This window comes from Okeania sp. SIO3I5 (assembly GCF_010672085.1).
In the GTDB taxonomy this organism is placed as follows: Bacteria; Cyanobacteriota; Cyanobacteriia; order Cyanobacteriales; family Microcoleaceae; genus Trichodesmium.
In genome coordinates, this window is record NZ_JAAHHT010000057.1 from 1 (window position 1) to 44207 (window position 44207).

General features: G+C 36.6%; 21 protein-coding genes. 6 read left to right on the forward strand and 15 right to left on the reverse strand.

The genetic code is table 11. The annotated features are described in order from the left end of the window. The first annotated feature begins 1070 nt into the window (after positions 1 to 1070). On the forward strand, positions 1071 to 2120 hold the full coding sequence (locus tag F6K40_RS15230) for an ion transporter (protein ID WP_293137234.1): 1050 nt from the start codon (positions 1071 to 1073) through the stop codon (positions 2118 to 2120). A gap of 1153 nt (positions 2121 to 3273) precedes the next feature. On the opposite strand, the gene F6K40_RS15235 is transcribed toward F6K40_RS15230, so the two are convergent. The 5 genes from F6K40_RS15235 to F6K40_RS15255 all read right to left on the reverse strand — a co-directional run bounded on the left by F6K40_RS15235 (position 3274) and on the right by F6K40_RS15255 (position 9277). After that, positions 3274 to 4008 carry an energy-coupling factor ABC transporter ATP-binding protein gene (locus F6K40_RS15235; RefSeq protein WP_293137236.1) on the reverse strand — a complete coding sequence of 245 codons (735 nt, stop codon included), beginning with the start codon at positions 4006 to 4008 and terminating at the stop codon, positions 3274 to 3276. 1123 nt (positions 4009 to 5131) lie between these two features. Next, complete coding sequence (cbiQ, locus tag F6K40_RS15240; RefSeq protein ID WP_293137238.1) at positions 5132 to 5929, reverse strand: cobalt ECF transporter T component CbiQ; 798 nt, start codon at positions 5927 to 5929, stop codon at positions 5132 to 5134. A gap of 573 nt (positions 5930 to 6502) precedes the next feature. After that, positions 6503 to 7153 carry a cobalt transporter CbiM gene (gene cbiM / locus F6K40_RS15245; protein ID WP_293137240.1) on the reverse strand — a complete coding sequence of 217 codons (651 nt, stop codon included), beginning with the start codon at positions 7151 to 7153 and terminating at the stop codon, positions 6503 to 6505. A gap of 162 nt (positions 7154 to 7315) precedes the next feature. Further along, positions 7316 to 7822, reverse strand: a complete 507-nt coding sequence (locus F6K40_RS15250; protein WP_293137242.1) for a carboxypeptidase-like regulatory domain-containing protein — start codon at positions 7820 to 7822, stop codon at positions 7316 to 7318. Positions 7823 to 8344: 522 nt separating this feature from the next. Beyond that, entirely contained in the window at positions 8345 to 9277 is a 933-nt protein-coding gene (locus tag F6K40_RS15255) for a DUF4382 domain-containing protein (RefSeq protein WP_293137244.1), read from the reverse strand. 709 nt (positions 9278 to 9986) lie between these two features. Here F6K40_RS15255 and F6K40_RS15260 point away from each other — a divergent pair. After that, a complete protein-coding gene (locus F6K40_RS15260) occupies positions 9987 to 10355 on the forward strand; it encodes a helix-hairpin-helix domain-containing protein (RefSeq protein ID WP_293137246.1) in 369 nt (122 codons plus the stop codon). A gap of 501 nt (positions 10356 to 10856) precedes the next feature. After that, positions 10857 to 11291, forward strand: coding sequence for a ferritin-like domain-containing protein (locus F6K40_RS15265; RefSeq protein WP_293137248.1), 435 nt, complete (start codon positions 10857 to 10859; stop codon positions 11289 to 11291). Between the two features lie 624 nt (positions 11292 to 11915). On the opposite strand, the gene F6K40_RS15270 is transcribed toward F6K40_RS15265, so the two are convergent. After that, positions 11916 to 12401, reverse strand: a complete 486-nt coding sequence (locus F6K40_RS15270; protein ID WP_293137250.1) for a hypothetical protein — start codon at positions 12399 to 12401, stop codon at positions 11916 to 11918. Between the two features lie 112 nt (positions 12402 to 12513). Between F6K40_RS15270 and petN the strand changes: the two genes are divergently transcribed. Both petN and F6K40_RS15280 read left to right on the forward strand, forming a co-directional pair. After that, positions 12514 to 12603, forward strand: a complete 90-nt coding sequence (gene petN, locus F6K40_RS15275; protein WP_293098586.1) for a cytochrome b6-f complex subunit PetN — start codon at positions 12514 to 12516, stop codon at positions 12601 to 12603. 829 nt (positions 12604 to 13432) lie between these two features. Further along, positions 13433 to 13819 (forward strand): hypothetical protein, encoded by a 387-nt coding sequence (locus F6K40_RS15280; RefSeq protein WP_293137252.1) that lies wholly within the window; start codon positions 13433 to 13435, stop codon positions 13817 to 13819. Between the two features lie 363 nt (positions 13820 to 14182). Here the strand turns inward: F6K40_RS15280 and F6K40_RS15285 are convergent, their stop codons facing one another. The 7 genes from F6K40_RS15285 to crtD form a co-directional block, all read right to left on the reverse strand. Then, positions 14183 to 14494, reverse strand: coding sequence for a muconolactone Delta-isomerase (locus F6K40_RS15285; protein ID WP_293137254.1), 312 nt, complete (start codon positions 14492 to 14494; stop codon positions 14183 to 14185). A gap of 332 nt (positions 14495 to 14826) precedes the next feature. Beyond that, complete coding sequence (locus F6K40_RS15290) at positions 14827 to 20247, reverse strand: trifunctional serine/threonine-protein kinase/ATP-binding protein/sensor histidine kinase (protein ID WP_293137256.1); 5421 nt, start codon at positions 20245 to 20247, stop codon at positions 14827 to 14829. A 655-nt stretch (positions 20248 to 20902) separates the two neighbouring features. Beyond that, the gene (locus F6K40_RS15295; protein ID WP_293137258.1) at positions 20903 to 22243 is read right to left on the reverse strand and encodes a hybrid sensor histidine kinase/response regulator; all 1341 of its coding nucleotides are present in this window, start codon (positions 22241 to 22243) and stop codon (positions 20903 to 20905) included. Positions 22244 to 22703: 460 nt separating this feature from the next. Beyond that, on the reverse strand, positions 22704 to 26282 hold the full coding sequence (locus tag F6K40_RS15300) for a hybrid sensor histidine kinase/response regulator (RefSeq protein ID WP_293137260.1): 3579 nt from the start codon (positions 26280 to 26282) through the stop codon (positions 22704 to 22706). A gap of 664 nt (positions 26283 to 26946) precedes the next feature. Then, positions 26947 to 32310, reverse strand: a complete 5364-nt coding sequence (locus F6K40_RS15305) for a trifunctional serine/threonine-protein kinase/ATP-binding protein/sensor histidine kinase (RefSeq protein WP_293137262.1) — start codon at positions 32308 to 32310, stop codon at positions 26947 to 26949. 485 nt (positions 32311 to 32795) lie between these two features. Further along, positions 32796 to 32978, reverse strand: coding sequence for a hypothetical protein (locus F6K40_RS15310; RefSeq protein WP_293137264.1), 183 nt, complete (start codon positions 32976 to 32978; stop codon positions 32796 to 32798). 739 nt (positions 32979 to 33717) lie between these two features. After that, positions 33718 to 35247 carry a C-3',4' desaturase CrtD gene (gene crtD, locus F6K40_RS15315; protein ID WP_293137266.1) on the reverse strand — a complete coding sequence of 510 codons (1530 nt, stop codon included), beginning with the start codon at positions 35245 to 35247 and terminating at the stop codon, positions 33718 to 33720. 140 nt (positions 35248 to 35387) lie between these two features. Here crtD and F6K40_RS15320 point away from each other — a divergent pair, with 140 nt between their 5' ends. Further along, the gene (locus tag F6K40_RS15320; RefSeq protein WP_293137268.1) at positions 35388 to 35588 is read left to right on the forward strand and encodes a choice-of-anchor L domain-containing protein; all 201 of its coding nucleotides are present in this window, start codon (positions 35388 to 35390) and stop codon (positions 35586 to 35588) included. A gap of 568 nt (positions 35589 to 36156) precedes the next feature. Here the strand turns inward: F6K40_RS15320 and F6K40_RS15325 are convergent. Both F6K40_RS15325 and F6K40_RS15330 read right to left on the reverse strand, forming a co-directional pair. After that, positions 36157 to 37233 carry a sulfotransferase gene (locus F6K40_RS15325; protein WP_293137270.1) on the reverse strand — a complete coding sequence of 359 codons (1077 nt, stop codon included), beginning with the start codon at positions 37231 to 37233 and terminating at the stop codon, positions 36157 to 36159. Positions 37234 to 37540: 307 nt separating this feature from the next. After that, positions 37541 to 41929 carry a tetratricopeptide repeat protein gene (locus tag F6K40_RS15330; RefSeq protein WP_293137272.1) on the reverse strand — a complete coding sequence of 1463 codons (4389 nt, stop codon included), beginning with the start codon at positions 41927 to 41929 and terminating at the stop codon, positions 37541 to 37543. Positions 41930 to 44207 lie beyond the last annotated feature (2278 nt).

The following is a 44207-nucleotide window of genomic DNA, read 5'->3' on the forward strand; positions in this document are numbered from 1 at the left end:
CTCTTAACTGGGAAGATATTTTCAATAAAAATGTACAAAAAATGATTTTATTAGGAAATTTGACAACTCTATTTTAGAGTAAATAAAGGGCAAGTTGATTTTCTGGAGATGTCTAATATAGCGTTTCTCAGCAATCGTGAGGTACACCTATCTTTATTTGTTCCTATTTCCTATTCCCTGTTTCCTATTCCCTATTCCCTATTCCCAGTTAAGTTTTCCCTGTTCCCTAAAACCAAGGAATTTTGTACCTCACGCTTCTTGGGAATTGCTATATAAATCCTAAGAGACTGAATGTATCAGGAAATATAAAAAGGAGATAGGGAACACTTAACTCTTAACTGGGAACACTTAACTGGGAATAGAGAATAGGGAATAGGGAATAGGTAATAGGGAGGAAGAAATCAAGACAAGTATTGAAGAGTTAAAAATCTGGGAAGATATATACCTTTCCTCCTAATCAATCTACCAAATTTCAATCTCTTGAAGTACTACCATTTTTAGATTTTAGTCACTCAACAACTCTCTTAAGACTTATTTTACAAACAGTTTCTAAGATAACTAAAATATAGCTAATAAAGAATTAGTCCTTGACAATTACTGATGATGAATTTCAGATATGGAAATATTTTTCCAACCGTTCTAAGTTAAGTGTTCCTCTTCTCTATTCCCTACTATATTATTCATATATTTTGCAGTATTTTAGACAATTTAATAATTACTAATAAGCTAATAAAAATTACAATTTCATTAATGGATAATGGATAATTACCTCTCCCTTTGTAAGCTATCAGCTATCAGGTTCATTATCTTTACAAGAGGAAAAAGCAGTTGAGATGTTTCCAAGAATTAAAAGTATGGTTCATTAATTGATAATGGATAATTACCTCTCCCTTTTAGGGAGAGAATTGACTAAAAGGAAAAAATTTATTTATCGATGGGAGATTGGATATGCTTAGATAACCCATCCATCTCTCGACCACTTTTCCCCTTAAAAGGGGAAGCTTTCAACTTGAATTAATTAATTATTAATTATTAATTATTCGGTAAACATTATCAGGGTACATAGCAAAATGATAAAGATACAAAAAAAACGCAAATCTTGGCAAGAAAACATTTACTATATTTTTGAATATTCCGACCAAAGAATTTTTTTAAGCTTACTAGATGATTTGGTGATTACTATTTTAACCAGCATTAGTGTAAGTGCATTTATTTTAGAAACATCTCCTAAATTTTCAGAATATTATCCTGAACAGTTAAAATTAATCGAAATACTTGTAACTGGATTTTTTACTTTAGAATATTTAATCAGAATCTGGATATGTACGGTTAATCCTAAATATCATCATCCAATTTATGGTAGATTAAAATATCTAATTACACCCTTAGCACTGATAGACCTTGTAGCTATTTTGCCCTTTTATCTACAAATATTATTTCCCGGTTTTGAATTTATCAAATTCACTCTTGTGCTACGTTTATTTCGCCTATTTAAAATTAGCAGATATTCAGAATCTTTGCGGACTATACTTAAAGTTATAGTTGCAAAAAAAGAAGAACTAATAGCTACATTACTGATAGTAATTTTTGTCTTAGTTTTTGTCTCAAGTCTCATGTTTCTAGCAGAAAGTGAAGCACAACCAGAAAAATTTTCTAGTATTTTAGAGACTATGTGGTGGGGAGTAGTAACTTTAACAACTGTGGGTTATGGAGATGTTTATCCTATGACTCATTTAGGCAAATTATTGAGTGCTGCTGTAGCTTTTTTAGGCATTGGAATTTTTGGTTTACCAGCAGGTATAATTGCATCTGGTTTTGCTGAAGAAGTTCAAAAAAGACGGGTAACAAAAATAGTTCATCCAGTAGGAAAAGATATTAAGGTAACTTCCGAAACTACATTTCCAGTACACCCAGATTTTAGACATCATCATCATCATCATCATACAAAACAAGAACAACAAAAAGCGATCGCTCATTATATTGATGAGTCATCAGAAATTATGAAACTTTGCATAGAAACAGCAAAGAAAAAGTACGGAAATTATTTTCAAAATGAGGAAATTATCAAAGATTTTGCCATGCTTCTTTATCAAGAAACAACGCGAAAGTTTCACCGTTAATTATTAGACTTCTTGCAGAAGTCAGGGAATAGGGAATAGGGAATAGGGAATAGGGGGAATGGGAGAGTAGGAGTGAGGGAGTGGGGGAGAAGTAAAAAATGCTGTGCTTCCTCAAAACTTCAGTTATTAAGTAATAAGCAGAATTCAGGAATATTTTTAACGATATATAGGCATGAAGCCAAAAATATCTTATTCAGTAGAATTCTACTTCCTACTCCCTAATATGTACTTCATCAAATAGGAAACTGCTGTATTTATATAATTGAGCAATATCTATAATTTTGCTGTTTTTCTCTTCTTTTTTCCTGCTCTTCTAGATAACTAAAAGCTGCTTCCTTCTTTTGATAATCGGCATTGCTGAAATCAGGTATTAAATTCGGATCTGAATAAGATTGATAGTCAGGAAAAAAGCTGTTTTAACTACTGACTACTGACTACTGACTACTCTGAGTAAGATTAATAGTCAGGAAAAAGCTGTTTTAACTACTAACTATTGACTACTGACTACTGACTACTCTGAGTAAGATTGATAGTCAGGAAAAAAGCTGTTTTGACTACTAACTATTGACTACTAACTACTGACTACTGATATGTACTTCATCAAATAGGAAACTGCTGTATTTAGATAATTGAGAAATATCTCTAATTTTGCTGTTTTTCTCTTCTTTTTTCCTGCTCTTATAGATAACTAAAAGCTGCTTCTTTCTTTTGATAATCCGCATTGCTGAAATCAGGTATGAAATTCGTATCTGAGTAAGATTGATAGTCAGGAAAAAAGCTGTTTTGACTACTGACTACTAGCTACTGATATGTACTTCATCAAATAGGAAATTGCTGTATTTAGATAATTGAGAAATATCTCTAATTTTGCTGTTTTTCTCTTCTTTTTTCCTGCTCTTATAGATAACTAAAAGCTTTTCCCTTCTTTTGATAATCTGCATTGCTGAAATCAGGTATGAAATTCGGATATGAGTAAGATTGATAGTCAGGAAAAAAGCTGTTTTGACTACTAACTACTAACTACTAACTACTGACTATTAGATATCTCCAAAAATAAAAAATGAAACCAATTCAAGATATTAAATCAACAATTTCATTCCCTCTTCCCTATTCCCTATTCCCTATTCCCTGACTTCTGCAAGAATTCTATTGACTAATAATCAATAGGTAAACCATAATATTCAAGAGTTGAACTATCCTGGATAATATTTTTAGTAGAAGTATCTACTTGAATTTGACCAGACTGCAAAATTAAAGCACGTTCAGTTACTTTACTAACCCAGTTTAAATCATGGGAAGCAATTAAAATAATTTGCACTGGTAATTGTAAGATAATTTCAGCTAAATTACGTCGCCATAAAGGATCGAGGCCATTAGTCGGTTCATCTAATATTAAAATTTCTGGTTTTAATGCTAAAACTGCTGCTAAAGCAGCCAATTTTTTTTGACCTCCTGAAAGTTCATAAACAGAACGATTTGCATATTTTTCTAAACCAAATTTTATCAACAAATTCTCAGCAATTTCTGTAGCAGTTTCTGGCGATAAACCATAGTTAAGCGGACCGAAAGTTATATCCTCTAAAATAGTCGGCATAAATAATTGATCATCAGGATTTTGGAAACAAAAACCTACCTGACTACGCACTTGGGATAAAGTTTTTTCTTGTAGGAGAATTCCTTGAATCCAAATTTCACCCGATAAAGGTTTTTTTAAACCTACTAAAGTTTCCATAAAGGTGCTTTTACCAGTACCTGTAGGTCCTAACAAAGCTACTCTTTCTCCTGGTTTAATTGTCAATGAAAAACCCCGTAAAACAGGTTCATTTTGAGGATATTGAAATAATAAATCTTTGACATAGACTCCAGCTAGCGATCGATCCTCTTGCATTTGATAAATAATTAATTATTAACACAGGAATAAGATGTTTTTTAACTACTGAAAAATATTAAGTAGTAGGTTTAATAAATATTATAGTGATTCTCATTTTAATCTGGTATAGCATTTTTTTTCTATTCCCTATTTCCTGAAATACACATTTGGGATTTCAGCAATTTGAAAAAAGAATCTTATATCAAGTCCGGTAGCATCAGTATTATACCATTTCTCAAAAGCTTTTCTACATTTTATTGAGCGGGGGAGTAGGGGAGAATTGATTAATGGATAATGGATAATGGATAATGGATAATGGATAATGGATAATTACCTCTCCCTAACAGGGAGAGGATTGACTAAAAGGAAAAAATTTATTTCTCTTGGTCGATTGGATATGGCGGAGACCTCGCCATCCCTCGACCGCTTTTTTCCCCTTGAAAGGAGAGACTTTAAACCTGAATTATCTCATTATTTAATTGTTTAATTGTTTAATTGTTTAATTGTTTCGGTAATATTATGTCCGGTTGAATAGTTATAAATAACGAGGGAGGAGTCAGGAGTTAGCAGTTAGGAGTTAAGAGGGAAGAAGAGAAAGTTTTAAAGTACAAAGAATAGCTAGTTTTTTGATCACTAAAACTTTTACACATAACAATACCAACGGACATGATATGAGTTGTCTATTTGACTATCTTTGACTAAAAATCAAACTTTACCATAAGATTTATTAGAGGTTATTCTTTACCATAAATAGTCAATCAGACGGAGACTATACCTATACAGTCAACTCATAAATTTTCCCTACTGAACTTCTAGCAAAAATCTAATTATTTGTACCAAATATTTGACAACTTATGCACACCGAAACCATAAACCAGGTTTTTTCCTAGATATCTTTTGTGAAAATCAACTATTTTTTATAGCAACAGGTTTTCTCTGCTTCATTAATATTGAGAATTCAATATTTGCCTATCCCAACCATTTAATAACTTTCAAAATTTAGCTAAAAAAAATAATTCTGCAACAATCAAACTAACAGGAATCTTTTGTGAAAATCAACTATTTTTTATAGCAACAGGTTTTCTCTGCTTCATTAATATTGAGAATTCAATATTTGCCTATCCCAACCATTTAATAACTTTCAAAATTTAGCTAAAAAAAATAATTCTGCAACAATCAAACTAACAGAAATTATCAGAGATAAAAATAGATATATTAAATCAGACCCAAATTGAAGAGTATTTGTAGAATTAGAAGATACGATCCGACTTTCTTGATTGAATACATTGCCATAACCACGCAATAACATTGCTTGATAAACTCGCTCTGCTTGTTGATAGCTTCGTACCAAAAGACTACCAGTAAGAGCAGCATAAACTGATAAATTTCTCCAACTAATTTTGCTGCTTTGAAAACCTCGTAATTTAGTAGATTTAATCATCATGTTAAGTTGATGAGATAGTTCAAAAATATAACGATAAGATAACATCAACATATCCGTAATAATGGGAGAAATTCCCAGTCTTCTCATTCCTTTTACGGTAGTTAAAAATGAACTTGTACCGAATAAAATTAGACCAGTAGTCATAATAGCAAAAAAACGACTAACAATTAATATAACTGCTAGACAACCTTCTTGGCGAATTGTCAAAAATCCCAATTGCCAAATAATTGTTTTACCAGATAGAAAAGGTAATAAAATAATTACCCCGAACAAAAAAAATCCTGGATAACGTAACCGAGTTGCTAAAAATGATAAAGGCAGTTTTGAAATTCCATAAAGCATCAAAGTTACTAAGAGCATTGATGGAATTAGATACCAACTATTAACTGTCGCAAAGGCAAACATTAATGCGATTAAACCAATAAGTTTATATCTCACATCCCATCTATGTATTGGGGAGTTTAAATTAGCATATTCATCTAGAGCAAATTTCATTAGACATCTCCAGAAAAGAGGGAACAGGGAACAGGGAACCGGGAACCGGGAGAAGTCTATTACTATTCCAGAAAAGAGGGAACAGAGAATAGGGAGAAGTCTATTACTATTCCAGAAAAGAGGGAATAGGGAGAAGTCTATTACTATTCCAGAAAAGAGGGAACACTTAACTGGGAACAGGGAACAGTAAACTTGTGTTGGGTTTCCCTCCGGGAAACTCCGCTAATACTCCGTTCAACCCAACCTACATTTTTAGGCGTGTCAGTCTAGTAGTATGGGTTACAAGCAGATAGTTTTAACAAATACAAGTTCGATTTATAAATAGTCTCTTACAGATAAATATTTTAATCTTTATTTATTTAAAAAAGCGGTCGTTAACACAGTTTCCCGTAGGGTGGGATGGATGGGTTTCCTAACCATATTAAATCGACCAAGAGAAAATCAATTTCCTTATTTCAATCCCAATGGTTCACTTGGAGGTACTGATAACTGAAATTACCTTTCCTTAAAAGAAGAGGATTGACAAAAATGATTTTTTTTCTTTTTTATCCTTAAAAGGAGACGCTTTAGATTTTAATTATTTGGTAAAAGTTTTGGCATAACTCGATGCAAAAAGCTGACAACCATAGCAGTTAAAATTCCTTCTATTACCATCAAAGGAATATGAGAAATCATTAATCCATAAATTGCTTTCTGTTCTAATGAACCATCAAACCCAGAGGGAAGATTTGTAATAATTAAACTAAAAAATATCAAACTCGAAACTCCAATAGCACTTGCTCCAGCAATAAAGCCAAAAATTCTCATTGATAAATTTTCCCTAATTCCTTTTCCCACAACATGACGTAATTGAAATATTTGATAAGCTAAAATTGCTGGAATTCCCATAATTAGTGCATTAATTCCTAAAGTAGTTAAACCACCATGTCCAAACATTATTCCTTGGAAAAATAAACCAATTAATATTGCTGGAAAAGCATAATAACCTAATACAGTTCCTAACAGTCCATTTAAGATTAAATGAACGCTGCTACCTATTGGTATAGGAATATGAATACTAGAAGCAACAAAAAAAGCTGCCGTTAATAAAGAAGCTTTGGGAATACTAGCTTGAGGATTTGGTAAACGATTAATTTGGCGTAGAGAATACCAGGTAATTAGAGAAGTAATTCCATAACCACTAATACAAAGTTGAGCTGGCAGAATGCCTTCTGAAATATGCATTGTAAAAATTTAAAATTATACTAACAAAAGTTAAAGATTTAGACAAAATTTATAACTGTAATAGACTTATTATAAAAGTCAGGAACTAGAAACAGGAAAAATAAAATATCTCATACTAAAAGCAACAGAAAAAAAATTTTGATTTTTACTAATGCAAAAACTCTAACGATTTTCTTGTGGTTGGTCTTGAGTTTTAAATCTCCAGAAAAATAAAGCAGTTCCTACAAATCCCCACATAACAGAACCTATCATTAATCCTTTTTGCAGTGGATTATAATCCCTAGATGTACTTGCTAAATAATAGTTATTGTTGCTGATATTTTCCCTAGGAGAATTTTCCAATTTATTTACTTGAAAAGGAACACTAACTAACTCGCCATGACCAGCTTGACGTACCTTTATTTCCCAATATCCAGACTGAGAAGAATCAGGGGCAAAAATAAAATTTCCCTCCTCATCAGTTATGCCTTTTAACCAAGGTTTATTAGGAGCATTAGGAGCATAAACTGTGACTGAAGCATTAGTTAAAGGAGTACCAGTATCATAAACAGCATTAATCTGAATTGCTTGAGTAATTTGATGTTGAATTTTTACTCCATGAGGACTCGCTTTTCCCTGTAAACTCAGTGAAGATAAAAATATTAAAGGAATCACGAATTGCCATTTCATATCTTACCTCTATTTATGGTTACTTCAGAAATTTTGCCATTTTCTATTGTTAAATGATTTCTTGTGCAGTGGGATTTATTTTATAGAAAATCCTGAATTGCTCAAATTAATTTCTACTACAGATTTTCTATTTTTGATTTTGGTTCATAGAGCTACACCATATTGTGTAGCTCTCATATTTTCCTCTTGTAGCTTTGATAATGCTACCGGGTTTGATATTATTCCCTATTCCCTACTCCCTAATTTGACTTTTGACTTTTGACTTAAAACAAACAATTAACTTCTCTGACTTTTGAATTTTGAATTTTGAATTTTGAATTAAACTGACTTTTGACTTAAAACAAACAATTAACTTCTCTGACTTTTGAATTTTGAATTTTGAATTTTGAATTAAACTGACTTTTGACTTAAAACAAACAATTAACTTCTCTGAATTTTGAATTTTGAATTAAACTGACTTTTGACTTAAAACAAACGATTAACTTCTCTGAATTTTGAATTTTGAATTTTGAATTTTGAATTTCAACTATGGCAATGACCTTCGCCCACATGACCTAAACTAGGCAAAATTGCCATAAATTTTTGGTAGTCAGCAGGAGAAAGTTTATCTTTTAATGTAGGCATATCCAGCTCAACTTTTCCTGCTGTAGCGATCGCTGCCAGAGGAGCAAAACCCAATGCTCCTGTATTAATTTCGTCATCTGGGGCAGCACTACCATCACCAAAAAGATGGTCAAAGTGGAAAGTAGCTTCTAATTCCGCAGTATTTCCTGCTTCAAGAATACCCTTACGCTCATCCCCAACAAAATCTCCACAAGTAAATTCTAATTCCTGGTCAATTTTTAGAGTAAAGGGTATACTCTGAGCATCTTTATTAGCTGTGCCACTCATTAATAAAGAATAACCTTTTGCTGGACCTTCAGTTGCCTTAAGCATTTTCCAAGAGATAGCATTATAGTGACCCGGAGGTGCAGATATTTCACTCACCAAAATAGTTTCTGCTGTTTCATTCCCTTTTGCCAAATCTACTATTTTGCTTTGAGCAAGAATAACTTTTTCTTTTGCTTCTGGTTTTCCTCCTGTTTCAGCTTTATAGGGTGGATCTGTTTGATAGGCCGTAACTTCAACTAGGTTAACGTAGAGTTGGTCAAATGTTATTTTCCATCCATCTTTAGTAATAAAACCTTTCCTCACAAAGTCTTCTCCATTAGCACGAAGCTTAAGAGTGCCTGGAGTTTTGTCATTTGTCTGCACTTGGTTGGCCTGATTTTCAGTCCTCTGGTTTTGACAACTACTTAGTAGAGCAGTAGGAGTGATAGAAGCTAGAGTCAATAGCATTAAAAGTAGTTTTCTAAAGTTGATTTTCATTACTTTGACTGTCAAAAAAGTTAGGATGTTGATAGGGAGATGGGGAGATTCATAAGTATGCAGAATTTTTTGTATTCCAAATAACATAATTATCTCAATAATCTAAACATATTTTTGTTGGCCTTATTGACTCATTTATCTCTATTGATCTAGGAAACTACTTTCGAGCAAAATTAACAATCTCCAGGGGGGGCATCTTATACTATTTCTCATGCATGAATGCTACATAAGATTGGGAGAGGTAGGGACGTTGCTTGAGCATTAATGCGTTTTCCGTTCCGTAATGCTCCTATTCCATGTCGCGTAGCGTTAGCGGAGCGAAAGCGTCAGGAAAACGTCCGTACGAAAAACATATACTAATCTACCTTAAATTGTCAAAAAAAGACTTTGAGCTTGATAAATATTTGATTGTTGAAGTGTAGCTGAAGTGAAGTATAGCATTAATGCATGGTAATTGGTATTATCTGTACCAAGGACGAGCAATATTTTTTACAAATAGCTAGTGCAGGATGGCAGAAATAACTGAGCAGTTACATGCTTGCCTTAAGCCTTACTAACCAATAAGGCATGAATTTTTAATTTTCAATTTCGCGCCTAGCGCTATACCAAAATTTTATAGCAGTATTATTAAGAAGTGGTATAAAACCTTATTTAATATTTAAAATAAGATGGTGAAATTATTGTCTAACTTTAGGGCAAATAACAAAAACTCATATATCAAAAATTGTCAATATTTTATCGAGCCATTACAATATGAATTTGTCCTAGTAATAACAAAAAAATCCACTCAACTAATATGATGAATCATTTTCGTTTTCTATCTTTCTCTGCAATCGTTGCTAGTTTAATTGCCATGAGTTCTTGTGCAAATACAACTACTCCGACTATAGATACTAACACCAGTCCTGGCACTTCAAATTCAGCCGTATCTACTACTCCTGGCACTAGAATTAAAATAGATATAAATGATGCTTCAGACTCAGATTTAAAAAAATTAGCAATCAAGTTAAATCTACCCGATCTACCAGAAAAAATCAAGAAAAATCGTCCTTACAAAGACATTAACCAACTGGCAGTAAAAAAAGTTATCAGTCCTGAGCAATTAGAGTTTGTTAAGAATGATATAACTGTCACAGAACTCACCCAAGAAAAAAATAGCAATTAACTAAAAAAAACTTTTTTAACGCAGCAATTAGCACTCAGCACTCAGTAATCAGCAGAATCTCTTTTTTTACGTTTAGAAGAAGATTTTAACTTCTCCTAAAACATCCATTGTTTGGGGTTGCTGGGAATTTTAAACCAAAGCTGCTAAAAGTTAATAGCTAATTAAATTGTGTAATTTTCCCCTGCTAATATAACTAGCATTTAGTAGGGGTTGAGAAAAAAAGGATTTTTGCCTTGAGATTATCTATAGAAAAAGTTAATATAGTAGTCGAAGCAAAGGTTAGGACAATTCTAAATCCTGTTTGCGGAGGATTTCCCTATACGAAAAATCCTTTGACAGTTTACTATTCCCTATTCCCTATTCCCGATTCAAGTAGCCCTATATTTGCTATCCTTAAATAAAAGTTAAATCTAGGAAAACTTAAATTAATATTGAATAAACAGATGTCTATAACTAAGCAGTTACAATTAATCAGAGAAATGTAGACTTAAAACGTTAAAAATGAGAGAACTTGATAATCAAAAATCTGTAGGCTTATTAAATTCTATTATGGAATTTGAACTTGCAGGTGTGGTGCGCTACACTCATTATTCCTTAATGGTAATCGGACCTAATCGCATACCAATTGTAGATTTTTTTAAAACTCAAGCTAATGAATCTTTACTTCATGCTCAACAAGCAGGAGAAATACTAACAGGTTTAGAAGGTCATCCGACATTAAAAGTAGCTCCGATTATAGAAACAAATCAACATTCAATAGCAGCTCTTTTACAAGAAAGTCTCAACCATGAAGCCAAAGCTTTAGAACTATATAAAAAATTGTTAGAAACTGTAGAAAATGCAAGTATATATTTAGAAGAATATGCTCGTACAATGATAGGTCAAGAAGAGTTACATAACATGGAAATCAAAAAAATGTTGCGTGACTATAGTTGATTAATTGAATCTATAGCAGGGAATAGGGAATAGGGAACAGTTGGAAAAACATTTCCTAGTCTGAGACTCATCATCAGTAATTGTCAAGAGCCAATTCTTTCTTAGCTATAGAATAAATATCTAAAAAAAATCATAGCAATCCGCCTCAAAAATGTGAATATCTAATGATAATTTACATATTATTTAGAAGTAAAAAAAGAGCAATCGGATTGCTTCATTTTTATCTATGTAAAGAGAAGCTAGGATTAATAATTTTCCAGAAAATATTTTTGGGTAAATTAGATAAATTATTTGATTATTGGGTGTTGTTGAAGTAAGGTATGAAATTTGTGAGTGAATTAAGATTAATAGTAAGAAAAAATCTATTTTAACCATTCACTATTAACTACTGACTACTAAAAATTATAGAATCATTCAGTAAGCTAGATTATTAATAAAAAACTAACTAGATAGGAAAACAGAAATATCAATAAAGATTAAAAGGTTTGCCATAAGGCGAAAAACTAAGGAACCCCACTTACTATAATTGCTTTCCTAGGCGATAATAAAATCTTACATTTGATTATGCCTACTACCGAGCTAAATTTTTTTTTAATCGCAGAAATTACTTTTGCCAAAGGTTTATTAATCTTGATGAGGGGAAGCAGGAAAAGGATTAATCCATTTTTGATTAATACCTAAGTCCAACACAAGACCAACTACAGCAAAGGCCACTACACTCTCTATACCTAATACCATTAAAGGCCATAGAGCGAAAAATGTGGCCTCAGAATTTAATCCTCCATCAATTTGTCCCAAACCTCTGACAGTGCCAAAGGCCACGACTGCCCCAGATTTAAGATGGGGGTTCTTATCTTGACGAATAATATAACGATAAGTCACGCCAAATAGAAATCCACTCACAAAAGCGATCGCCCCTTGCAGCAAAATATCCCAGTCCAGATTTGTAATTTCTAAATTTGCCAATGGCTCCCAACTATGGGCTAAAATTAAGTTATTGCCAAGAGCGATCGCGCCGAAAGTTAAAAATAGTGAGATACCAGCAAGAGTTCCTGCTTTGAGAGATTCTATTCTTTCTGCGAAGGTAAAATTTGATAAATAGTTGACCATATAAGCTGAATTTTGTGCCTATTAATATTTTCGTCTTCTCTTCTAGTCAAAATGCCATAAATAAAATATTATAGGATTTGGAGTAAATTTTTTCTTTTTTTTAAAAGCAGTTATGGATATTTTGTCTTTAGGTTGGGTTAGCCTTTTAGTTCTGTTCGGTTTCTCTATTTCAATGGTAGTTTGGGGTCGTAACGGTTTCTAAAAATTAGGTATTGGTTTTAAGAAACTTAATTTTTGCTTGTGTTATAAAACTAAACAACTCTTAATCTACTAACTAATAAATTCCAAAGATGGGATAGGTGATCGACCTATCTCATCTTTAAGTTTTACATAAAAATTGCTAAGTAGCTAGATAGGAATAAACCTGACTATGTAATGAAATGTTGATGCAGCAAAATGCCGTAACCGAATAATTAATAATTAATAATTAATAATTAATAATTAAATAATTCACCTTTAAAACCTCCCCAATAAAAGAGAAAAAGTGGTCGTTAACGTTTGCGATAGCATTCCGTAAGGAAAGTTTCACGCAGGGTGGGATGCTGAGGAAACCGGCGCTATATTAATCGACCAAGAGAAAATAAACTTTTTCCTTTTAGTCAATTCTCTACCTTTTAGGGAGAGGTAATTATCAATTATCCATTATCAATTATCCATTAATGAAAGTGGTATCCTTAAGTTATTATCATTACAACCGTATTAATTGTAATTTATCTAGATTGAGAAGTCTTTGAAAGGCTAATATATTAACATTCATCAACAATATGAAGATTTGGTAAAAATACGGATTAACTATTGCCCGATCATAGCATTTAGTTTTAGTATTATAAATAAATTATAGCGTTTCTCAGCAATCGTGAGGTACACCTATCTTTATTTGTTCCTATTTCCTATTCCCTGTTTCCTATTCCCTATTCCCTATTCCCTGTTCCCAGTTAAGTGTTCCCTGTTCCCTAAAACCAAGGAATTTTGTACCTCACGCTTCTTGGGAATTGCTATACTATAGTTATATTCTTGTCAAAAAATCAAAAATGGATTTTATAGAAATAAAGACCGCTTATTTGAATATATTGGGTGATTGTTTCAACAAGCAAATGTCTTCTCTAGAATACTTATTAAAAAGAATTATATTAATTTATAGAATAGAAAAATTTAAAAATTTAATATTGATTGATCGGGCTATTGAGTTGATAGAATCAATGAAATTTCCATCGTGGGATAGAGAAAAAATTACTCCTGTACAGAAAAATATACTAGAAAATTTTATCAAAACTACTGCATTTTTTTTAAATCAATCAAAAGAATATTTGGTCTTATCAAAAATCAATTATGCCATAGAAGAAAAAGATGATTTCAGATTGATAATTGCTGCTGAAAGAGCTATTCTTAATTGTCGTATGCTTGTAGTTAAATTTTAACAGCTTGTAGTTAAAAGTCAGCAGTAAGGAAGGATATCTTTCCAATTGGTGAGTTACAAGAATCATATAGAATCTGGGTAATTAGTTATCCTAACATTTAGGAGTCAGAACTCAGAAGTCAGAAATTAGGAGGGAAGAGAATTTAGAAAAATTTGGTAATTATGGAAATCGGGAAATTTTTCTGATACCGATAAGTGTTAATGGTAGTCCAGTTTTACTGATGTTAAGAATAATTGTAGGTTGAGTAGCAGTTTACTTCCACGAAATAGTACGAAATGAAACCCAACAAAACAGGTAAAAATGTTGGGTTGATACTGTGAATAAGGTACGGTAACGTTTTCTTGTAATCCGTCTGAGAGTATGTCAGTTTTTTCTCGCCTTTAAATCTGTAGCAAAATCTTCATAGCGTCGTAATGATGTAACCTCAATATTCACATATTGTCCCAATTTTTTGACAATTGGTAAATCCATAATCACTTGGTCAAGTTGATCGGGAGATTCCACATCAACAATAGCTATGACTCTGCGAGTTCCCACACACTTCCAAACACTTACTACAATTCCTTTTTTCTTACCTTCCTCTGCAGCATCTGCTTCTTCGCTCCAAATAGTAAATAATTCCTCTTGGGTCATAGTAGGAGGATATTGTACTCGAAAGTCTATGTGATACAGCATAAATACCTGAGTTTAAACAATAGATAAAATCAGTTCCTCATCCTATCATACAAAAAGAAGGTAATATAGCTCTAGGCGCAAGTCAGAAGTCAGAAGTCGGAAGTCAGAAGTAATCTCTGAGTGAATTTGGGCGTTGATAAATCTCTTAACCTTTGCTTCGACTGCTATACCATTCAGAAGAAAAATTTTACCAAAAAATAAGGTCTAAAGCCTCCCCTTTGAAGGGGATGGAAGAAATCAACATCTGTATTTCAAGCCTCTGGGTTAAGCCTGGGGTACTGATAACTGATAACTGATAACTGATAACTGAAATGACGGTGGGGGCAAGATTTTTACCTGGGAATAATGATAGTAAAAATTGTACCTTGCCCAACTGTTGAATTACAGGTAATCATACCACCGTGTTTTTCTGTGACTATTTGATGGGCGATCGCCATCCCTAAACCCGTTCCTTTTCCTACTGCTTTGGTAGTAAATCCTGACTCGAATAGCCTCGCTTTCACTTCTTCTGGGATTCCCGTTCCATTGTCGGCAATTCTCACGATCGCGCTCTTTTTGTCTTCGCTTAATTCCGTCGCAATGGTAATGCAATTACGTTTTTTTTCGATATCGGTAAATGTTTTCCCTTCATTGCTTTCATCTAAAGCATCTATGGCATTCGCCAATAAATTCATAAACACTTGATTTAGTTGTCCCGCATAGCATTTGACTAGGGGAATATTACCATAATTTTTAACGATCTCAATCGCTGGACGGTTTTCATTGGCTTTCAGGCGGTATTTTAAGATTAATAAGGTGCTATCTATCCCGTCATGTAGATTAAACTCGGTTTTGCTGGCGGTATCCGTGCGCGAAAATGTTCGCAGAGATGTGCTGATATTGCGAATTATTTGGCATCCCTCTGCCATTGACGCAATTAGTTTGGGGAAATCTTCGGCAATAAAATCTGTTTCTAGCTCTTCGATTGCTTCGACAATTTCTTGGGGAGGAGAAGTGTTTTCTTGATATAGAGAAAGGGCTGATAGCAAATCTTGCAAATGTTCTTGGGCTGCATCTACATTGCCACTGATAAAGCCAACCGGATTATTAATTTCGTGAGCCACCCCTGCTACCAAATTGCCCAAGGTAGCCATTTTTTCACTTTGAACTAATTGTAGTTGAGCCGCTTGTAAATCCTTGAGGGTTTGTTGCGCTTGTTGATACAATCTAGCATTTTGTAGGGATATTGCTGCTTGAGCGCATAATGTATCTAAAATTTCTAGGCGCTCGGTAGTAAACGCATCTGCGGTTAAACGATTTTCTAAGTAGAGAATCCCGATTAATTTCCCTCTCTCTTGTAAAGGCATACACAGTAAACTTTGGGGATGAAAACGCAGTAAATAGTTATCGGCAGCAAACTGTTCTTGGGCAGCTTGGGCATCTAAAAGTGCTGTTTCTGTAGTGCGTCGGACATAGTTAATCAATCCTACTGGTAAGTTTTGACTATCTTCCCAGGGAATGGATTGATTTAATGAATCTATGGTTAATTTACTGCTGTCTCCAGTACGATTTGCGATCGCCTCTATCGTCAATCCTGTTTCACTGCTTAATAATAATGCACTTTTTGTGGCTCCGGCATTTTCCAAAATAATCTTGAGAATAGTGGATAGCAGGCGATCAAGTTCAATTTCTCCCGATAAAGTTTGAGAGGCTTTTAAGAGAGAAGAAAAGTCAAGAATAGAGGAAATATTGGCAACGGTTGCGGTTTGAGAATGAGAATGACTTGTAAGTTTGGAAATGCTTGTTTTTGAAGATAAGGACTGGCGTTTGCTTTCCAAAATAGGTTTTAATAGTTGGGGATAGCGTAGTTCGAGGTCTTTGATTTTGGCTTTAGCACCCCATTGAGCATAGCAATAGTAAGCTTCTTGTAGATAAAGCGTGGCAAATTTTTCTTTGCCCCAGTCCAGGTAGAATTTGGCAGCGAGTTCGTTTGCTAAGGCTTCTTCTTGGATATATTTGTTTTCTTTGGCTGCAGCAATTGCGCGATCGTAAAGATCAATACAGTGTACTTTATTTCCCAAGAAACTGTTCACAGTGGCATCAACTAAAAAGTATTTGTGGGAAAAATTTTCATGGCAACTCGCCGCCCATTGCTTGAGTTTAGCTTGGTTGAACTTGATTTTTTCCAAATAATCATTGTTTGAAATTAAGGAATGAAGACGACAATATTCTATCGCAGCTATCGACTGATAAAAATTAAGAGCTGCAATCTGATATTTACCCGGTATAACATTAATTATTTCCTCTGCCGCTCCTGCTGCAATCAGAGCCTCTTCATAGCGACCATACAAACACAAAATTTTCGTTTTTAAGATCCAATAATGACAAATAGCATAGGTGCTGTTATTAGCCTGACAATTCTTTAAATACTCCTGTTCCGTGAGAATATTGTTCGAGGAATTTTGGGTGATATCGGCAAGCCAAATATTCAAGCCAAGCATAACATCCACGGCAAGTTGATAATTAAGTGTCCGAGTAGCAAACTCCAAATGTTGTGGAAGGGTTTCCTGGATTTCTAGAATATTATCCCCCGCATAAAATGGGTTCAGGGACTTGTACATTAGAATATTGGCAGAAAAAATCAGTTCTCCAGACTCCAAACCTGCAACCAACCCTTCATTGAAAATAGATTCTGCTTCACGCAGAGGGCGCACCCAAGACAGGATGTTATTCCCAAGAATGTAACACGCTTTACAAAGATCGCTGCCCTGATGGAAGCGTTTAGCTAATTTTTCTGCAAGTTGGCCAAATTCATAGCCTAATTGATAATTGCCCTGTTTTCCTCCCACATACATCCCATAGGAAGAAAATCCATAGCTTGATTCAGCGACCATACCAAAGTTGAGGGATATAAAAACAATCGATAATGTAATCAGAAAGTACAGGTCTTCTTTTTGCAGGACATAAGTTGGCACTAACAAATTATTGAGTATTTTTATAATTGCACGCTTGTCTGGAACGGTTGCTTCTGGCTCCGAAACGATCTGTTCTATCTTCCGATTGCCAAGCTTGAGATCAATCTGAACTTGACAAGATTCGATTTTTTCTTTTAAGTTCGTTTCCAACAAGTCGAAATTCAAGCAGTCTAAAGCTTTTTTCCCATATTCAAGCGCCTGAAGGAATTCTCCTTGTAAGGTAAATTGCAAAACAGCAAGATTAAATGCTTCAGCCCGATCGATCGCCTGTTTGGTGGATTGCACGATCGATTCAACAAGTGCAAGAGATGTGGCAAACTTTCCTGATAGATAGTTAACTTCTGCTAGGTTAAGGTAAACCTCCAAAGTAACTTCGTAGCAATGCTGCCAACTATTAGTTGGTAAAAGTTGCCTGGCTATTTCCAAATAATCCATGGCCGATTCATATGCTGTGGTTTCTTTGGCTCTAATCCCGGCAATGCGGTTGAGACGAAGGAGTTCCGAGGGTTCTTTCTGGGTTTGAGAATTGTCAATCCCTTTATTTAAGTGATTGACAATTGCAAAAATGCGATCTACAAGTCGATCTGGTGATATGCTAGCAAGCAACAGCTGACCAATTTGAACGTGGGCGATTTGCTTTTTTTCTTCTGGAATTAAAGCATAAGCAGCTTGTTGAACGCGATCGTGTAGGAAACGATAATTTACATCAATTCTCTCAGTTTCAGCAGAGTTAATTTCACCTTGAAAAAACTTGTAAGCTTGGCTAATCGGTAAAACCATCCCTTCTTGTAGGGTACTCCAAAGTTGGCTTGCTACTTCTTCTGCTCGAGTTTGACAAACAACAGCCAAAGTCTCCAAATCAAACTGGTTACCAATACAAGCCGCCAATTTCAACACCTCCTGTGTTGCTGCGGGTAACTTCTGCAACCTTCGGGCCATAAATTCCACCACATCATCCGTGAGAGCTGCATCTCGCACTTGAACCAAATCGCATTCCCAATATCCCAAATTTTGATTAAATAAAATCAATTTATCTTCATACAACCCTTTCAATAATTGTGTAGTAAAGAACGGATTTCCTTGGGTCTTCCGATAAACCAATTCTGTCAGTGGTTGAGATTGTTCTACTTGGCAAATCAGGGTTTCTGCTACAAGCTGATTGATGTGATGCACAAATAAGGGAGCCAGGGTAATGGTAGAAATTGCTGCTTCCTGCTTCTCCAATTCGGCTAGAGTCAATATCAGAGGATGGGCGGGGAAAACTTCGTTATCCCGATATGCTCCCAGAAGCAGTAGATATCCTGTTGTGCTATTCCCCATCAACACCTTCATTAGATTTAATGATGCCGAATCTGCCCATTGCAAGTCATCAAGAAAGATAACTAAAGGATGTTCTTTGGTGGTGAAAACGGCAATGAATTTCTCAAAGAGTAAGTTAAAGCGATTTTGGGCAGCGCTTCCAGATAGTTCAGGGACGGGAGGCTGTTTGTCAATAACTGCTTCGAGTTCAGGGATAACATCAATCAGAACTTGTCCGTTATTTCCTAACGCTTCCAGGATTTGAGTTTTCCAATTGGCTAATTCCGCATCAGATTCGCTGAGGATTTGCCCCATTAAGCTGCGGAAAGCTTGTACAAAGGCAGAGAATGGAACATTGCGGTTAAATTGATCGAATTTGCCTTTGATAAAGTAACCTCGTTGTTTGACAATAGGTTTATGAACTTCATTAACGACGGCAGTTTTCCCAATGCCAGAAAAACCAGCCACTAGGATCATTTCTGCTCTACCTCCCCCCTTACTAAGGGGGGTTTGGGGGGGATGAGCAACTCGCTCAAAGGCATCCAGTAGTGCTTGGACTTCTTTTTCTCTTCCATAGAGTTTTTCGGGAATCAGGAAGCGATCGCTCCTATCCTGTTCTCCTAACTCAAAAGACTCTATTTTCCCAGTTTCCAACCATTGTTTTCTGCATTTCTCCAAGTCATATTTGAGTCCCAAAGCACTTTGATAGCGTGACTCAGCATTTTTTCCCATCAGCTTCAGAACAATATCCGATAGGGTTGGCGGACATAAATCTCCACCCAATACTACCGAGTTACTCAGAGGATCGGGAGAGATAGCGATATGAGCATGAATCAGTTCTAAGGCGTCATCACTGTTAAAGGGTAAAGTTCCTGTCAGTAATTCATAAAATGTGACTCCAAGCGAGTAAAAGTCACTGCGATAGTCTACTGCCCGATTCATCCGTCCTGTTTGCTCTGGAGACAAGTAAGCGAGGGTTCCTTCTAAGACATTGGGGGTTGTAGCTGCTTGGGTTTCTTTTGGTAATAGGGTAGAAATACTAAAATCGATTAATTTTACTTGTTTAGTTTCTGGATGAATCAGTATATTTGCTGGTTTAATATCTTTGTGAATAATATAGTTATTGTGCAGTTGGTGTATAATTTCTGAGAGTTGGATAGCAATATCTAAAAATTGAGACAGACATAGGGATGCTCTTGCCTGATACTCGGCCAAAGATATGCCTCCCATATCTTCCATAATCAGGGCGTAGCGGTTTTCGTAACGTTGGAGGGCATAAGTTTTAATGATACCTTCTATATCTAGATTTTTACTAATTACATATTGATTTCGAAACTGAACCAATTCTGTGAAGGAAGGATATTGATTGTGCATCAATTTAATAATCACAGGTTGTCCATTTTCCACATTTTGCGCGCGATATACTTCTGTGCGATCGCTCTTATGAATCAGTTCCTGGGCATAATAATTATCAATTTTAATTGTTTTGATCTTACTCATTGGCCTGGTTTGTTCCTTTTTAAGTTTAATTTTTATTTTTATTATATTTTGTCTAGTTTACTTCATGTTTTGGCCAAAGTCCAGCTATTATGTCATGTCCGGTTGAATACTTACACTTTGGAGGAAGTAATATCAAATCCGGTAGCATCTGTATAAAAAAGCAGAGAAACCGGGCAAAGTCTCAAATGCCCTAGTACGGACGTTTTTCGCTAAGAGCGGACATGAAACGCTTGCGCGACATGTTTGCGGAGCATTCCGTAAGGAAAACGCATTTTTGTTATGCAACGTCCCTACCATTAACCTCCCACAAACCCGGTTTCTTATAACACTTCCATGAAGAGCGGATTTGATATAAGGCACCTATGCTGAAGGCAGCTATGCTGAAGGAAAAAAAGGTACTTACGGGAGAAAGTTTTTGAGCGCTGATTATCCGAACATGATATTATATATATTTACCAAAAAATCAGGTCTCTTGCCTCCCCTTTGAAGGCTATGGAAAAAATAAACATCCGTATTTCAATCCCAATGGTGAGTGCCAGGGGGACTGATAACTGATAACTGATAACTGATAACTGAAATGAAGGTTATCTGTTTAAATCATTAGTGCCATCGGAATGCTTGCTTGGTGGTTATTGCTACAGTTTAAACAAGGATTTTAATTTGATTTGGGAATAATGATAGTAAAAATTGTACCTTCCCCAACTGTTGAATTACAGGTAATCATACCACCGTGTTTTTCTTCAATAATTTGACGCGCGATCGCCATTCCCAAACCTGTCCCCTTGCTAACCTCTTTGGTAGTAAATCCATCCTCAAAAATCCGCGCTTGGGTTTCTGGTTTCATCCCACAACCGTTATCTTGAATGCGAACCTGTACCCGATCGTTTCCTAGCATTTTCGTCTCAATGACAATCTGATTCGGAGCAGCTTTGATTTCAGCGAAAGTTTTGCCTTGATTTGCTTCCTCAATGGCATCAATAGCGTTAGCAAGTATATTCATAAAAACTTGATTTATCTGCCCCGGAAAACAATAAACTTCCGGAATATTATCGTAATACTTCACGATCTCAATTGCTGGACGATCGGCGTTAGCTTTAGTACGGTGCTTGAGAATGAGCAGGGTACTATTGAGTCCATCCTCCAGTTTGAATGCAACTTTGTTGTCTTGATCGCGACGTGCGAATATTCTCAGGCTATCGCTGACATCACCAATGCGAGCGACACCCAAGTTCATTGAACTAAGGATTTTAGGTAAATCTTCGCGAATAAATTCTAAATCTGCTGCTTCGAGTTCATCTTGAATATGGGTTGCATTGCTAGGGCATTCTTGTAGCAGAAAATCAATCAGATCGAATAGTTCTTGCACATACGTCATAGCTGGCTCAATATTTGCCTTAATAAAGCCTGTGGGATTATTGATTTCATGGGCAACTCCTGCCATTAATTCACCCAAAGATGCCATTTTTTCAGCTTGAATTAACTGAAGTTGCGTGGCTTTCATCTGGCGATATTGAGTTTGTAAATCTTCATTAATCTGGATCAATTTTTTGTTTTTTTCAGTCACTTGTGCCGTCTGTTGATAAAGCTGCTGCCGAAGATGATAGATTTCAATATGGGTGGCAATGCGAACCAAAACTTCTTCTCGTTGGAATGGTTTGGTAATGTAGTCCACTCCCCCTACATCAAAGGCTTTGACTTTATCTAAAGCTGCATCAAGGGCGCTGATGAAAATAATCGGTATATCTCGCGTTTCCGATTGCGATTTAATCGCTTGACAAACGGCATAACCATCCATATCTGGCATCATTACATCAAGTACGATCAAATCCGGTTGAGGGATTTTTCCAGCCAACTCTAAAGCCTTTGTGCCATTTTTTGCTGCCACAATTGCATAATCATTTTTGAGAATTTCCAGGAGAATGTGGATATTCTGGGGATCATCATCAACAATCAACACCTTTGATTTCGTTGGGTAAGTTTGAGCAGTGGGGGTCATTTCAGTTATCAGTTATCAGTTATGCCAGGGAACAGGGAACAGTTGGAAAAACATTTCCTAGTCTAAGATTCATCATCAATAGTTGTCAAGAGCCAATTCTTTCTTAGCTACATCAGTACCTCATTTTTTAGTCATAGTCGAGCTTTCTATAGTTATAGCAGGGAACAGGGAACAGGGAACAGGGAACAGTTGGAAAAAAATTTCCTAGTCTAAGATTCATCATCAGTAGTTGTCATATCAAATCCGTTTAATTGGACATAAAAAAACTCCTATCTTCATAACTACGCTCATCTTTATAATTCTTGCTCCTCCTGACTCCTTCTGAGTTAAGCAATCTATAACTATTTAACCGGATTTGATATCAAGAGCCAATTCTTTCTTAGCTATAATAGTTAACGATAATTATAATTTGACTGGATGCAAGATCGGAGGAAGTTTTAGTTAAAGATTTGTTATACTTCTATTCTATTCGCGCAATTAAATCTTGGAGTCGTGCGAGGGCCGTATCCGTATCAAACTCGAATATAGCATCTTGAAGTTCTTGAATATCTGCACTATGGGGCGTTCCCTTGGCTAATTTATTTAACTCTTTGATTCGTTCTAAAGCTGCTGCCATATCTATGTGCAAGAGATGTTCGAGTTCTTGAAGAATCGGTTTCAGGACTGGTAGTTCGTCCTGGCTGAATTGAGCGTTCTCGGCAGCAGTTGATGCTTCTGCTCGCTCTAATTTTCCGAGGGAATCCATCACGACGGCAAAGCACTCCCTGAAAGTTTGCATTAAACCAGGCAGTGCTTCAGTTGTAGATTTTTTTTGCAAAGATTTCTCAAGGGCAACTGCAGCAGCAAACAAATCTGTGGCTCCGATATTACCTGCCGTGCCTTTGATGGTGTGCACTTGATTCCGAGCGAGGGCGTAGTCGGCTGCATCGATCGCCTCTTGGAGTTCGGCCAGAGTATTTTGGTTCTTGTCGTAAAACAGCAGCAAAATCCGGCGGTAGGCATCAAGATTTCCTCCTAGACAATCAACCCCTACACTGATATCAATCCCCTCCAAAAGCAGTTGCTTTTCGGCAGCAAGGGGCAAAGCTGGGGAAGAGATTGTCTCTGAATCCGCAAGTCTGGCGGCTGTTTCGTTGTCCCTCCTGCCATTGCTCTGTTGGAGCCAACGGAGCAGAGTTCGGAAAACATGGTTTGGCTCAATTGGCTTGGTGATATGATCGTTCATGCCCGCTTCCAAGCTCAGATCCTGATCGCCAATCAGAGCATGAGCAGTCATGGCGATTACGATCAAGCCCGCAAAGCGTTGGCGATCAGGACGATCTGATTTAGCCAAAGCTCGGATCTGCCTGGTAGCTTCCAAACCGTCCATTTCTGGCATTTGAATATCCATCAACACTGCATCGTAATGGTTGCGTTCCACCGCTGCCAAAGCCTCCAGACCATTATTGGCAGTGTCGAGAATTGCACCCGCGCCTTGCAATAGTTCTCTGGCGATCTGCTGATTGATTTCGTTATCTTCGACTAGCAATAGCTTATAACCTGATAAGGAATGGGGATTAGTTGCAGATTGACTCTGTTCGTACTCACTTGCAGGTTTGATTCCGATGTCAGTACCGAATGCCTTGATCAGAGTATCATAGAGCGTCGAACGATTGACGGGCTTGGATAGACAATCCTCAACACCCGCTTCTTTGGCACGCTGTTGCACATCCGTTTGCCCGTAGCCAGTAACGAGCAGAATCCGAGGTTGGTGGGGTAGGGAGGCAGTGCGGATTCCTTGAATCAATTCAATGCTATCCATCCCATGGGGCATATGCCAATCCATCAGCACCAGTTGATAGGGGATATCAGTCCTTTGGAGAACTTCGAGTGCTTCTTCTCCGGAAGCAACGGCATCAACCTGCATAGAAAAGGACTGTAAAACTTTCGTGAAAATGTTACGTGCTGAACTGCTGTCATCGACGATCAGCGCTTTTATATCTTCTAGTGCTGCGGCTAGAACGTGAGTTTTTAAAGGCGTAGAAACCGTTTCAAACACGGCAAAAAATTGAAATTTGCTACCTTTGCCGAGCTCGCTTTCTACCCAGATATCGCCCCCCATCATCTTAACCAAGCGTTTGCAAATAGCTAAACCTAAGCCAGTCCCACCATATTTGCGCGTAGTCGAGTCATCTGCTTGACTGAAACTGCGGAACAATTGTTTACATTGATCTGGGGTTAGCCCGATCCCCGTATCCTGAACGGAAAACTCTAAGGTAATGCTATTGTCTTGACGTTCTCGTAAAACAATCTGAACGATGACTTCACCGGCTTCGGTAAATTTGACGGCGTTACTGGTGAGATTTAGGAGGATTTGTTCCAATCGCAGGGGGTCGCCTTTTAGAGAATTTGGAATCTCCGGATCGATACCAATCAAGAATTCGAGACCTTTCTCTTCCGCCCGCAAACTCACTAGATTTGATACATTTTGTAGGATTGTGTCAAGCTCAAAATCTATTTTTTCCAGTGCTAGCTTGCCCGCTTCAATTTTTGAGAAATCAAGAATATCGTTAATGAGGTGCAGAAGCGATTGACCAGACATTTCGATTTTCTGGATATAGTCTACCTGTTGGGTATTGAGGTTTGTCTGCAATGCCAAGTGACTTAAACCCAAAATCGCATTCATGGGGGTTCTAATCTCGTGACTCATAACTGCCAGAAAATTGCTTTTGGCCGCGTTAGCTGATTCTGCCAACTCCCGTGCTTCTTCGAGTTGCTCGGCTCGTCCCTGTTCTGTTTCTCGCAGTTGATCAAGTTCTAGCAATTCCTGTTTGAACAATTTCAGACTACTGAAGATAACATCAAATTCCCGATCATAGCGATCTTCTTCAATCTCGTAGTCTCCCTGACGCGATCGTAGATATTCTACTGCCAGAGTAATTTTCTCTAAGGGTTGAAGAATTGAATTGCGAACGAAGAAAATCAAAAGTAACACTAGAGTAATACCTGCTGAAATCGTAAACACCATTATGAGATTGAGGTATGTCACAAACTGGTTGAGGGAATTTTTACTTTTATCAACTTGTTCCCGAGCAGTTCTTGAGAGACTTTCTAGCAATTCTTGGGCTTCTTGGTAGTTGCGACGCTCCAAGTTTTCAATGGTTTGGAGAGTCTCTTCGCGATTATTCTCCTGGTATGTCTTGAGAATGCTCTCTCCTACAGTTTTAAGTTCATTAAAGAGCCGTTTTATCTCCCGGAGCTTAATGGTTTCCTGTGTTTTTTGCTCCAAGGCACTGAGATTGTCGAAAGTAATTTCAAAATCAAGCGCATATTGAAAAAACTCCCGTTTGGCATCCGGATCGTTAAGGATGAAACGGTTCAAAGTTGCTAGCATATTGCTGGCGAGTTCCGATAGTTCCAGATAGTAGCGGACTCCAGGGAGATCGTCGTTTACCACCTCATCAAAATTCTTCGATTTTCCAGCATCAGCTAGTTCTTCCTCTTTGAGTTCTTGCAGGAGCTTTTCCATCGGGATACCCACATCTTTAAGTAGGGTGCTGATCTGCTTACTAGCTTTGCGATCGGCACTGGGGTCGTAACCGCGAAATACTTTTGTCTCTGATTCTTCCCGGAAATTCTCAATAAGTCTGTCCAAGCGCTCCCAGTCTCGCTTGCGGGTGTTACGAATTTTGATAGAAATGTTATCTCGAAATTCTAATAACTCACTATAATTTTTAAAATATTCCTGCTCTTCTTCTTCCTCGCCGAGAACGTACTCTAATAAGTTACCACTCATAGTCCCCAACTCTTCAAGCATACTGATCGTGCCTACTGCTTTGGGGACTTCTACTTCTAGCACTTGCTGGGTCGATTTTTTAACTTGGTAACTAAAAAATAGAACGCCAACAGAAACGCCACTAATGACTAGAAATATGAGAAAGAAGATGAAGTTAAGGCGGACGACAACCGAACGCTTCTTTTTAAAGATTTGTGCTTGGAAGCTTTCCCAAGAACTGAGAAATTTTAAATCAGTGACTTTCGGCCAGTTTGTTTTTTTCATAATAACCCAAGGATTTTAATTAATTTGATTAGGACTTACGCATGAACGCTATTGTGGATTGTTTCACCTAAAATAGTGCATTATATTTTACAGCGCTTTTCAGTTGAGTAGACCACAAAACTGTTGCAGGAGTAATGAGTAAGGAGTAATGAGTAATGAGTAAGGAGTAAGGAGGTAGGAACGTTACATAACAAAAATGCGTTTTCTTATAGGGAATGCTGCGCAAACATGTCGCGCTCGCTATAAGTTTCATGTCCGCTCAAGCGCGGAAAACGTCCGTACGGAGTAATGAGTAAGGAGTCAGTATGATTGTGGTTTATTCATATAAAAACCGCTGTAGGTTGTGGGAAGACAAGGAAGACAAGGAAGACAAGGTGGTAAGGGAGAAAAAAGCCTATTGCACTATTTTAGGTGAAACAGTCCAGTAGGGTGTGTTTTGCTAACGCAAAGCTCCGCTAACGCTACGCGACATGTTTGCGGAGCATTCCGTCAGGAAAAAGCTCGCTTAGTAACGCACCAAGGCTCTATATTACCTTTAGACATCTCCGGAAAAGAGGGAATAGGGAACAGGGAACAGGGAACAGGCAGGAGTAATTGATAATTTATCAATAAGAATTGATTTAATTTTTGATTATTGGAGATGTCTTTTGCGTAAGTCCTGATATTATTGAGGAATAGAGATAGTAAACTTTACCCCCTGTTCGAGTTTGCTTTCTGCGCAGATCGTTCCTTGCAGTTTTTGCGTTACCAAATTATAAACTATATGCAGTCCCAAACCTGTTCCGCCTTGATTTCTCGCCGTTGTATAAAACGGCTCAAAAATTTTATCAAGCTCTGCTTCTGCAATACCGCAACCATCATCAGTATATTCAATCATTAATCTCTCTTTTTTTTGTTCTATTCTCCAATTTAATTCTCCACTTTTGCCATCAGGATAACCATGAAGCAGAGAATTGTTGGTTAAATTGGTGACGATTTGCGCCAATGCTCCGGGATAAGTTTTGATCTGGAGATTTTCATCTCCTTCGATGTTCACTTCATGTCCCTGTTGTCGGATGTTAGGCATTAAACTGGTTATCACTTCGCTCACGTATCCTTTGATGGCAAAGCTACGCATTTCTAGATAGGTTTGATCGACAGCTACTTGCTTAAAACTGCCAATCAATTCCCCCGCTCGCTTTAAATACTGGCAAATTAGTTGGGTACATTCTTCGCTGGTTTCTATGTAATTGTTTAAAACAGAGCGCTTGATTTGCCCAGAAGCGATCGCCGAAGCCAATGCTTCAGTTTCGGAATTTAGGGTTGAGGCAACGGTGATGCTGGTGCCAACTGGAGTATTAATCTCGTGGGCGACTCCCGCTACCAGACCTCCCAAAGATGCCATTTTTTCTGATTCTACAAGTTGTTTTTGAGTATCTTTCAGGTTTTGGAGAGCTTGGGATAATTCGGCAGTTCGCTCTTGTACCTTGATTTCCAAATTATTGTATAGTTGAGCATTTTCGAGGGAAATGGCTGCTTGAGAACAAAGCAAATTCAAGATGGCGATTCGATCGCTAGTAAATGCACCACTCACTTGATTGTTTTCCAAGTAGAGAATGCCTCGGAGTTTACCTCTGTCTATTAAAGGCAGACATAATATAGACTGGGGTTGATGTTTTTGGATGTATTTATCTCGGCTATAGTCGTTGTCTTCTTTGGCATTATCTAAAACCAGGTGTTCCCTTGTATTTTTGACTTGATTAACCAGGGTTAAGGGCACATTGTTACTTTCTTCAACCGGAATGCTGATTGCAGACATTTCTTCTTTTGTTGCGTGGGCGTTTAGCATGAGATTCTCTGCTTCCAAGAGCATGAGAGCAACGGTTTCAGCTCCAGCGGTTTCTTGGATGACTTGTATGAAATTGGTAATGGCACTCTTGAGATCAATTTCTTGGGAAAGGCTGCGGGATGCTTTCATTAGGCTGGCTAAATCTAACAGTTCTCCGGTGGAGGTATTGGTGCTAGAAACCGTCCCTTTGGTGAGAGTGGTAATTTTATCGTTGGCAGTGACGCCTAATTGTTGCCGTTGGAGAATGGGGAATAGCAGTTCGGGATAGCGTTTTTCGAGGTCATTGATTTTGGCTTTAGCTCCCCAAAGAGCATAGCAGTAATAAGCTTCTTGCATATAAACGCTTGCTACTTTTTCTTTGCCCCAGTCGAGATAAAATTTAGCTGCCAGTTCGTTACCAAGAGCTTCTTCTTGGATGTATTCGGTTGCTTTCGCTCCGGCAATAGCACGATCGTATAGCTCGATCGCTTCTAGTTTTTTTCCTAAAATTCGATGGCGTTCGGCTGCAATCAAATCGCATTTATGTTGAAAATTCATTGGTGCATGGGAAGCCCAATGTTCTTGCAATTCCCCTAGATTTTTAGCCACCCGTTCCCAGCCTTGAGAGGATGAGAGTAACTGATGCTGTAAACCAGCTAAAGTGGTTAAAGCATCGTAGAAATATAACCAAGGTTGAGTCATCATTCCCATCGTGCCAACCAAGTATTTTTGGGCTTCAACAGCATAATTTAGGGCTGATTCGATATCTTCAAACAGATAAGAAAGCATCAGTTTATATAGGTTGAACATTGACAACCCTGCTAACTCATTTTCACGGGATAATTCAGTCAGCAATTCAGTTTCTCGGGCACGATCCTCACCCATCACACAGGGATCTGATGTAACCCCAAGCAAATTTAAACACACTTGTAGGTGCATTCGACACCACCTTGCTGGTATTAATTGATTTAACTGCACCAACCCCTGCTCGTAAGGATGAATTTCTTGCTGTATATCACTCAGAGATAAACCTACCAACAAAGAATGTAAGCCAAGGTTGTGAGCAGAATTTGCTGCCCATTCCAATTTGCCAGTCTCTAAGGCCAATACATAGTTTTCCCGCATAGCAGGAACCGTTTCTCTGAGAGGAAACTTTCGTGGTAAAATACTAATTGCTAGAGTTACCATCATAGCTGCTTTAATAGGTTTGTCATCGAATTTAGAGACAATATCTAGGGCTAAGTGTCCTAATTGAGCGCCCTTTTCTACCTGTTTTAAAAGATTGCAATTGATGAAACTGTAATTGACATAAGCAAAGGCTGAAATTGGGGTGTTGCCATAGCTCAGGGAAAGGTTAACTATTTTGGCACTCAGCAAAACAAAGAGAGCGGTAGCACCCACAAGATAAGCTGGCAAAGTCATAAGATAAGCAATTTCAACGATCGCTTTCTGTTTTTCATCCCTCATTACGGGCAGCTCAACAAGTTCCCGAATCTCTCGCTCCCCAATCAGGTTGTCAATCTCCTCCACAACCTGTTGAATATCACTGTCGCTGGGGTTATCGGGAAAGGTTACTCCCAACTGTTGCAAGATTTTTTTGCCGATAGCAATGGCTTCAGGGATTTGGTTTTGATAGGTTTTGGAGAGAATTCTCGTCTGATATAAATTCACATTATCAAGCACGGATTTAGATTTGGCGATCGCTGCTTCTACAAACCCTTCCATTGTTTCAAACTCACCACACAAGGATGCCAATTCGGCAGCTAAATTGTGGAAAGCAAAGGTCATTTCATATTGCCTCTGCCAGGCATTTTCTCCCAACAACGATAAACCAATGCTAGCATATTCGCGCCCGCCTTGATAAGCCGTCGCTGCCCTAGCTTTCCGACAGGCGACAAGATTAAGTCGGGCTAGTTCGTCTCGTTTGCTTTGGTTACTAATTAAAGTATTTCCATAGTTTAATTGACTGACTAACTCAAAAATTCGCTCTTCTCTAGCTTCCATCGGAACTTGTTGCAGCAACAGTTGTCCAATATGGTAGTGGGTTTTGGCTTTTTGGTCTTCTGGAATTAGGGAATAAGCTGCTTGTTGAACTCGATCGTGCAAGAATCGATACCCAACTTTCATAGCTTGAGTCTGGCTTTCTTGAAGGTTTCCTTGAAAAAACTTATACGCCTCGCTGATGGGGAGAATTAATCCTTCTTGCAACCCATTCCAAAGCTCACTCGCTACTTCTTCTCGGGAATTTTCTCGTACAATTGCTAAAGTCTCCAAATCAAACTGGTTACCAATACAAGCTGCCAACTTCAACACCTGCTGCGTTGCTGTCGGCAACTTCTGCAACCGTCCCGCCATAAATTCCACGACATCATCAGTGAGTGCAGCATCTCGCACCTTGACTAAATCGCATTCCCAATATCCAAAATTGCGATTAAATACAATTAATTTATCTTGATACAACCCTTTCAAAAACTGTGTAGTAAAGAAGGGATTCCCCTGAGTCTTTTGATAAACTAATTTGGTGAAAGGCTGAGATTCTTCGACTAAGCATCTCAGGGTTTCTGCAACAAGCTGATTGATGTGATCTACAGATAAGGGAGCAAGAGTAATAGTAGAAATTACAGCCTTTTGCTTCTCCAATTCTGCTAAAGTCAACATCAGAGGATGAGCGGGGAAAACTTCGTTATCACGATAAGCTCCCAGAAGCAGTAGATATCCTGTTGTACTATTCCCCATTAGCACCTTCATCAGATTTAATGATGCTGAATCTGCCCATTGCAAATCGTCTAAAAAGATCGTCAAAGGATGTTCTTGAGTAGTGAAGACAGCAATGAATTTCTCAAAGAGCAAGTTAAAGCGATTTTGAGCTGCACTCCCCGATAATTCTGGTGCGGGAGCTTGTTCCCCAATAACGCTTTCTAGTTCAGGGATGACATCAATCAGAACTTGTCCATTAGTTCCCACTGCTTCCAATATTTGAGTTTTCCACTCAAGCAATTTGGCATCTGATTCTCCCAAAAGTTGCTCCATCAAGCTGCGGAAGGCGATGACGAAAGCACTAAAGGGAATATTACGATTGAATTGGTCAAATTTTCCTTTGATAAAGTACCCTTTTTGCCGGACGATGGGTTTGTGAACTTCATTCACCACAGCGGTTTTCCCGATCCCAGAATATCCTGCTACTAGCATCAGTTCGGCTATCCCCCCCAACCCCCCTTTGAAAGGGGGGAGAAGGAGGGGATTGGGAGTTGGGGGGGATGCTACTCTTTCAAAAGCATCCAGTAGTGCTTGGACTTCTTTTTCCCGTCCATACAGTTTTTCGGGGATTAAAAAGCGATCGCACAAATCCCGCTCTCCCAAAACAAACGCCTCAATTTTTCCCGTTTCTCGATCTTGCACCCAGCATTTTTCTAAATCGTATTTGAACCCGAGAGCGCTTTGATAGCGATCCTCGGCATTTTTTGCCATCAATTTCATCACAATATCTGTTAGAGGTTTAGGTATTGCTCTCTGGTGACTGATTGCAGGAGGTATTTTCGCGATATGTGCGTGGACAAGTTCGAGTGGATCTTTACTTTCAAAAGGGAGTTTTCCTGCCAGGAGTTCGTACAAGGTTACTCCCAAGGAATAAAAATCGCTGCGATAGTCTATGCCACGATTCATCCTTCCGGTTTGTTCGGGAGAAAGATACGCCAGGGTTCCTTCTAACGCATTGGGAGTTTGCAAACTTTGGGTTTCTTTCGGGAGTAACGATGAGATACTAAAGTCGATTAATTTAATTTGTTTGGTTTCTGGATGAATTAAAATATTGGCAGGTTTGATATCTTTATGAACGATCCAATTTTGATGGAGATAGTGCAAGATATCTGCCAGTTGAAGAGAAATTTCCAAAACTTGTTTAATCGAGAGAGAGAATTGGCGCTGATATTCGGCGAGAGAGATGCTTCCTATATCTTCCATGATTAGAGCATAGCCATTATTGTAACGCAAGAGCGAGTCAGGTTTGACGATACCGGGGATGTCTAGATTTTTGGCAATGGCGTACTGATTTCTAAACTGCACTAATTCGTTAAAGGAAGGATATTCCTGACTCATCAATTTGATAACTATCGGTTCTCCATTTTCCACATTCTGACCTCGATATACGAGATTGCGAGCGCTTTCGTGAATAAGTTCAATGGCTTGATAATTAGCTATTTTAATTGTTTTTGTCTCCATCATTTGTCTGGTTTGTTCCTCTTTGAGTCTAATTTTTCTAATCTTAATTAAGCCTACTTATTATATCTAGGACTTACGCCAAGAAACCCGGTTTCTAGGATAAATCCTTGTTTTGAGCAATAGATGTCTACGAGAAACCGGGTTGATGGGTTCACATGGCTTTAGTCCTGATATCATGTCCGGTTGAATTATAAATAAAGAGTCAGGAGTCAGGAGGGAAGATAAGAGAGTTCAAATGTATAAGGAGGAGAAAATTTTTTGATCACTTGTATTAAAAGGAAGTAATTTTGCAATTACTATATAACCTGATTTGATATCAGTAGCAAATCAAGACTGCTTCAAAGTTACCTCATAAGATCAAATCTGGATAATTACTATACCTAAGTCCGCAGCGCCTTACACTCCGTGGAAGGTTTGCGCAGCATTCCGTAAGGAAAGCAATCTTTGGGTTTTAGGAGATTGCTTCCTTTCGTCGCAATGACGACTATTTAACCGGATTTTATATAATGAACCCGACTAAAACAAGGAAGATATTTGTCAATAATTTCATCTTTGATAATCTGCGTTTTCTCAGACAAGTTAATTTGCTGTAGTTGTTTACGCTTATTACGCTCTAACTCATACACACTGATAGCATCAATTAAATAGCTGAGTTCTACGTAATTTTTCATGTTGAAATTTTCCCTGAGTTCATCATATTATTAATATATTTGTTTTTTCAGTTGAAGCAGTGATATGTATCCTCATAATCTGTGAGATTTGTCTTAGTAAATTAACTTCCCTGGCGGGAAGTCCCCCGTTGTCTATCCCCCCTAACCCCACGCATGAAAGGGGGGAGGGCAACGTCGTATGGGAAAGCCAGGGCCAACGGTTAAACGTCTCCACAAATAAAATGTTCCGCTCCCCTTGACTTTCGAGGAGGTATTTGATTACATTACTTGTAATTGAACGTAAGTTCAACGAACACAGGGGGAGGACATCACCTCTGTCATGCGCAGCGGTCAGGGTTTCCCAGGCTGAAGAATCCCTATTTTTCCATCCCCCCTAACCCCCCTTTGAAAGGGGGAATAGAAGGGGAACGTCGGGAGTATGTCAATGAAATATATCAATAGTTATGATGATCTTAGTAAGATTTTCGGGTGATAATTTTCAAGTTTCTGTGTGATTGAACTCACTAAAAGAGGGAACAGGGAACAGGGAACAGGGAACAGGGAACAGGGAAGAATAATTGATAATTTATCCCTATTCCCTCCATACCTATTCCCTCTTTACAGCGCTTTTCAGATCAATGAACCACATCGTCACAACCAGAATTTTGTAGGGACGTTCCATGGAACGTCCCTACTGTGGTTTACCCAAATGAAAACTGCTGTAATCGATTGTTTAACCAGATTCGATCTAAATCCTTCCTCACTCAGCCTCAATCTGTCGTACCACAGTCAACGCTGAATAAGACACTCCGGCGGTACCCTCTCCCGGATGAGTCGAATCTCCCACTAACCACAAATCCTGAATCGGAGTTCGATTAGCAATCCCAAAAGGTCCGAAAGTTGTCAGACGTTGACCAACACCACCAACAATACCTTGCTCCCGTGCCGTAAATTTGAGGAAAGTACGAGGTGTCCCTGCTTCCTGATGAACTATTGTTTCTGGTTTTAAATAAAAATATTCACTCAAACGAGCGATCGCTTCTTCGGTATATTTCTGCTTCAAATCCTCATAATTTTGGCAATGTCGCCAAATTTGAGTATCGGTAAAACTCGAAGCAGTAATTGTTGCTTTACCAGTGGGAGCGCGACCATCTCCCGGATGACTCACGGACACAAACAAGGAATTATTTTCTCCAATCGGACCATCATAATCATAGAAAAATTGTAAGTGGGGCGGACAGTTTGCCGGAATAGCACTTTCATCGACTGCTAAATACACCACAAATGCACCCCACGGCGAAGGGAGTTTATCAACTCGGCGTTTGTAACCAGGTATTGGGTGTGAGGTGTGTGGTTGATTTTCGTCTGCCACTAATTTCACTAAGTTTTGCACAGTGACATTTGCCACAACACGATCGGCAGTTTCTACCCAAGTTTCTCCAGTTTTCTGATTTCTAATTTTAACAGCATTAGCTTTGCCATTATCTACATATATATGTTCAACAGTATGACCCATGAACAATTTTCCTCCGTCTCTTTTTAGAGCTGCAACTAGGCGATCGCTCAAAACCTGCATACTTCCCTCTAAATGGTACAAACCTTGAGGAGCTTGAGAAACAGCTAGAGCTGTCGCAGCGTAAAGTAAAGCTGTTTCCTCCGTACCAACTTGGGAGTAAAGTTTCAGTTGTAAATCTAGAAAAGTTTTCAACCGTAGATTATCATTTAAGCGATACAACCGTAACGCATCCGCCACTGTCATTAAAGTAAATGGCACTGTAATTAGAGTATCCGGACGCAGTGCTTTTACTAACTGCCACACATCCCAAATATTTCGGGGTGGCAAAACTGGATCGCGCCCTTGAAACTTCCAACTTGCCTCAAACAACTTTGTCATTAATTGCCAAAAGGGTTCGCTACCGGGAAATTGCCGTTGTCTTTCTTCTTGCCATTTTTCGGGATCGCGCCAAACATTGATAGGTTCGGTTTCGCCAGGCAGAAATACGGCGCAGGCAGGATCGCAATAGGTGGCGTTCGGGATGTCTATTTCCAATTCTGAGAAAATCCGGTGATGGATGCCATCGGGTTCTAAACCTGCGACTTGAGTTGCCCCAACATCAAAAGTAAAGCCACGCCGTTTGAAGGTTGAGGCGCAGCCACCAGGAATGATAGCTTGGTCAAATATCTGGACTTCGTAGCCTCTATGGGCCAGTAAGGCTGCTGTGGTAAGGCCACCAATACCAGCACCACATACCACAACTTTTGATTTTTGTATAGTCTTTTTAGAGGACATAGGATAATTATTAACATTTTTTAACTAAATATTAATATAATCTGTCCTTCGAGTTAATGGCAAAATTTAGAATTTAGAATTCTGTTTTTGACAATTTTTTTTATAGGTATAAAAAAGCAGAGAAACCGGGTTTATATCAAATGCTCTACAATACTAACATTGACCTTCCACAAACCCGGTTTCTGATAATCAACAACAATTATCTGGATGATTGTAGACCATTTTTTGATATAGAAAATGATGGTTTTAGCAATGTCTTTACTGCACAACGATTAGGATTATCTTCTGGTTTTTATACTATTAAACTAGCGATCGCTGATACGGACGATAACCTTCTATAGTTATAGGTTTATTGGGAGTTTGTTTTGCCGATTCATTACTCAAGAAAAAATCAACCAAGTCTCATAACGAATATCTCTAAGAGTGTTAAATAATCTAGGTATAAATTATCAATATTCACCGAAAAATAAAGGTTTAAAGGAGAAAGGAGAAAAAAGAAAAAAATTTCCTTTTTAACCAATCCTCTTCTGTTGAAGAAGAGGTAATTATTAATTATTAATTGTTAATTATTAATTATTAAAGCCTCCTATTTTAAGGGGATAAAATAAAGAATATTTCTTATTTCAATCCCAATTGTTTCCTAGGTCATGCTGCGCAAACAGCTAGAGGTACTGTTAACTGATGTACTGACACTTCGTGAATAGGTTGTAAGATTTTATCGTAGGGGTTTGGTCTCCAAATCCCTTGGCGTTTGGGGAAGGGAGACGAAACCCCTACATTTTTTTGTCACAAATATTTCATATTGCTATATACTCAATTTAATAAATAGACAACTCCAAAAATAAAAAATGAAATCAATTCAAGATATGCAATAAACAATTTCATTCCCTATTCCCTATTCCCTATTCCCTATTCCCTGACTTCTGCAAGAAGTCTAATATAAAGTGTAGCTATTTCGATTTTTTGCTCATTATTTATTTCCACAACAATACTTAATTTTACTGACTCATTAACAATAATGTTATGAAATTTAAAACGAGAATTTTTACTAACATTAACTCCCGGATATTTTTTGCCATATACTGGAGAGCTTAAGCCTAGTTCTGCCGGAATTATTTGACCAGAATAAATTGTATATATTGCCGAAACAGAAATTTGATTATTTGTCGGAATAATTACACCAGCAAGATTAAATTCTTGACCAGGTAATATCTTATTTGGCACATTATCAATTTCACAGATAGAAAATAAGTGACTATGTAAAGATGCAGGTTTCAGTTTAAGAATAAAATTTTGATATGCCTGAATATTTTTTTGACCGTAGCCGTGAGGAGTTAATAAAATTTTATCCATATTTTCTGGATATTCAACACCTAAAAAATCAAACAATAATTGAAAATTATTTGATTGTGAAACTACTTCCTCATAGGAAATCAGAAAAGTATCATCTGGGTGTTTTTTTTGATAGTTATGAAAAGCGGTTTCAAGATTCATTAGTTCAGTTCTAGATTCTGCTCGATCTGTGTTTGCCCACCAACCACTTTTTAAGACATCATCTAGATTTCTGATATTGAAAATAAAAGCAGGTTTGGGAAAAATTTTAGCGAGAAAGTCTAAGTAATCAGCAACATCTTTTTGTTGTTGATAGACTTCAAAATATCGAATTTCTTTAAATCCATAACAGACGATATTTTTATCATTTTTTTTGTCAGCTAATAAAACATTCCTAACCATATTCTGACAATCATGCAAAAATAATTCTAGATTTATTTCTCCTGCTCCATACCAAGAATTATTGGGTTGAGTAATATCTTCATAATTACGAGTATCTATCAACTTTTTGTAAGCTTCATATAATCCATAAATAAAGTTATTATTTTCACCTCTGACCAAAACTCGGTCAATATTATTCAAAATACCTTGCAGTAAAGTTGAGCCACTTCTACCATAGGTGACAATTAAAACTGATTCAAAATTTAAAGACATATTTTTTAAATTCAAAAGTCAAAAGTCAAAATTCAAAAGTAATAAGTGCTGAGTAATGAGTAATGAGTAATGAGTAATGAGTAATACCTCTGCCTGTTTGCGCAGCATGAGCAGGAAAGTCAGAGGATTCAAAAAATGATGAATTTTTTGAATTTTTCTTCATGAATGAAGAAGCTTTAAAGCAACATCAACGGGCTTGATTTTACTTATTACTCCTAACTCCTAACTCATTACTCCTAACTCCTAACTCCTAACTCCTAACTCCTAACTCCTAACTCCTAACTCATTACTCATTACTCATTACTCATTACTCATTTTTATACTGTTGCCAAATAGCATCAACAGAATAAAAATCTTGTAATAGTTGATAATCTTCTGCATAAAATTCTATTAATTTTCTCAAAGACTTCTCTGTTAAATCTTGAATAGTTATTCTCGGCCCCTCAGTTTGAAATCGAGGAAATTCTATTTCAATGTTTGCCTTTTGAGAAATTATTTGTCTGAGGTTTTCCAAATTTTCAATTGGGCAAATTAAATCATAAATATTCAAGTCTTTACCTATATATTTGTTCTGCGGTAAAGCATGATGAATCATAGCATCAGAAATTTGAAAGTAATTTTCTAAATTTTCCACAAAATAGTTAATATCAGGTTCAGGTTTTAAACCAGCATTTTCTAATTTGCCTCGTATCGATTTTAACCAAAGATTTTTATGATACAAGACCCGATTTTTATAACAAGATAATAGTCGTTTTATGGGGTCACGAATTACAGTAAATTTGAAATAGTTATCTAAATTTTTGAAGTTATCTAAGACATCAGTATAGGGATACCAGAACTGATGAATTTGTTCTATGGAGCCAGAATATTCTTGGTTAAATTTTAAGGAGTAAAAAGTATGTTTGAGAGTGGTACTAGCACATTTAGGAATTGGTAAATAAGCTAATCCTAATTCCTCAAACTTTAAAACTCGAAATACTTGTAATTTTAAGGCGCGATAAATTCTCGGTGGTTGATTGGGATCTATTTTTATTGCCTGACTATAATATTTTAGAGCAGATTCAGTTTCTCCTTTATCAGCTAAAATATTTCCCAATTTTAGATTAATACTGGCATCTTCAGGAAATCTGTCTATTGTTGCTTTTAAGACAGCGATCGCTCGCTCTGTTTGATTTGTTTCGACAAAAAATTGACTCAAGCTTTTATAAATTTTTAGTGGTTGGTCTGGTTGAATTTCAATAGCTTTTTGAAACTTGTCAATAGCAACTTGGAAATTTCTTTGTTTAGCAGCTTCTCGCCCTTCTTTTAAAAAAACTTCTCCATCTAATTCTTGTAAATTTGGCTGAGTATCAGAAGAAATAATTCCTAACTGAACTAAATTAAAATCATAAGGTTTAATACCATTCAAATATAAAATTTTTGACACTAATACATCTTCATACAATTCTCCACGGAAACAACCAGGATATTTCATCGTATATTCAAACAAAATTTCCAGACTTTTTCGAGACAGAAAATATCCACTTCCACCATCACACCACCGCGCCACAAATGGCAAATCATAAGGAGTTTTATCAATAGATTTAGATTCACATTTATTAAAATGCCAAGACCTACCGATAGAATATCCTATAGTATTACCCATATAATCTTGGGTAGATTCTGTTGACAACCAATCTATTAATTCTAAAAATCTTGGCATATCTTTAATCCAGGTATCATCATCTAACTTCAACACTCCCTGAAAATCAAAACAACAATGAAAATATTGAAATGCTTGGAAAACTTTTAGGGGTAAAGATTCATAATTATCGGGAGATTTGACATATAAAATATCTCCCTCATTTTGCCAATCAGAACTTAACTCTGGTTCCCCAATTACAAAACAGTAGGGCAGGTTAGTTTTTTGATATAGTTTCTCTCTCAAAACTTTAATTTTATCAAGATTTTTTTTGCAGGAAATAATCATAATAGCTATCTTGCTATTGGATGAATTAACCACAGCGGGCATCTGACCCGTGACATGATTATATTGTTGTTGTAAATTAGTTTTAATTAGAGGTAAGCAAGACTGATTATCAGGATTTAATAAGAGACTGTTTTGCAGATGTGAAATTGCTTGATTATATTTTTTAGCACTTGCAGAATCAAGCCCCAAGTAGAGATAAATTATCGACAAAGTAATATGTTGGATTATAAATATTTTCTGATTTTGATGCACAAAATCAATTATCTTATCGACGAATTCAGGTTGATTATTAGCCAAACAAGAACGAACTAGACTTAAGACAGATAAAATAAAGACAAGGTGATTATATTGCAAACCTTCTAGTAAATTCTTGCTATAAAAATCTCGACAAGTTTCTAAATTAATCTGATAAATATTCCATGCCTGCTCTAATTTACCATTAGCAGCTAACTCACAAGCCTCAATAATTTCATTAATCAAACGATGTTGATTAAACATATATTTTCTAGCCATAAAATCATCCACAAATTCATTAATCTTATCTAGATTGCCAATAGTCAAAAAACATCTACAGAGATGAGGATAAGCAGATAAAAATTTTCCCGAATTACTAGCTTTTTGATAATTATCAATCGCTGCTTGATATTTAGATTGACGAAAATATAAATGACCTAAACCCAGATAACCTTCATTAGAATATTGCGACAATTCCTGAAAAATTGACTCCGCTTCTGCCAATCTTTCCAACTTCATAAAAATCTCACCGCAACGCATATAAGCAAGAATATTTTGGGGAAACTTTTCAATAACTTCTTGCCAATTTGTTAATGCTAACTCCCACTTTTGCTGCCTTTCCAATACCCAAGCCAAACCACATAAACCATCAGATTGATAGGGGGATTTTTCTAATACATCATTAAAAACAACTTCCGCTTCCTTAAACCTACCTAACTCAATTAAAACATTACCTTTAGCAATATAAAAAGACAAATTTTCAGGAAATTTATCGATCGTTATTTCCCACCTTTCTAATGCAATCTGCCACTTTTTTTGTTGTTGAGCAACCTTAGCTAAATTTTCCCACCCCAAGGTTTCATCCGGAAACTGTTCAGCCATTTCACTAAATAAATTTCTAGCTGCCTCAAATCTACCTAATTTAACCAACACTTTACCCTTACCTAAAGAAGCAGATAAATTTTGTGAATCTAGTTTCAATGCCTTCTCGTAATTACTTAAAGCAGCCTCAAAATTTTGTAAATGATTGAGATAAAAATTTCCTAAATTCACATATATACTAGGATTATTAGAATTAAAAATCATAGCAGCTTCATAAGTTTCTAAAGCAGCCTTAATATCACCAATATTCGTATGAACAGCAACTAAATTCTTGTAACCAACTAAATTTTCTGGTTGGAGTTGAATTGCCTTTTGATAAACAGTAATTGCCGCTGCAAAATTGTTAACTTGATGAAAAACTTCACCCAACTTTATATGTAACCAATAATCTTGAGGAAGAGTCTCCAATCCATCCTGATAATAAACAATAGCCTCTTCTGAATTTCCCTGTTCTCGACAAACATCTCCTAATCCAATATCCACCCATGAATTATCAGGTTTCAATTCCATTGCCTGCTGATAATAACTAATAGCTTGCTCCAAATTTCCTTGGTCTCGAAAAACTCCCGCTAATCTAATATATAACCAAACATTTTTAGGACTTAACTCTCTTTTTAATCCATCCTGATAATAAACAATAGCCTCTTCTAAATTTCCCTGTTCTCTATAAATATCTCCCAACCCAATATAAATCCATGAATTATCTGGATTTAACTCCATTGCTTGTCGATAATAACTAACAGCTTGCTCTAAATTTCCTTGCTCTTTAAAAATACCCCCCAATCTGAGATATAACCAAACAGTATCAGGACTAAATTCTCTTTTTAATCCATCCTGATAATAAACAATAGCCTCCTCTAAATTCCCCTGTTTTCTATAAATATCTCCTAACCCAATATAAACCAAGCAATTATCTTGATTTAACTCCATTGCTTGTCGATAATAACTAATAGCTTGCTCCCAATTTCCTTCGTCTCTGAAAATACCCCCCAATCTGAGATATAACCAAACAGTATCAGGTCTCAATTCTTTTTTTAATCCATCCTGATAATAAGCAATAGCCTCTTCTAAATTACCCTGTTTTCTAGAAACATCTCCTAACCCAATATAAACCAAGCAATTATCTTGATTTAACTCCATTGCTTGCCGATAATAACTAATAGCTTGCTCCCAATTTCCTTGGTCTCTAAAAATACCTCCCAATCTGATATATAACAAAACACTATTAGGATTTAACTCTATTCCCTTTCTATAATAATCAATCGCTTCATTAAACTGCTTAATTTTTCGGTAAGTATCCCCAATTAATCCATAAATCAATTCATTTTTTGGGAAATTTTTTAAAGCATTATGATAATACTCAATCGCCACTTGGTGCTGACCATGCTTTCTAAGAATATCTCCTAAAACTTGATAATTTTCTAACTTTTGAGGAGAATTTTCAATGACTTTTCGATAAGATTCAACCAAACCATCCCATGCTAATGAACAGTCAGGATTAACCTCGACAGCAGCTTTAAAATTAGCTATTGCCTCCTCCAATTTTCCTTCTATCTTCAGTTGATTTGCAACTTCCACCAAACTGATACTTTGCGATTGATTATTCGACATTGTATAAACTATTCCCTCGTTGAAATCCTATTAATTTTAGTTTGAAAAAAAAATATTAATCATACCAATTCACTTAAAAAATGTCACAAATATTTAGTAACTCATGAAGTCATTTCAGTTATCAGTTATCAGTTGTAAAATAATAAGCTAAAATTACTGAAAAATAGAGATTGAAAGTACCTAAAATATTACTTCTAACTTCTGATACCAATTCACTTTACAGATGTCACAAATAGTTTCAAACTTTAAATGCCAAATAATTGCCTGAAACTGTTCTTGTGTCCAAGTTTTTAGCCTATCAAATCTGGCATTCTGAATTCTAAATTCTGAATTCTAAATTCAGTAAAACGGTATGACTACTGACTACTCCAAACCTAAGTAAATCAAGTTTATGAAATTGGTATAACTTCTGACTTTAGTGAAACCGTATTAGTGTTTCGCCTCATATTTACAGTCAAAGATGTTGCCCTTCAGAAATTTTTCTATTTTCTGGAAAAAAAATTTTGTTAACTTTTAAATATTTTTCATCAAAAATTCTTTGGTAATTTGAAAACCAGCATTTTTTAGTCGCAAGTTGATAAGTATGGAAGACTCAAATCCTAAAAATTTTAGCTAATAGTGAATAGCTATAGCAATCCTAAATAGGTTTTCAACAATTAATAATTAATAATGAATAATTAATAATTATTAATTGTTGAAACTGATAGGATTGACTAATCATAAAAATTTTTATTTATTATCCCCTATCCAAGGGGAGACTTTATAAACATCTTTCTCTTTTCATAAAACTTGGGGATTATTCACAAGTTATGGGTAGGTCTGGGTTCGGCTTTTTCGGGATAAAAATGTATTAATTAGACACAAAGAAGTGAAGACTATAGACAGAATTCTTCCTCCCCCTCCTCCCCATCCTCCCACAAGGGTTTCAAGAGTTCCTTATAAGGGATAGCTTAAAAGGGGAGGCTTTAAACCCAAATTTTTCGGTAAGATTTTATCGTAGGGGTTTGCTCTCCAAACCCAAGCATCAAGCGATTTGGAGACCAAACCCCTAAAATTTTTTCTTACGAATGATTTCTTATGGCTATAGTTAATATTTACAACTATTTCTAGAAAGTTAATCATTGGCCAAATCAAAATATGGTACAAGTAGTTAGAGCTAATTAAACATTAAAAAAAATGTACAGGCGAGTTTAGGAAAAAGCCTTCATAAATGAGCGATTTAATCCTAAAAATTCGCCCGACACTTGTTGTATTTATGCCAATTAGCAAAAGTATTACTATACTTGGATAAGACTTCAATTATTAAGTAATTAACACATTTAGGAATGACTTTTTCGATAATTATTAGCCAGTTAGTATTAATTATTCTTATGTTTAATTCTCCCGTACGGACGTTGCTTGAACATTAATGCGTTACATGTCGCGCAGCGTTAGCGGAGCGAAAGCGTCAGCAATACGTCCCTACCACTCCCCTACTCCCCTACTCAAGAAAATGTAGAGAAGTTTTTGAGAAATGATATTATTTATGCTCACCTACTTCATCAAAATCTTTTTCACCAAAACATAAACAATTTCAGGAAATTATTTTATATCTTTACTTTGAAAGTTTGAAACTATTTGTGATATCTTTAATTAGCCATCAGCTTTTAGCATTTCCTTTCGGGAATGCTCTGCAAAGAGCTGTCAGGTTTTTGCAACTCTGGTTAAAATCCCCTGCAATCCCAAGCACAAGATTGTTTAAGAGGAGTTAAAATCCTCTTCTAAAAACGCTAAAAAAAATAATTTTACTGATTACTAAATGCTAAGTCCTGACCATTTTTTTAATTCAAAATTCACGCATTCAAAGTTCAAAATTTTTGGTTCATTCCTTAATTTCAATAATTGTTTAATTAAGGATTCAAGCCTCATTCGTACAACTACGAAAAAATCAAAAATATTTTCCTGATTTCAAGCCTCTGACTTTCCTGGGTCATGCGGCGCAAACAGGCAGAGGTTATAATGAGCGAATTAATAATTTTTAATGCGTGAATTGATTTGACCACTTTTTTAAAGTTAAAAAGTGAATTGGTATAAGAAATCAGGTTTTTTCATTGAAGTGCGTAATTGTAATTCCTAATAATTATCAAAAAAACTTCTCATATATTTCCTGAGTAATATAGCAATTCCCAAGAAGCGTGAGGTACAAAATTCCTTGGTTTTAGGGAACAGGGAACACTTAACTGGGAACAGGGAATAGGGAATAGGGAATAGGAAACAGGGAATAGGAAATAGGAACAAA

Bases quoted from the DNA above. Each gene is read 5' to 3' on its own strand.
- F6K40_RS15230 (WP_293137234.1), top strand. From the start codon at position 1,071: ATGATAAAGATACAAAAAAAACGCAAATCTTGGCAAGAAAACATTTAC.
- F6K40_RS15235 (WP_293137236.1), bottom strand. From the start codon at position 4,008: ATGCAAGAGGATCGATCGCTAGCTGGAGTCTATGTCAAAGATTTATTA.
- cbiQ (WP_293137238.1), bottom strand. From the start codon at position 5,929: ATGAAATTTGCTCTAGATGAATATGCTAATTTAAACTCCCCAATACAT.
- cbiM (WP_293137240.1), bottom strand. From the start codon at position 7,153: ATGCATATTTCAGAAGGCATTCTGCCAGCTCAACTTTGTATTAGTGGT.
- F6K40_RS15250 (WP_293137242.1), bottom strand. From the start codon at position 7,822: ATGAAATGGCAATTCGTGATTCCTTTAATATTTTTATCTTCACTGAGT.
- F6K40_RS15255 (WP_293137244.1), bottom strand. From the start codon at position 9,277: ATGTTATTTGGAATACAAAAAATTCTGCATACTTATGAATCTCCCCAT.
- F6K40_RS15260 (WP_293137246.1), top strand. From the start codon at position 9,987: ATGATGAATCATTTTCGTTTTCTATCTTTCTCTGCAATCGTTGCTAGT.
- F6K40_RS15265 (WP_293137248.1), top strand. From the start codon at position 10,857: ATGAGAGAACTTGATAATCAAAAATCTGTAGGCTTATTAAATTCTATT.
- F6K40_RS15270 (WP_293137250.1), bottom strand. From the start codon at position 12,401: ATGGTCAACTATTTATCAAATTTTACCTTCGCAGAAAGAATAGAATCT.
- petN (WP_293098586.1), top strand. From the start codon at position 12,514: ATGGATATTTTGTCTTTAGGTTGGGTTAGCCTTTTAGTTCTGTTCGGT.
- F6K40_RS15280 (WP_293137252.1), top strand. From the start codon at position 13,433: ATGGATTTTATAGAAATAAAGACCGCTTATTTGAATATATTGGGTGAT.
- F6K40_RS15285 (WP_293137254.1), bottom strand. From the start codon at position 14,494: ATGCTGTATCACATAGACTTTCGAGTACAATATCCTCCTACTATGACC.
- F6K40_RS15290 (WP_293137256.1), bottom strand. From the start codon at position 20,247: ATGAGTAAGATCAAAACAATTAAAATTGATAATTATTATGCCCAGGAA.
- F6K40_RS15295 (WP_293137258.1), bottom strand. From the start codon at position 22,243: ATGACCCCCACTGCTCAAACTTACCCAACGAAATCAAAGGTGTTGATT.
- F6K40_RS15300 (WP_293137260.1), bottom strand. From the start codon at position 26,282: ATGAAAAAAACAAACTGGCCGAAAGTCACTGATTTAAAATTTCTCAGT.
- F6K40_RS15305 (WP_293137262.1), bottom strand. From the start codon at position 32,310: ATGATGGAGACAAAAACAATTAAAATAGCTAATTATCAAGCCATTGAA.
- F6K40_RS15310 (WP_293137264.1), bottom strand. From the start codon at position 32,978: ATGAAAAATTACGTAGAACTCAGCTATTTAATTGATGCTATCAGTGTG.
- crtD (WP_293137266.1), bottom strand. From the start codon at position 35,247: ATGTCCTCTAAAAAGACTATACAAAAATCAAAAGTTGTGGTATGTGGT.
- F6K40_RS15320 (WP_293137268.1), top strand. From the start codon at position 35,388: ATGCTCTACAATACTAACATTGACCTTCCACAAACCCGGTTTCTGATA.
- F6K40_RS15325 (WP_293137270.1), bottom strand. From the start codon at position 37,233: ATGTCTTTAAATTTTGAATCAGTTTTAATTGTCACCTATGGTAGAAGT.
- F6K40_RS15330 (WP_293137272.1), bottom strand. From the start codon at position 41,929: ATGTCGAATAATCAATCGCAAAGTATCAGTTTGGTGGAAGTTGCAAAT.